Genomic DNA, 57671 nt, shown 5'->3' on the forward strand with positions numbered 1-57671 from the left:
GCCAGCGATGTGGCCACCAGTATCCCCGCGAAGACGCCTTCGGCTCTTCTCGCACGATCCACTTTCCAGAAGACAAGGACGATGACGGCGAAGCCTGCTGCCATGATCAGGAACATTCTGGCACTGATGGTCCACATCTCGGGCTTTCCGGTCCAGCCAAGGTAAACACTTGCCAGGAACAAGCCGCCGACTGCAAGCCAACGGGTGCGTGAGATAGCCTTCAAACGGGCAACGGAGAGCGCGACGCAGATCAGGACGATGACTGTCAGTGCGACGTAGGGCATCAACCTGACGGGCGTCCGGAGAGGTCCCATGTCGCTGGGGGCAAGTGTCAGCACCAAGGAGAAGACCAGGAAAACCGGCAGGCTTGCCATCGGCGGAGTGAGCCGACGTAGTTTGTGGAAATTTATGATGGCGAAGAGGGGCAGGAACCAGGCGATGTACGTTAGGGGAACCGGCGCAAACGGCCCCCACCACCATGAGGCGACCTGGGGCAGGTTGCTGGGGAGCGCTGATCCGGCCAGACCGGTGAGGTCTACTGTCAGGAAGTTCGTGTTGGAGATTCCGGTCTTTCGTGCCGTGCTGGCCAGGGTCAGGACTCCCGGCAGGTACACCGCCAGAGCGACGAGTCCCAGGACAACGCCGGAGGCAAGCGTCTGCCTCAAGGCCTTCCAATGCCGACGGATCAGGACTTCGGCGATGAAGGCGATAAAAACCAGGACCATCATGATGGTGCCGTGAACGTAGCCAACCGTCACGAGCAAATAGCCGGAAACGAGCACCGGCAGCGGTGACTTCCTGTCAAAAGCCATCCGCCGCAGACCCCACCAAACGAACGGCAGGAATGCCCATACCATAAGGCCCGTCACCCAGGACGGCGCATCCAGATAGACGGTGAAGCCTGCCAAAGTGGACGTTACCCCCGCGACAAAGGCCAGCGGTGGAACGGCCCTGAAGCTGCGGCTCAGGAGATAGACACCGATGCTGGCGAGAGCCAGGAAACCGATCTTCACGGCCGTGGAGAAAATGATCGCATTCCCTGCAAAGGATGCGGCAAGCCCGATCAGCAGCGTGACGGGGCTGAAGATGCCCCACTGTCCTTCGGCTGCGTAGTTCCCCGCCTGCCAGCCGGCAGCACTGAAGATGGGCCAGTCACCGGCCCGCAGCAGTTTGCCGATTTCCACCCAGATTGGATAGGCGCCAATCTGGGTATCGTCATAAAAGTAGAAGCGGTGGTTGAATATCACCGGGATCAGTGCCGCCACAATAGCAATGAGCGGTGTCGCACAGGCCCATTTCCAGGCCCTCTTGCGTTCCGGGACCTCAGCCGTTTGTTCTCGAATATTCAATTCTTTACGGTCTCTTCCTGTCGCCAACGCTCTATTAAGGGTACCGAATCCTGCCACTGACATGCGGATGCGATATCAATCACCGTTCCGAGGCTCAACTCTAGAGCTGCCCGAGTCCGTTCCTGAGGGTTTGCATATCCCTGACCGTCGCATCAATCCCGACGGCAAGGGGAGTGAAGGGCCGCCGGTCCAGTTCCGGCCAGACCACTGATTTGAATCGCAGATCGTGCGCCTGGGCTTTCGCAAACGGCGATGCCCCAAGGACTATTCGGGGCCGCCTCTTAAAGACTGTCTTGCAGGCCCCTATCACTGCACCGATAGTGTCAGCGCGCTGGGTGGCTATGATTTTCACAACAGTCTGCCCATCGTGAATGTCCTCGCCGGACAGCCGCTCAAGGCAGTCCGTAACCAGTTCGGCGGCATCTTCAATAAAAATGTAATCGCGTAGGGTATCGAGCGAAACGTACACCGAGACGGGCTGCCCGGTCAGGTGGGCCTTGGCAAAAACAGAGATCAGGCCCTGGGGCTTGGCCAGGTTTTGACCGGGCCCATACAGGTTCGCTGCGCGGCCGACCACGAGGCGGGTTCCCGTTTTGAGGGCGAAATCAGCGGCTGATTCTTCCGCTGCAAGCTTCGCAAACCCGTACGGGGCCAAAGGCTGCGTGGGGCTTTCCTCCGTGTAGGGCGGTGCGGAACTCCCTGCATAGACGCCACCGGCGGAAGAGGCAAGGAACATTCGGCCGGGGGCGGCATCCGGTCCGCACAGGACTTCCCCAAAGGAATCGAGCGCTGACTGGAATACTTCCAGTTCGGAGTCGAGTTCAGCTTGGGAAGTGCCGGTGACTCCGGCTCCGGCGCACCATGCAATCACCCAAGGTCGGCCGTCGGCGAGAGAGCGAAGAGCGACGGCGGATTCAGCGAGGGCATCTTTGGCAGCGGCGGGATCGTTCCAGGGAATTGACGAAGTCAGAACCTCATGCCCTCTGCTTTTCAATTCTGCCAAGACACCGCGGCCCAGGAGCCCGCCGGCCCCGATCACCCAAGTGGGATCAGGCATGAGGCGTAGTTCCTCCAGCGGCCTGCGTGGCATTGTGTCGTTGGGGGAGAGCTTCAGGCCTCCGGCCGAGGGGGCCGACTGCCGGATCGCTGACGATGAGGTAGGCAGGCTTGCCCATTGCCATATTGACGTTGACGCCCACGTATTCAGCAATGACGCCAAGGGAAAAGAGGATGGCACCCGTGCTGATAAGGATGACGATCATCGTGGACGTCCACCCCTGCTGACCGGCGCCGTGTCCTGTCAGGTACGCAATCAAAAGATAGATCGCCAGACAGATTCCCATCAGGGCAAAGAGCGCCCCGATAAGGCTGACCAGCCTCAGAGCCCTTGTGCCGCTGGAAATGACCATCCGCCAAAAATGCGACAGCAGGGACCTGAGCTTGTAGCCCGATTGTCTGTCGCCTTCTTCCCTCAGTGCAACGGGGCAGGTGGAAACGTTGGATGCTATCCAGCCCAGGGCAACATCCAGGTAGACGGCATTCCCCGCGTAGGCGGCGACCGAACGGGCCACTTCGCCCGTGAGCAGCCGGTAGCTCTGGTAGTTGGCGGCGTCGTTGCTGGACAACAGAGCCGAGACCATTTTCTTGGCACCGACTGAAGCTGCGTTCCTCAGGAAACCGTGAGGAGGTTTGTTGCTTGGATTTGCGTACACCAGGGTGGACTGGTTCTGCATAGCCGTATCGAGGAGGGCCGGTATGGCTGCGGGGTCGTGTTGCCCGTCTTCATCCATCGTGACGACCCAGTCGCCTCCGGCCGATGCCATTCCGGCCAATGTGGCGGGGTGCTGCCCGAAGTTGCGGCTTAGCCACACCCCACGGACGACGTCATATTTTTCGGCTAGATCACGGATGACGCCCGCTGACCCGTCCGGCCCATGGTCAAAAACAAGAAGGACCTCGCTGACCACGAACGGGTTTCCGTCAGGGGAGACGGACGGCTGAGTGTACTCCATCAGCTCCGCGACGACGGCGGGGAGGGTTTTCTCACCTTGGTAAACAGGAACCACAATTGAGATGCGGTGCGGGCTGGAGGGAGAAGCCGTCGTTTCGTACGTCATGTGCACAAAGTCTACCGTCACGCCGGGGCCGCAGCATGCCGGAGAATCAACTGTGGCTAAACTGCAGCTGTGGCTGGAGGCCTTAGAATCTTTCTAGTAATCGAGCGGCTTAAGAACGAGGTACCCGGCAGCAGGCCGGTCTGACTGAACTATCGGGGAAACCAACGTATATGACTTTGATGACTGCCAAAATGCCCACTGTACGGTTGAGGTCTCTTGTTTCCACCGGAGCCATTGCGTTTTCTTGCCTCATGTATTGGTTTTTCCAGGTTCGGCCTCTGACCCAAAGCCCCGGTTTTGCCTGGAACAACTTCCGCCAGTATTTTGCGTATGATCAGTATTCATATTTGGCGATTGCCGTCAACGTGCGCAACGGCAACCTTGCCGCCGTCGAGCCTTTCACGGAGACCGGCACCAATCACTATCCGCGGCTTTACTATGTCTTCCTTGGCCTTCTTGCACGGCTTTTCGACAAGGACATCATTCTGACCTGGCAGGTCACAGGCCTTGCATTCCAGTTGCTGATGGTCGTCGCCATCAGCTGGCTGCTGATCCGCCTGACCGGAGTTCCTGCCCTGGGAGCCCTCGGGTTCGTGCCCAGCATCATCGGCACCTTTGCCGTTCTTGCAACCGGGAACTGGCACCATACCTTGGACAACCATGCTGTGCTGTGGGGCGCTTTTGGCGTCCTCTTCACGCTCAATGGAGAGTCTGCGGCGTTGTCCCTTGCCGTCACGGCGGTTTGCCTGCTCATAGGCGCCACTTTCCCTGCAGGACATCGGCCCGAATCTGTTCTGCACCGGAGACGTACAGCGGCGATTATCGTTGCCGCAGGGGCCGTAGGCTTCCTCGCCAACGTCCAGACATATTCCTTCCTCACAACGGTCTATCTTCTGCTTTACGCAGCTGCCGCATATGGCCTGTTGACTTATGGAAGAAAAATCCATGTCATCGCAAGCCTCGGCATCCTGGCCGCTGTACTCTTCGGCGGACCCACCATAGCTTCTGTCGCAGGGCCGCTCGCGACGCTTATGGCAGGAGTCCTGGCCGCGGTGCCCGGGTTCCTGCTACTTCTGCTCCGCTACAAGACGCTGGTGATTTCGTCCTGCGCCGCATTGGCGCTTGCTGCCTCTCCGACCATTCTCGGGACCCTTCTGGGACTCGCAGCCAAGGACGACTTCCTCACCTACCGGGAGCTTTCGTCAAAGGCGCTTGGAGTTCCACTCGGAACAGGATTGTTGGCTGCACTCGTGCCGCTGTTGTTCCTGGCACTGATCTTCTGGGCCGGGATGAGGCAGCGGAACCGGGCGTGGCTCGCCTTTTCGATCGGGGCCGTGTTCGCTTGGCCAGTAGTTGCCAGCAACGATCTCTGGGGAGCGAACCAGGAACCCTACAGGTTTTGGATCGACAGTTTCACCATAGTTACGGCCGCTGCCGTTCCCGTCCTGCTTCAGGTTGCCGTGGAAAGCTGGCGTTTGTGGCGCAGTTCGGTTCAGACTAAGGCGATCGATACCTCGAGCATTGCTGAGGAAGCAGCCAGCGACGGCGGCGGGGTCAAGACTGCAACGTATACAGCCCAGACCACCAAGCTCCGCTTGACGGGAACGGTGGCGACGGCGACGATCGCAGCGGTGGTCACTGTGACAGCGGTTGCAGTCAGTTTCGGTGATTACCCGAAGTTCACGGAGTACGTCCAGTCCTACGGCACCGCCAACTTCTCGGATGAGCAGTCGGTTGCGATCAGGAACGCCTCGAAACCGCTGACGGACGATGATTCCGAACTGAAAATCCGCCGTGCAGAAGACGGGACGGCCTCAGAGCTGGTCATGTTTGATCCGTGTATCAGTCAGTTCCGCCTAAAGGCCGTCACCGGGTTGCCGACGGCTTTCTACAACCTTGGGCTTGCCTGGCCAAAGGAGGAAGCGAAGTTGCGGGAGGTCGTGGAACAACGAAAGCACTACGTCTTCGCACAATCCCTCGCAGCGTCAGCGGGTGTGAAGTACATCCTGACGGACAGCGGCTGCGAGCAGGGATGGCAGGACAAGGTCGACGGAACCAAAGTCTCCGAAAGCCGGTACAAAATAGGCGAAGAAACAGCCGTAATCACATTGTGGAAGATCAAATAGTGCCCAAGGTTCTCAAGGATGAAACGTCTGAATTCCCGTCGGATATTTCCTCGACGGGAGCGGCGCAGTCCAATGAGGCTGCGGCTCAGCCTGTTGTGACGGACTCCCAGCCTGCTGTGACGGAGCCGGGACAAGCAATCAAAATCTCCTCCCGGCTTTGGCTCGCCCTAACGGCAGCTACCGTCTTGCTGTTCAGCCTGATTCCCTTAGCCCGTTCCCCGCGTTTTTACTTCCAGGACGACACGGAAAACGGAGCTTATGGCGTCTGGTATCACCTGGGCGACAGCCTCCTGTCGGGCAAGGTGCCTATTCTCAACCCTGCCATCTGGTCCAGCGGAAACTACACCGCGGAGGGTCAATGGGGCACCTGGAATCCACTGATTATGGCCATTGGTGTCCTCGTGCATCTGGCTGGCAATGCGGTCCTGGTGACTACCATCATCAAGGTGGCGATTCTCGTCTGCGCCGGAGTGGGATGCTTCCTTCTCAGCCGTTCCTTCAACGTCCCGCCGCCGTTGGCGTTCGTTGCCGGAATGGCGGTCCCTTTGAACGGCTTCACCGTCTTCTTTGATGCCCCGTCCTGGGTGACCGGCGCGCTGGCCTGGGCCCTGGTTCCGTATTTTTGGTTGACTCTGAAATCCATGGCCTTCTCGGGCCGGAATCCGCTATGGCCATTCCTTATCGGATACCTGATCGTAACGATCGGCTATGTCGCCGGGACCGTCGCAGTCGGCTTCGTGCTGCTCGCCGTTGGAATAAATGCCTTGTGGCGCCGTCAATGGTCCAGTGCTGTCCGAACGGCAATGGTGGGACTTGCCGTCGTGCTGGTGGCGGTGGTGGTTTACCTGCCCGGTGTGCTGACCGCTTCCGTTACCACCCGCAGCACAACAGCAATCTTCAACGACAACTACATGGGCGTTAACCTCACCGGGTTGTTGGGATCAACCATCGCCACTGGACTGCCCATGATGCCCTCGTGGTGGTGGAATGGATTTACCGCACCGGCGCCTGCCCTGTACATTGCCTGGTTCCTGCCCCTGATCGCTTACCTGAGCTGGCGCCGAATACGCGCTTTCGCACCACAAATTAATGACATTTGGATCTTCGGGATGCTGTCGCTCGTCTTTGTGCTCCTGCCCACGACGATTGGGCCCCTGAGGTACCCGGCCCGGTTCATGCCGTATCTGGCGATGGTCTGCATCCTGCTGTGTGTTGTGCTGTTGTCCCATGCCTTGGCCAGTCACCCATCCAAACTTTCGTTGTTCGGTGCTGTCGGGGCGATTGCCTTCGGCATGTATGGCGCGTGGGCACAAAGTCCCCACCGGTACATAACCGTCTTCCTCACAGGTTGCCTTGCAGCGTCAGGTGTTGCAGTAATTTGGTGGGTCCTGCGGGGCAACAGATTCCGTTATTGGAAATGGTCGACGTCGGTACTTATCGCTGGCGTTATCGCCATCGGCTGCCTGGGAGCATCTGTCCTTCAGCACCGGACGACGGACGGCAGCCCCCTGTCCAGGGCCAATGTCCCAGCCGACGCCAACATTCCCAAGGGAGTCCTGGCCGGTGTCAAAGGCCAAGTCCTTGTAGTGGGCGACGCACTGGACTACCCGCAGGATGATTCCACGTGGTCGCGCACACTCATGGCAAATACGTGGTACCTCAGTGAAGCATCGGTGATTAACAGGTATCAGCTCGTTGGCTTCACTCAGTACAACCGGGCGCTCTGCGTCCGGTATCTGGGTGGCACATGCCCTGAGCTGCTGGACGACCTCTTCGAAAAGCGGCCAGGGACCGGACTGATGCTCGTCGATGAGCTCAGTGTTGACAACATTCAAATATTGAAGAAATCGTTTGAAGGCGACCAGCGTCCCAGTGCGGCGAACAACTATGTGGGACGATCGGGTTCCCTGGAGATCCCCGCACCCCCGGAGGGATGGAGCTTGGTCAGCGATGACGGCGAGATTGAGCTCTGGAGCCGTGACGTTCCCTTGGATTCGGCCGGCGGACTTGTCTGGACAAGCGGAAATACGAAACTCACGGAACTTTCGCGCACCGATACGGAAGTACGGCTTCGCGTAGACGAGGTTCCTCAGGAGGGCGGGAAGGCAGCCCTAAGCAGGTTGCCCTGGCCCGGCTACACGGTTCAGAACGGGACGATGGGGGAACCGATGGACGGATTCCTTCTCACCCTTGATATTCCGGCGGATTCGGTTGGCCGCACGGTTGCCGTGTCATTCACGCCGCCCGGATGGGCTGCAGGTGTATCAGCCTGGCTAATAGGGACCATGGGGATCCTGTTGTGGGCCGCTGTTGAAGGCACAAGGTTCTGGCGGCGGAGGCGTCAAAAGCCAGGAACCACGAACCCGGTGCGGGAAAGTCCTGCGTAGGCCCTTGAGGTTCACGAGCCCCCGACACAGTGAGTTTTGGGTTTAGGGGTCGGCGACGCGAGACCCGCCAACTCCTCGAAACGGCATAAGAGAGGCGACCGGGGTCAGCAGTTGATGCCTGACCCCCGGTCGCCGCTAAGATGCCGCCGTTTGTTCAGATCTTCAGGGTTGTTTCCGCAAGATAGCTCTCCAGAGCCTCACGTGCGCTCCTTGGCTGGAACCCTGTCGACTTCAACTTGTTCAGATCCAGAACGCTGTTCAGCGGCCGCGGAGCCGCAGCTTTGCCCTGGAAGTATTCTTCGGTACTGACACCGCTGACGTCGGAGCGGTCCGCTCCGGTGAGTTCAAAAACGTCAGCTGCGATTTGTGCCCACGACTGTGGCTCGCCATCGTTGGTCAGGTTGTACGTTCCATATTCTGATCCGGTTGTGAGCAGATGCAGAATCCCTGCGGCAATGTCGCTGGCAAAACTGAGCCTTCCCACTTGGTCGTCCACAACATTCGGCTGTATTCCGCGTCCGGCAAGCGACGCCATGGTGCGCACAAAGTTGTTGCCCTCTCCGATGACCCAACTGGTGCGCACGATGTAGTGCCGGGGCACTGTTGCAGTCGCTGCATCACCTGCAGCCTTGGTCTGGCCGTAAACCCCGAGAGGCGTAAATGGCTCGTCCTCGGTGTGGATGGGCTGGGTTCCGTCGAAGACATAATCGCTGGACACCTGAACGAGGGTGATGTTGTTCCGGGCGGCAACCGACGCCAGGCGGCTGACGGCGACGGCGTTGATCGCCCAGGCTGCACGCCGGCCCTCAGGCTCTTCCGCCGCGTCAACGGCGGTGTACGCCGCTGCATTGATGATCGTGCTGTAATTGTGCCAATGACGGCTTTCAAATGACGCCGGATCGAGAAGATCGAACTCATCCCGGCCGGCAAATTCGACGCTTGGGTCACCTTCAAGAGCCGATCGTAGCGCCGTCCCAAGCTGGCCGTCTGCGCCGAGAACCAAGGTTTTGCGCGGACCCATTGGCTTGACGGAGGCCAGCCGCGGATGCGCCTTGTCCTTGTCCGACAGTTCCGCCTCAGCAAGGGGGATTGGCCAGGGTATGGCTACCGTTTCATCCTCAAGATTCAGGAAGGTGTACTCGGCATCGGCAGACCAATGGTCGTTGACCAGATAAACGTAGGACGTGTTGTCCTCCAATGTCTGGTAGGAGTTGGCAACACCCCTGGGAATGAAGATGGCTTTGCTGGCATCGAGTTCCGCTGTGAATACGCTCCCGAAGCTTGGTCCTTCCCGGAGGTCGACCCAGGCTCCGAAGATCCTTCCCGTACTCACCGAGACGAACTTGTCCCACGGCTCCGCGTGGATTCCACGAGTCGTGCCCTTTTTGTCATTGAAGGAGATGTTGTTTTGTACGGGGCTGAAGTCCGGCAGGCCCAAGGCCACCATCTTCTCGCGCTGCCAGTTTTCCTTGAACCAGCCACGGTTGTCGCCATGCACGGGAAGATCGAAAAGAATCACGCCGGGAATGGGTGTTGCGGTGGCGCTGAGCCTCTTCTGGAACTCCATACCTACTGGCCCTGCTCCTTGTATTTCGCCTCGGTTGCCGACTTCTGCGGCCGCCACCAGGACTCGTTGTCGCGGTACCACTGGATGGTGTCCTCAATGCCGGCGTCGAAATCGGAGAACTGCGGTGTCCAGCCAAGTTCGTTGCGGAGCTTGCTGGAGTCGATGGCGTAGCGAAGATCATGGCCGGCGCGGTCCACAACATGGTCATAGGCTCCACTGTCCTGGCCCATGTGCCGGAGGATCAGTTCTACAACTTCTTTGTTGTTCTTTTCACCGTCAGCGCCGATGAGGTACGTTTCGCCGACGACACCCTTTTCGATGATGGTCAGAACGGCGGAGGAATGGTCGTCTGCGTGGATCCAGTCGCGGACGTTTTCGCCCTTGCCATAGAGCTTGGGTCGGATCCCGTCAATGGCGTTAGTGATCTGGCGAGGAATGAACTTCTCGACATGCTGGTACGGGCCGTAGTTGTTGGAGCAGTTGCTGATCGTCGCCTGAAGACCGAACGAACGCACCCACGCACGCACCAGGAGGTCTGACCCCGCCTTGGTGGAGGAATAGGGGCTGGACGGGTTGTACGGGGTTTCCTCAGTAAACCGTTCCGGATCGTCAAGCTCCAGGTCCCCGTAGACCTCGTCAGTTGAGATGTGGTGGAAGCGCTTGTTGTACTTCCGCGCGGCTTCAATGAGCGTGTAGGTTCCGATGATGTTTGTATCCAGGAACGGACGCGGATCGTGCAGTGAGTTGTCATTGTGCGATTCGGCAGCGTAGTGCACCACGACGTCGTGATCGGAAACAAGGCCGTCAACGAGTTCAGCGTCGCTGATGTCACCCTTAACAAAACGGAACCGGTCCTCCGGCAGCCCCTTGAGTGACTCAAGGTTCCCCGCATATGTGAGCTTATCCAGTACGGTTACATAGTTGTCCGTATTGGCCATTACATAGTGGACAAAGTTCGAGCCAATGAATCCGGCGCCGCCGGTTACGAGAAGTCGCTGCATAGTTTCATAGGTTACCGGATTTGGCCGGACTTCCCACCAGAGGGAAAGATAGGTTGCATGCGCGGAATTATCCTTGCCGGCGGTACCGGCTCCAGACTTCACCCCATTACCCTGGGGATCAGCAAGCAGCTGGTTCCCGTCTATGACAAGCCGATGATCTACTATCCGCTGTCCACACTGATTCTGGCCGGTATCCAGGACATTCTTGTCATCACCACTCCTCACGACGCCGATCAGTTCCAGCGTCTGCTGGGTGATGGCTCACAGTTCGGCGTTAACATCACCTATAAGGAGCAGCCCTCTCCGGACGGGCTGGCACAGGCGTTTGTGCTCGGAGCTGAGCACATCGGTGATGGTCCCGTTGCCCTGGTGCTGGGTGACAACATCTTTTATGGGCGGGGCATGGGCACGCAGTTGCGCCGCTTTGCCGACATCGACGGCGGTGCCGTCTTTGGCTACTGGGTGGCAGATCCCTCGGCATATGGAGTTGTGGAATTCGACGGAGACGGCAAGGCCATCTCTTTGGAGGAGAAGCCTGAGCGTCCACGCAGCCACTATGCGGTGCCAGGACTTTACTTTTACGACAACGACGTCGTGCAGATCGCCCGAGACCTGAAGCCCTCGCCGCGCGGTGAGCTTGAGATCACAGACGTAAACCGGGAGTACCTGAACCGCGGCAAGCTGCAGGTCGAGATACTCCCGCGTGGAACAGCTTGGCTGGATACCGGCACCTTCGATTCCTTGAACCAGGCCTCTGAGTTCATCCACACGGTCCAGAAGCGTCAAGGCCTCTCCATCGGCTGCCCCGAGGAGATCTCCTGGCGACTCGGATTCCTGGACGACGATGGACTCAGGAAGCGCGCGGAGCCGTTGGTCAAGAGCGGCTACGGAAAGTACCTGCTGGAACTGCTGGCGCAAGGTAAGTAAAGGCCTGTAGGCGCGGTTGGGCTTGTGCGTAGGTTCGAGCCACGACGAAGGAGGGCGGTACCGGAATCTTCCGGTACCGCCCTCCTTTTGTTGTGCCGCGAAAGCCCTGTTAGGCCGGATTGCCGGTGGGGATGGCAGCAAGGGCGCTGGGTGCGTAGTCCGCGATTACGGGAGAGCTGCTTCCCTGGTTCAGTTCCATGAGCCTTGACCAGGAAGACACCGGCTTCTTGACACCGTCCTGGAGCAGATAAACCACCGGGTTGTCGAGTGCCTTCACGAACACCGTGCTGTCGATATTCCCTCGAGGAGTGGGCAACGAACTGCAGGTTGACCCTTCAAGGACCCGTGCAGGCAGCTGGGCAGTTCCAGTGGTGGCAGGGAGCCGCCACAGACCGCCACGGTAGCCCAGGAACTTTGTGGATCCGCAGGTCACGGCCGGCAGGACAGTACCCGTGTTGGTGTAAAGCGACAGGACACTTTGCGGGACGCGGGTGTAACCGCCGATTCCCATGCTGTCAGTGATCCTGAAATCCTCGAGTTGAAGCGCCTTGTTGGCTCCATCAACGAGGTAGACGACAGGGCTGGCATCGCCGACATAGAGCTTGGCCGCCGGGAGCAGAGCAGGTCCCTTTGCCAGCGAGTTGACTGTATTCGGTGCCAACGAATAGATAGGCGGAATCCGCCCTTCACCGAATTGATAGAGAGTGGTCAGGTCGGGAACTTCCCGGGCTACTTGGTTTTCGTAGCGGTAAATTACGGGTGAATTGACTGATTTGATGAAGGCTGGGCTGCCAACCGAACTGCCTGAGCCAATGGCATTCAGGAGGGTGTCTGAAAATAGGACGGTTGTTGATGGCCATTGGCTTGCCGACGACATCAGATATTTATAGTTTGAGCCGATGACGAACTTGGCGGTTCCAGCCGTGTTTCCGGCGAATCCTATGAACGCCGGGCCTTTGGCCAGTTGGATAAGGGACTGGGGGTCGAGGGCAGCAGCGGTGATTCCTCTCGCCCAAACGTTGTCGGCATTGATGGAGGTCGGGACCGGCAGCAGTTTGTTGACGGTATAGAGGAACGGTTCGCGGGTGTTTCTGTTCACCACGATCACGTCTTGGCGGACAATGGGAGCCCCATAGGGCATCGAAGCGGTCAGGGCATCACTGGCAGGAATCACGGCTGCAGGCAAGCCGGCGCGGCTGAGGGACGGTGCATCGAAGAACTCGCGCTTCGTGCCGCCCGTGACATAAAAGAGCTTTCCGGTGGGCGAAGAGGTGGCGTTTGCCAGCATGCCGCCGTCGGTATACATTCCCAGCTGGGCGCCGGACAGGGGTATCCAGTTCGTGCAGTTGCCTCCGCCGAAATCGCTCATCATGCCGCAGCTGGGGACGTGGAATCTTCGTCCCGAATCGATCAGATAGATCGAACCGTCGGCGGACCTGGCGAACCGGCCCACCACTGGTCCCGTAGGCAACGCATCCAGGTATTGCTGGCTGACCTGGGTCAGTGAGTTGACGCGGGAGTAAAGCTGGTAGGTCTCCCAGTTGGGGATAGGGTATTTGGTCTTGTTTCCCACGACGTAGATGGTGCCGCCGTTGGGACCGATGGCGAAACGGGCACCGTAGCCGTCAGCGAAGCGTGCGAAATCCTGAAGGTTCTCGTAAGTCCCGTTCCAGACGTTCGAGTCACCGGCGAATGGCCCGGTACTGCTGTACTGCCAAATGCTGTAGGAGCTCCAGCTGGATGGAACAGCTCCGGCATTGTTGGTCGGAGAACTCGGGTAGGCCGCTATCCACAGGGGATAGCTACCGAAACCGGCAGCGTCAGCGGTGCACTGCTTCCACCAGGACGTGTTGGTGTAGATCACGGGCAGCCTGCCGGTCAGGGCAAGCATGGTGTTTCCGAAGTCACGTACCCACGAGGTCAGCTGGGCGGGGGACATGCCGTAGCAGGTGTCGCCGAAATAAAATCCGTCAATCGTTCGGCCGGCATAAGGGTTGAACTCGAAATCCAGCACCGGTGGAAGTGTGTAGCCATCAGCCGACCACCCTCCGCCGTTTTTCACGAAGTAGCGCGCCTGATCGGATCCCGATGACCAGTTGGGAATGGCGAAGTGGTAAGCCCCCCGAATCATGCCGACGTTGCGGGATCCCTGATACTGCGAACTGTAAAGCTCATTGGTGTAGTAGTTGCCCTCGCTTGCCTTGACGTAGGCGAACCTTGCTCCCATGTTCCATTGCTGCTGCCAGTTGACGCTGGTCTGGTGACCGCTGACATCCAGCCCTTGCACTCCGAAGGTGGGCATCCAGGTACCCTGAGTCTCCATGGATTGGGTGGTCATGGATTCCAAAGCAGGGGGCTGGTCCTCAGTAGGCCCATCCTCTTTGCTGCCAGCCACTCGCGCGGACCGCTGGCCCATTTCAGCCCCGCCCGGCCCTATCGCTTGAGCCATTGCGCTTGGGCTGGGACGTTTCGAGGGGTCTGACGGAGGAGCCGCCGGCGCGGAGGCTGGTGCTTCGGACACGGGGGAGGGAGCCGGGGAGGGGGCCGCCGGCTCCGGAGCAGGAGTAGCGGAGGCTGTGGGCGGAGCAGGAGGAGCGGAAGAGGGAGGTGGCGCAGGTTCAGTTCCCGTTGCACTTGCTGGCACCACGATCCATGGCCCTGCCAATAACGAGACAGTTAAAAGGACGGCTGGCACGAGGAATTTTTGCCGGGATTGAGACCGTACACGTGAGTGCATCATTTATAGCTCCGGGAACCATGCCAGGCTCCCCCGAGCCCGGCACTAAGTTGCGTGTCCAGTCGGACAACCAGAGGCCGCTGAACTTGAAAATATCTGGCGTAACGGGCTCACGATAACACCGCCGCGTCGCTGAAACCAGTGTTTCTGTTGTTACCGATGTGACGAAAGGCACTGAAGTTTTCCACAATCACCAGGTTTGACTTTGTCCTTGCGTGTACCCTGCTCTAGCTTTAAGCCAGTTGCACTGCCTCAGCCGGAGGTGGCAGACGTATTGGGGAACATATGGACGCGGTCCAGATCGTCGAGGATGAAGTACGGGAGCTTATCCGCCGAAGGGGACTGGATCCGCTGCGGCAGGCGGGCGAAGTCCGCAGGCTCGTAGAGGCGGCTGTCAGTGATTACGATGAGCGGGCGCTCATGGGCCCCCTGCCGCCCATCGGGTCTCTGGACACGGCCCGGCGCTTCGTTTTTGATGCAGTAGCCGGATTCGGAACCTTGCAGCCATTGCTGGACGATCCCACCATCGAGGAAATCTGGCTGAATGCCCCAAACGAGATTTTCGTGGCACGTAACGGTGAATCGGAGCTGACCTCGCTGAGCCTGACCGATCAGCAGGTCAGGGACCTTGTAGAGCGGATGTTGAAGAGTTCCGGCAGGCGGCTGGATATGTCGTCACCGTTTGTTGATGCCGCCCTTCCCGATGGATCCCGTCTGCACGTCGTCATTCCGGATGTGACCAGACGGCATTGGGCTGTCAATATCCGGAAGTTCATCGTCAAGGCAAGCAGACTGGAGCATTTGGTTGAGCTCGGCACCCTGACTCCTCAGTCAGCACGGTTTCTTGGCGCCGCAGTTTCGAGCGGGTTGAATATTCTCGTCTCGGGCGCGACACAGGCGGGCAAAACGACTATGCTCAACTGCCTCGCGGCAAGCATCGGGACACGCGAACGCGTGATCACAGTGGAAGAGATCTTCGAGCTGCAGTTCCCGCTCCGGGACGTAGTGGGACTGCAATGCCGTCAAGCCAACCTCGAAGGGGAGGGCGAAATCCCCCTCCGCCGCCTTGTAAAGGAAGCACTTCGCATGAGGCCGGACCGACTGGTCGTAGGCGAGGTCAGGGAGGCCGAAAGCCTGGACATGCTTATTGCACTGAATTCAGGCCTTCCCGGGATGTGCACAGTCCATGCCAACTCAGCCCACGATGCCGTGACCAAAATCTGCACGCTGCCGTTGTTGGCGGGCGAGAACATTTCCAGTGCGTTTGTTGTTCCCACCGTGGCTTCCTGTATCGACCTTGTGGTGCACTGCAGCCGTCAGGCGAATGGCAGGAGGCAGGTCACCGAGATATTGTCCTTGGGCCGCAGGGTGGAAAATGGAGTTATTGAGTCCTCCATGGTTTTCGCGTTGGTCGATGGCCAGCTTCAACCGCGGCCAAACTCCATACCGTCGTCGGAAAAGTTTGCCCGTGCCGGCTTCGATGTCTCAGCATTGCTCGAGGCGAGCTGATGGCGCCGCTTCTCGGTGTGCTGGCAGGTGCGGGCTTCTTCCTGATCTGGTGGTCCGCATGGGAAGAATCCGGAAAACGGCCGGGGCGTTCGCGCAGGACCAGCCGCGTGGAGGACCTGCTGAGAAATGCCGGGATTGAAAAGGTGTCAGGGCTTGGCCTGGTAGCGACGTGTCTGGGACTTGCGGTCTTCGTTGCCTTGGTGTTCTTCGTGGTGACCCGCTCACTGCCGATCTCGTGCTGCTTTGGCCTTTTCGGAGGATGGTTTCCAGTGGCTCTGGTCAGGTGGCGGGCGACAAAACGAACGGCTGTCCTGCGGCAGCTGTGGCCGGACGTCGTTGACCACTTACGCTCGGCTATTCGGGCAGGACTGTCCCTCCCTGAGGCCTTGATCCAGTTGGGCGACAAAGGACCCGAAGAGCTCCGCCATATTTTCCGGGACTTCGGAGCAGATTACCGTTCGGGCGGCCAGTTTGATCCTGCACTCAACAGGCTGAAAGAAAGGCTCGCTGACCCGGTTGCAGATCGAATAGTCGAGGCCCTAAGGCTTACACGCGACGTGGGAGGATCTGACCTCGGCCGGCTCCTGGGGACACTGTCCGAGTTCCTGCGCGAGAGCGCGCGAACGCGTAGCGAGCTTGAAGCCAGGCAGTCCTGGACCGTGAATGCGGCACGCCTGGCTGTTGCCGCTCCCTGGATTGTCATGGTGCTGTTGGCAAGCCGACCAGAGGCTGTCGCCGCCTATAACACCCCGCTCGGTGCTGCAGTCCTTTTGGGCGGCCTCGTTGTCTCTGTGGTGTGCTATTCGATCATGCTGCGGATCGGGGCCCTGCCTCAAGACGAGCGCGTTCTGAGATGACGGTGCTGTCAGCGAGTGCGCTGGTTTGCGGATCAGCGCTTGGAGCCGGGCTGTGGTTGCTCTTGGTCCGTCTTCCCTTCATGCGGCCACCGACGTTTCTCGAGCGCATTGAGCCGCAGTTGAGGTCCCAGAACGTCGAGTCCCGGCTTTTGTTGGAGGACAGCCAGCGCATCACTCCGTTCGCATTATTGGATCGCATATTCCGGCCGCTTGTTCAGGATGGTCTGGTTTCACTGAACAGGCTCAACATGGGTTCGTCTGTGTTGAGCCGTCGAATGGCACAGGCAGGTATCAATAAATCCACTGTCGACTTTCGGGCAGAGCAGCTGCTGTGGGCGATCGGCGGTTTCCTTACTGCGACGGGTGTTGTGGCCGCAGGTGCTGCGAGCGGGAGCTTTTCTCCTTTGCTTGCCGTTGTTGCTGTTCTTGGAAGCGCTGTTTGCGCCTTCCTGTTTCGGGACTATTGGCTCGGCGTCCAAATCAGAACCCGGGAGTCACGGATGATGGCCGAATTTCCCAGCCTCGCAGAGTTGATGGCGCTTGCAGTGAGCGCAGGGGAGAGCGCTTCGGGGGCGCTGGACAGGGTGTGCCGTAGCTCCAGCGGGGAACTGTCCAAGGAGTTCAGCCGGGTACTCGCCGAAACCAGGGCCGGCAAACCCTTGGTGGAAGCGCTGCAGGAGTTTTCGGCCCGAACGGATCTGGGACCTCTCGTGCGATTCGTGGACGGGATAGTGGTGGCTGTGGAGCGTGGAACGCCATTGGCGGACGTGCTGCGGGCCCAGGCCCAGGATGTACGCGACACCGCTAAGCGCGACCTGATGGAGGCGGCCGGCAAAAAGGAGATTGCCATGATGGTCCCTGTGGTGTTCGGCGTGCTTCCCCTGACAGTGGTTTTTGCAGTTTTCCCTGGCCTTGCAGCAATCAGTCTGGGCCTTTAGACATGTTTGGAAATACACCCGGATGCCCGGGTCAATCGGAGACAACACAGAATGGGAACCTCATGAGCCTTGAAAGAATGCGCCGGAATTTGCTGGTGGCAAGCTACCGATTCAGCAACCTGAAAATATCCCGACGACGTTGGTCGCTTCCCGCTGTGGACAACCCTGAACGTGGCGATGTCCCTGGATGGGTGATGATCACTCTCATGTCTGCTGTCTTGGTGGCCGCGCTTTTGGCGCTCGCCGGACCGGCGTTGGAAGGCCTCTTCAATCAGGCAATGGACACGGTCGCCAAGTAACAATGTCCGGTTTGAGGCTGCGGAGCCCCGAGCGGGTGGATGCCGCGCTTGGAGCCTCCAGAATCACAAACATTTCTTGGCGGGAACGGGGATCGGCTGTGATCGATTTCGTTCTGGTCGGTGGACTGCTGACGATGTTTTTCCTGGCCATTATTCAATTGGCACTGGTACTCCACGTCCGTAACACTCTCATCGATGCGGCGGCGTCGGGAGCAAGATACGGAACGCTCGCAGACAGAAACGCCGAAGATGCACGAGACCGGGCGGAGAGTCTCATCGAGGGCGCCTTGAACCAGGATTTCGCGCAGGACGTGACGACGGCGGAAGTCACCTTCCAGGGGCTGCGGACACTTGAAGTAACGATCAAGGCACCTCTTCCCGTGATCGGTCTCATCGGACCCCGGGAGGTACTGGAGGTGAAGGGGCATGCCGCTTTGCAGCCGTGAGACCCCCAACGGCATAGGGGAGTGCATTAGGCGGCGCGTTCGTGAAGCTTGGTGCACTGCAGTTGCTGCGCTCGACAGTAGAAAAGACGACGCCGAACGCGGGAGCGCCGTCGTGGAGTTCACGTTCCTCGCTGTGCTCCTGATGGTGCCGTTGGTGTACTTCATCATCACCGTCGGCCAAATCCAGGGCGGATCCTTCGCCGTAGTTGGCGCCGCCGATCAAGCGGCGAAGGTGTTCGTTGCGCAGGCTGATCCGGAAAGCGGGCGCATCGCCGCTGAGCAAGCGGTGATGTTGGCGCTCGCCGATCATGGACATCCTGCAGAAAACGCCCGGATGGAAACGGTGTGCAAACCCGCTGACTGTTCCTCCGCAGGATCTGCCGTTACAGTGACCGTCCATTTGAGCGTGCCATTGCCGTTCGTCCCGTTCAACGACTCGCTCGGGCTTACCTCCAGCGAGCTGAACGCCTCCGCTACGCAAATCGTCGGCAGGTTCAGATGAGCCAGCAGCGTCAGCAGAACCAGGACATTCACGTCAGCCAGGCGCATCCTGAAGCGGGTCAAATCACCGTTCTGATCATCGGCTACATTCTGCTTGCTCTTCTCCTGACGTCCGTTGTCGTGGCAGTGTCCACGGTTTACATCGAACACAAGAAACTACTGTCCATGGCTGACGGTGCATCAGTGGCGGCTGCAGACAGCTACACCCTCGGTCAGATGGAAACCAAGGCAGGAACGCCCTCAGCCGTGTTGAACGGCGGAAGGGTGCAGGCTGTCGTCATGGACTACCTGACCCAAAACGATGCCTTCATCCGGTTTGACGCTCTAGCCGTTGAGCCATCAACCGGAAGCAGAGAGGGATCCACTGCCGTCGTCGTGCTGAGTGCTGTCGTCCATCCGCCAATAGTCAACTTCCTCGTCCCTGATGGAATCGCAATCCAAGCCGAATCCACTGCCAGGGCAAGACTGAGCCGCTGAGCGGGGAGGCAACACAAACCGGTGGACGAGGCAGATAGCGTAGGCTGGAGGAACCATGGCTCAAATTGATTTTTCTGCAGAAATCCGCGCTCTTCGCGCCGTCTACATGTCCATTGAGAACGTCACGGACGTTGAAGCGCTCAAGGAAGAGATTGCTGAACTCAGTGAACGCGCAGGTGAGCCTGATCTGTGGGATGACCCGGCAGCAGCCCAAGTCATCACCTCTAAACTCTCCCACCGGCAGTCCGAGCTCGAACGGCTGAACTCGCTGGCCTCCAGAATCGACGACCTTGAAGTTCTGGTGGAGCTGGGACAGGACGAGGACGACGCCGACTCGATGGGTGAAGCTGCCGCCGAACTCGAATCCATCCGCAAAGCACTCAAAGAACTCGAAGTGGTGACCCTCCTCTCGGGTGAGTACGACGAACGTGAAGCTGTTGTCACCATCCGCTCGGGAGCCGGGGGAGTGGATGCAGCAGATTTCGCTGAAATGCTCCTTCGCATGTATCTTCGCTGGGCCGAGCGCCACGGATACCCCACCACTGTCATGGATACCTCCTATGCGGAGGAAGCAGGCCTTAAATCGGCCACCTTCGAAGTGAAGGCTCCGTATGCTTTTGGCACGCTGAGCGTAGAGGCCGGCACACACCGCCTGGTGCGTATCAGCCCGTTCGACAACCAGGGCCGCCGGCAGACTTCCTTTGCTGCCGTTGAAGTCATCCCGCTGATCGAGCAAACGGATTCGATCGAGATCCCGGACAACGAGATCCGCGTTGACGTCTTCCGGTCATCCGGTCCTGGTGGGCAGTCAGTTAATACGACAGACTCAGCCGTTCGACTCACACACATTCCGACCGGCACCGTGGTTTCCATGCAGAACGAAAAGTCACAGCTGCAGAACAGGGCAGCGGCTATGCGGGTTTTGCAGTCCCGGCTGCTCCTCTTGAAGAAAGTCCAGGAGGATGCGGAAAAGAAGGCCCTCGCCGGTGACGTCAAAGCTTCGTGGGGCGATCAGATGCGCTCTTACGTCCTGAACCCCTACCAGATGGTCAAAGACCTCCGCACCGAGCACGAAGTGGGGAACACCTCTGCAGTGTTCGACGGCGAGATCGACGATTTCATTGATGCCGGCATCCGTTGGCGTACTGACAACCGCAACGCCGAAAAGTAGTCAACCGGCCGTCGATACGGCCCCTCAGCTTGTCGGAATTGAGCGACACGCCCCGTTATTCCCGGGAATTCGCGAATATCCGTGCGTATAGTCGAGAAGCCGGAGCCCTACTTCCCCCAAACCGAAAGCCCGTGCACCGGCGGCAGAAGTGAGCCGTGTGCCCACGTGCTGCGGGGCAATTAGGGCCATGATCCGTTTCGAAAATGTCACTAAGGTGTACGACCGGAAGGCGCGACCCGCGCTGGATTCGATCACGCTCGAAATCGATCGCGGCGAATTTGCGTTCCTGGTCGGCGCCTCCGGCTCGGGGAAATCGACGTTCCTGCGTCTGGTCCTGAAAGAGGACAGAGCGACGTCGGGAGCTGTCTACGTAGCGGGCCAGAACGTAGCGAACATTTCCAGCTGGCGTGTTCCGCGGCTGCGCCGCGGTATTGGCGTCGTTTTCCAGGATTTTCGGCTGCTGCCCCAGAAAAATGTCTTTGCCAATGTAGCGTTCGCCATGCAGGTCATTGGCAAGAGCAGGAGTGTCATCAGGTCGACTGTTCCCGAAGTGCTTAAGACTGTCGGGCTGGAAGGCAAAGAGCACCGTATGCCCCACGAGCTCTCCGGTGGTGAGCAGCAGCGCGTGGCAATCGCCCGCGCCGTCGTCAATCGCCCCGGGATCCTGCTGGCGGATGAGCCCACCGGAAACCTGGACCCTACGACGTCAATGGGCATCATGGGCGTTCTGGACAAGATCAACCAGAACGGCACCACAGTAGTGATGGCCACTCACGACGACGACATCGTCAATGAAATGCGTAAGCGTGTGGTGGAGCTCCGGAATGGCGTGGTGATCCGTGATGAGGCCAAGGCACTGTACACGTCCATGATTCCGGTCGTTGGGCAATCGCGGCGACTCAAGGACGCCAGCGGCCTTGATGATCTGGTGGGACCAGAGCGTGTCAGCCAGGACGGTACATCGTCAGGGGAGGCGATGCAGTGAGGCTCGCATTCATCCTCAGTGAAATCGGCAGTGGTTTGCGCCGTAACCTCACGATGGTCATTTCTGTCATCCTGGTGACCTTCATATCGCTGACCTTTGTCGGCGCCGCAGGCATGCTGCAGCTGCAGATCAACCAGATGAAGGGCTACTGGTACGACAAGGTCCAGGTAGCGATCTTTCTCTGCAGCGAAGGTTCCGCGGCTGCGGGCTGTGCCTCCGGGCCCGTGACTGAGGAGCAACAGAAGAACCTGGAAGCATTGCTGCGGTCCCCAGCCGTCGCCCAGTACATTAACGAATTCCAGTTTGAATCAAAGGAAGACGCGTACGGGCATTTCAAAGAGCAGTTTTCCAACTCGCCCATCGTTGATTCAGTGGCTCCTGACCAGCTTCCTGCGTCATTTCGGATCAATATGAAGGATCCCGAAAAGTATCAAATTATCAGCGAGACATTTGCCTCCCAGCCGGGCGTGGAAAGCGTCATAGATCAGCGGAAGATCCTCGAGCAGCTTTTCTCGGTCATGAACGGAGCGTCCGTTGTCGCCGTGGTTATCGCGGCTGTCATGATCGTTTGTGCCATCCTGCTGATTGCCACCACCATCAGGTTGTCCGCCTTCAGCCGCCGGCGGGAAACGGGAATTATGCGGTTGGTGGGGGCGTCCAAGACAGTCATTCAACTTCCCTTCATTCTGGAGGGTGTCATCGCTGCCCTTATTGGCGCTGCCTTGGCTTCCGGAACACTTTGGGCAGTTTCGTATTTTTTCCTCGGCGATTTGTCAAAGCAATTTCAGGACACGCCATTCATTTCACCGAGTCAGACGCTGGTCTTGGTTCCTGCGCTTTTCGCGCTGGGTGTAATCTTGGCAGGAATTTCGTCTCTCTTGACCCTACGCAGATATTTGCGTGTTTAGGCTGTGCGTACCCTAAAGGAAAGCTCATGACGTCAATGAACAGAATCGCACCATCAGCCAGGGCCCGATACCGAGGTCGCGTGATCAGCGCGGCCTTGGCGTTGGTGCTGTGCTCGAGCCTCGCGACGTCTGCACCCGCTGCCTTGGCGGATGACCTTGAGGACCAGCAGGCCGCGTTGCAAGCTGAGGCCGCCCGCGTTCAACAGTCATTGGAGTTCGTCGACGCCCGTATAGCGCAGGCAGCCGGAGAGCTGGTCATTTATCAAGGTCAACTTCCTGGAGCTCAGCAGGCCCTGCTTGAAGCCCAGGGCAGGGTAGCAAGCGCGGTAAAAGAGGTTGAGGCACTTGCGGCCCGAGTGGATCTCGCCCAGCAAAACAAGGCCAAGATCACCGAGCAGCTGGAGAGCGACAAGAAAAAGATCGCTGACACGAAGAAGCTTATCGGGCAGATCGCAACGCAGGCTTATAAATCCGGCGGCGTGCCATCAAACCTCACCCTGCTGTTGGGCGCGAACAGCGGGACGAGCCTGACGGACACGATCGACCTTGCCGATCAGGCCATGCGGAGTCAAAACTCCGCCATGGACAAGCTCAGCCAGCAGAATGCCACCAACGTGAATTCTCAGGCGCGCCTACAGGCGGTCGAAGCCGAGATAAAGGATCTCAAAGCCAAGGCAGACGCAGCCTTGGAGCGTGAAAAAGCTGCCCGCGACGAGGCTGCCGCCAAGAAGGACCAGGTGGACAAGCTCATCGCCGACACCACACGGCTCAATGCAGAGCTGCAGGCGGCCAAGCCAGGTATCCAGTCGCAGTTGTCCAAGGTGCAGGCCCAACAAAACGCGGTAGCCAACGAAATCGCTGAGCGGGACCGCAAACTGCGCGAGCAATGGGAGGCTGAACAGCGGCGAATCGCAGAAGCAGCAGCAGCCGCTGCACGAGCCCAGGGCCAGGCTGTCCAGCCCTACGTCCCGGTCCAGGGATCGCCGTCAGCCTTTGGCCTCAGGTCGCCTTTCTCCGGCGGAGTACCCATTACCTCTGGATTCGGCTGGCGGGCCACACCGCCCGGTACCGTTGACTTCTACGGAACCGGCGGTTACATGCACACGGGAATCGACTTTGGGGCCGGGTGCGGCACCCCCGTGTACGCGGCGGCCGGCGGTACTGTCTTTGCAGCCGGTTGGGGGAATGACGGCGGCGGCAATCACGTCAAGATTTCGCATGGTGTGGTCCAGGGCAACTCGCTGACGACGATCTACTACCACAACAGCAGCGTGGTGGTGTCAGCAGGCCAGCAAGTCAGCCAAGGTCAGCTCATCGCCTACTCGGGTACCACGGGCAACTCAACCGGATGCCATTCGCACTTCGAGACGTGGTTGAACGGCTCAGCCGTGGACCCCATGAACCTGCTCTAGGCTCGATCCACGCTACCTGAAGAGCCCGGCTACTCTGCCGTACACTGGAAGGGCTTCACGCTTGGGTGTAGTACATCCGGTCCCTGGGCCGCAGTCCACCCCCATGAAGTTTGTCTAAACACTAGATCTGAGGAGTTCTACCGTGCCTAAAGAAAGTGGCCGCAAGATAGTGGCCACCAACCGTAAGGCCCGGCACGATTACCACGTCCTGGACACTTATGAGGCCGGGATCGCCCTGATGGGAACAGAGGTCAAGTCGTTGCGGGAGGGCCACGCCTCCATGGTGGACGGCTTCTGCACGTTTTATAACGACGAACTCTGGATGGAGGGCATCCACATCCCGGAGTACCACCAAGGCAGCTGGACGAACCATGCAGCGCGCAGGCGCCGTAAGCTCCTGCTGCACCGCGAGGAACTTGTGAAGATTTCCCACAAGATCCGCGAGTCCGGGTTCACCATTGTGCCGCTCCAGCTGTACTTTTTGGACGGGCGGGCCAAGGTGGAGATTGGCATTGCCAAGGGTAAGAAGGAATACGACAAGCGCCAGACCCTCCGTGAACAGCAGGACACACGTGAGGCGCTGCGGGAAATGCGCTCCAGGAACCGTCGCTAGTCTGGTCCTGTAGGTCGCGTTAGCGGCAGGGAGTGTTGCGCCGTCGTCGGGAATGATTTTGAGGGAACGTGCGTTATTATTGGTAGTCCGGGAAGGATCGGAGCGGATTCCGCGAAGAACCTGACCGGTTTGATAACAAAATATGGGGATGATCGGTTTCGACGATGTTAGTCGCGACAGGTGAAGCGGGCCGAGGATGCAGAATTATCTCGTAAACGCTGTCTGCAAACCAATAAGTGCCGAATCAAAACGCACTGACTTCGCTCTTGCTGCCTAAGCAGTAAGACAGTCCGTCAGCCCGAGGTTGCTATTGCCCCGGATGCTGGCGTCATTTAGATAGCCACTGCTGTTTGCCTCCGTCATCGGGGTAAACGGGACTCTTAGATGACTGGGCCCGGATCAGCTACTTGTTTGCAAGAGAGCTGGGGCCGAGAAAATCCGCCGCAAACTGCGCCCGGAGAAGCCCTGACAACACGACATCGGACGGGGGTTCAATTCCCCCCATCTCCACTGGAGTTCGCCCCTGGATCCTTGTGATCTAGGGGCTTTCTTTTGCCCGGAAATCGTTGCTGCGCGCTGTCGGCTAATCGACTGCTTCGGCTTCGCGATCCGGCAGTTTCACTTTGGGCGTAGCAATGGCTGGACTATGCACGCCCGGACCGTCGTTGAATTAGATAAGGCGAGTCTTAGGGAGGTGCGCTGTGGCATCGGTTATCCATCCAAATCCCGACATGGGCGAGGGGTCCGCGGACCCTCTTGATTCCTATTCCGCGACTGTGATCCGCGTGGCGGAGACGGTGACGCCCCACGTGGCTGCCATTGAAATGACAGGCAAGGGAAGGTCCGGAAGGTTCCGGGTCGGGGCCGGTTCTGCAGTTCTCTTCACCTCGGACGGGTATTTGCTGACCAACGCGCATGTGGTCAGCGGCACGCAGAGCGGCCATGCAGTCTTCACCGATGGCAGCAAAACGGAGATCGAAATAGTAGGTGCAGACCGCCTCTCGGACCTCGCCATTGTGAGGGGCAGGGCGCAGGCTGCCCCACCGGCGGACTTCGGGGACGCAGAAAACCTGAAGGTAGGACAGCTTGTAGTGGCCGTCGGAAACCCTTTGGGCTTGGCGGGGTCAGTCACCGCAGGAGTGGTGAGTGGACTGGGACGGTCGATACCCATCTGGGCGGGGCGCAACCGCCGTGTAATTGAAGATGTCATACAGACTGATGCCGCGCTCAACTCCGGAAGTTCGGGAGGAGCGCTGGCGGATGCCCATAGCAGGATTGTGGGCATCAATACAGCTGTTGCGGGAGCAGGCCTGGGACTGGCGATCCCGATCAATGCCACGTCCCGACGCATCATCTCGTCCCTGCTCACTGATGGCCGGGTCCGGCGCGCTTATCTGGGCCTTGTCAGCACTCCCGTGCAGCTTCCCGTCAGCGCCGTGATGAGGACCGGCAAACGGGAAGGCCTGCGAATCGTCGAGGTACTGCCGGACTCACCGGCTGAACGCGCCGGAGTGCAGCCCGCTGATGTACTGCTCAGTGTGGGCAAGAAGTCTGTGTCCAATGCTGAAAGCCTACAGAAGCTGATGTTTGCTGAAGCAATCGGGGCGCCGCTGGACCTGGTTGTCCTCCGGGATGGAAGGGAGCAGCATCTCGTTGCGGTGCCAGAGGAAATGACGGATGCCGGCTGATCCTGCCTCGCCCTATTGAGAGGGGTCCACGTCGGCAATCCCAACGAAGCGGGTTCCGATGCCGTCGAACTCGCTTCTGACGAAGCCGGCTGCGGGCGCGGGCACTTCGGCCGGACTGTGGTGGGCGCAGCTGACGTAGGTGAAGTCCGGCCACCATTTCTTGGGGCGTGCGGCCTCCGAATATCCGCAGACATCGCACTGCAGGTGAACCCACACAGGCCGCTTGCCTGTTCGATTGGCACGGGACTGCACCAGCCACGGCGGCGGGTTGTCGAGTATTTCACGCAACTCTGCCTCGGAAAGGCGGGAGGGAATGCCGTGGCGCTGGGCCATTTCAAGGGGAACGTCCAGGGCTATTGCGGCGTCACGTCTGCTCATCATCACAGTCAACGATACGTGAGTCTTGGCGCCGATGATTCCTCAACCGGCGAGGATGATCCCGACCCCGGCAGCAGCGAGACCTGCGAGCAGATTGGCGCTGATATTCAGGAAGGCCGCACCGAAGCGCTGTTCGCTCACCAACCGGACTGTCGCCGTCGTCCATGAACTGAAGGTGGTCAGGCCGCCTGCCAAACCTGTAGCAAGTCCCGTCTGCAGTTCCGGCCCCAGTCCCAGCCGGCCGCTGATCCCCATGGAGAGGCCGATGATGAGGGAGCCCGTTATGTTCACCAGGAATGTAGCCCACGGCCAATGCGAGCGGGAATCGGTGCGATGGACAAATAAAGTGTCAACAGCGAAGCGGAGCAAGGCGCCCGCTACTCCGAAGAGCCCAACGAGCAGCGCAGCGGTCATTGCGCCCCTCCTGTGATATCAGCGAGAGCCTTGCCGGCCTTCCAACCGGCCGCGGCGGCACCAAGCCCGAGGATGAGGGAAAGCCCGAGGTAGAGAATCCAGAGTGCAGGCTGCCCGTCACGGATCTGCCTGTCGAGGGCGAAGACAACTGCCGAGAACGTGGTAAAGGAACCCAAAACCCCCGGACCAATCCCTGCCCGGAGCCAGAAAGATGTTCGCGGCCGGGCTATCCACAATGTTGTCAGGAGCGCCAGCACAAAGCTGCCACTTACATTGGTCGCCAGGGTTGTCCACGGAATGGATCCCGGGTGCTCGGGGAAGAGGAGACCCAGCCCGTACCGGAGTTCACTTCCCGCCAGGCCACCAACAGCCACTGCGAGCCAGGCCCTCCATCCCGGAGCCTTCAGGGCGCTTGTCCAGTACGAGGGCATTTAGAGGACCGGAAGCCTGCAGCCCGCATGGCTGGTCTCACTGTAGACCCACAGGGCGGAGGTGATCTCATCGGCGAGGTCAAACTCACGACGCACCTCGCCGGAACCAATTCGTACGACGAGCGGCCCCCCGAACGGCTTCCGGCCGACTACCTCGACGTTGGCGTCAAGATCGATCTCTTCCGAGGAAAGATACCGCAGGAGTTCCGGGTTTTCATCGCTGATCCGGGTAATTCTGCCGGTGTGCCCCTCGTCCAGTTCACTCAGCCGGTGGGCTGGAGGCATTTTGACGGAACCGTCTGCAGAGGGAATGGGATCTCCGTGGGGGTCGCGGAGCGGGTTCCCCAACTTTGCCGCCATGCGCTCGATGAAGGTGTCCGACACCGCGTGTTCGAGGTGCTCTGCTTCATCATGGACTTCGTCCCAGCTGTAGCCCAGTTCCTGCACGAGGTAGGTTTCGATGAGCCGGTGCCGCCGGACCATGGAAAGAGCCAGACTGATCCCGTTCTCCGTCAGGGTAATGGCGCTGTAGGGCTTGTGGTCAACCAGCCCTTGTTCTTTGAGCTTCCGGACCATTTCTGAGACGGAGGAGTTGGCGACGCCCAGGCGCTGGGCCAGTTGCGACGAAGTGATGGGCTTGTCCTGCCACTCTGTGAAGGAGTAGATGACCTTGACGTAGTCCTCGATGGAGGAGGATGGCGCGCTGGTCTTCACGGAACCAAGCCTACCGCTATGTCCTGCAGCCTCACGCTTTATACGCCTTCCAGGACTGGGTCAGATAGGGAAGGCCGATGGCGGCGCCGGTGGCGTGACCCAGGTGCTCATGAAGATACCACTCAAGATTTGCCATGACTTTCGCCCGGACAGCTTCCGAGGCGCGGAGGTAATAGCTGCGGGACTTGGTGAGTGCAAGAATGTCGTCGGGCGTCAGCGGGTCTTCCCAGCGCGTCAGATGGCTTTCCAGGTCGACGAATTCGGGCCCCACAACCGGCCTGAAGTGCGGTTTGAGGACGTCGCCGGCATGCATGATCCGGGAAAGCCTGTGTACCCACGGTACGGAAGTGTCCAGCTGGTTCCAGATGAGCCCCAACACTCCTTCGGGACGGAGGATCCGGGCGGCCTCTGTGCTGGCCCGCAGGGGATCGCACCAGTGCCACGCCTGGGCGACAGTGACGACGTCGAACGCGGCATCCTCGAGTCCGGTGGACTCCGCTGTGCCCTCAAGCGCCGTTACGCCGGGCAGCGCCCTGCGCAGCTGGCCCAGCATGTCAGGGGAGGGGTCGACGGCGGTCACCCGCAGGCCGCGCTGGCTCAGCAGTTCGGTGTACTTACCGGTTCCGGCACCGACATCGGCAACGTCACGTGCCGCGGCCGGCACAAGCCAGTCTACGGAGTCGAGAGGATAACCCGGGCGGACCCGATCGTAGTGCTCGCCGCCGTCCTGGAAAGCCATGCCCAGTTCGCGGCGGCGCTGCTGATGAAGTTTGGGGCCTCCCCGCGCCACGCGTACTCTCCTCCGGCCGGCTGTTGGTTCCCCCTGAATTTACCTCCTCAGCGCGGGTCAGTCTTCAATGCAGGGCGCAGCTCCGGCGGTTCCCGGGGTGTTGGGTGCCCATTCGGGGTAGGTGCGGGTGTCATTTGCCGGCACCCAGCGTCCGGCATCGACTACGTAGTCCCAGCCAAGACCCGTACGGCGCAGCTCCTCGATGCCCGCAAGCAGCCGCTGGGCGTCCTCGAGGCGGGAGCCCAAGCCGAAGCTGGCCCGCAAGGATCCTGAGGGCAGCCCCAGCCGCTTCAGGAGCGGATGAGCGCAGAAACGGCCGTCGCGCAGCCCCACGCCGTGCTCCGCGGATAAGTATGCAGCCACCAGGCCCGCGTCGTAGCCCTCCACGGAGAAGTTCACTACCCCGATCGTGTCTGTGGCCGAACCGGTGTCACTGAAGATCTGGTGAACAGTGACGCCTTCGATCTTCTGCAGCCCTTCGACGAGGAAGGAACGGATGGCCGATTCGTGGGCGTGCCACAGGTCCTGGTCCAGGGCAGCAATGACCTCGGTGGCCCGGGCAAGGGTCGCAGCGCCCAGAACGTTGGGGGAACCGCCCTCATGGCGTGCCGGGCCAGTCGTCCAGCTGACGCTGTCCAGCCTGGCTTCGCGGACCGCGCCGCCGCCTGCGAGGTGGGGTGTGCCGGCGTCGAGCCAGTCAGGGCGGCCCACCAGGACGCCGGAACCAAACGGAGCGTAGAGTTTGTGACCCGAAAAGGCGAGATAATCGACGTCGTCCGCTGCTATGTTGATCCGGCGGTGCGGAGCAAGCTGGGCCGCATCAACGACGATCCGGGCGCCGAATTCGTGCGCCAGCGCGGCCAGTTCGCGGATGGGCAGGATTTCGCCGGTGACGTTTGAGGCTCCGGTGACCGCAAGCAGGCTGATGTCGCCCTGCTCCAGCTCTGCGCGGAGATTGGCGATGGTTCCGGCGAGGGTGTCCTCCGCCACGACGCTGCGGTGCGGGATTCCCTGCCACGGAAGCAGGTTGGCGTGATGTTCGATGTCCAGATACAGCACTTCACCAATGTGCCGGCCACCCGCAGCAGGAAGGCACCCGGCGAGGAGATTCAGGGAATCGGTGGTGTTGCGCGTGAAAATCACCGAATCATCGGAGCGGCCGCCTACGAAGTCGCGGACAATGGTGCGTGAGTTTTCATAAACGGAGGTGCTGATCTGTGAGGCGTAACCCGCGCCGCGGTGGACACTGGCGTAATAGGGCAGGATCTCGTTCAGGTAGGCCGAGACAACCGAGAGCGCGGGAGCGGACGCACCGTAGTCGAGGTTGGCGTAGCGGATGTGTCCGCCCTGGATGAGCGGCGCCTGGATCTCCGCCCCTGTGACAGCTGCAAGCGGGCGGCGGGACACGGAGAGGGCGGCGTGCTGTTCGCTGAAAGGAGCCTCAGCAGCGGCGTCGGGGGAGTAAATGGCAGTAGTCAATGGGACCTCACTCTGACAGGACCCCTCAGCCGGGATCCGCGCTTGCCGGGTCCGTTCCGGACCGGCCTGGTCGTCACCCGGGGCACCCCACCGCGAATGGAGGGTTGCCGGCCAGCAAACCGGGGTTTAGCGCTGGCACTCGTGACCTGTTATCGAGCTTAAGACATTCGGTCAGCCATGAAAAAGTTGATCCGATTGTTAAGCCGATTGTTACGGCAGGTAGACAAACAACCTTTTGACCGAACAAAACGACGGCGGAACCCCCTTAGCTGGATGTTCCGCCGTCGATAATTCTAGCCGGCAACCTATAAGAGGTCGTCGAGATCAGGGTTGAGCCGCTTGAGCACCTCTGAGTGGAGGATCGAGTTGGTGGCCAGAGCATTGCCGCCGAAGGGGCCGTCATCGCCCTCCAAGGAGGTGAACCGCCCGCCCGCTTCGGTCACGATGGGAACCAGCGCAGCCATGTCGTAAAGATTCAGTTCGGGTTCGCAGGCTATATCCACTGCACCCTCTGCAACCAGGCAATAGGACCAGAAATCCCCGTAAGCCCTTGTCCTCCAGACCTCCTCAGTCAATCCAAGAAACTCATCGAGATTCCCGCGTTCCTTCCAGCCACCCAGGCTGGAGTAGGACAACGAAGCGTCCGACAGTTCCGAGACGTTTGAGACCCGCAGCCTGGTGGCCGCAGCCAGGGATCGGCCCATGTATGCCCCCGCGCCTTTGGCTGCCCACCAGCGTTTGCCCAGGGCCGGTGCACTGACGAGGCCAACTACGGGTTCGCCTTCATCGACGAGCGCGATGAGGGTGGCCCAGACCGGCACACCCCGAACGAAGTTTTTGGTTCCGTCGATGGGGTCGATGATCCAGCGACGGGAACCGTGCCCTGAGCTTCCGAACTCCTCACCGAGGACAGCGTCACGGGGGCGCGAGCGCGACAGCTGCCCGCGGATGGATTCCTCGGCAGCCTTGTCAGCGTCTGTAACCGGTGTCAGATCGGGTTTCGTTTCGATCTGAAGGTCAAGCGCCTTGAAGCGGCTCATCGTCTGATCGTCCACGGAGTCAGCCAGGACGTGGGCGAGGCGCAGGTCATCGTTGTAGCTCGAAGCGGGTTGGGTCATGGTTCCAAACTACCGTCTCGGCGGCCTTCAGGCCCGGAAGCGCTGCAGCAACGCTGCCAATGTGACCGCAGCGTGCCTTTAGGAGACGCTGCCGAGTTCCTTTGTTTCCTGTGCTTCCATGCGCGGATCTGTGCCGAGGAGGCGGCGGAGCGAAGCGAGCCGTGCGGCACCGGAAGCTCCGGCATGGCCCTCGGCCACCCAGGCGTCCACTCCGCAGTTGACTGCTGTGGCGTCGTGCTTGCAGCCGCGTTCACAGGCCTCGGTCCCAGGCTCAAGGTCGGGGAAGGAGTGCAGGATCCTGTCCGGATCCACGTGGGCCAGTCCGAAGGAGCGGATTCCGGGTGTGTCGATGATCCAGCTTCCTGTGGGAGCGCCGGTGACTTTCAAGGCAAGGGCCGACGACGACGTGTGGCGGCCGCGACCCGTCACGGCATTGACCCCTCCAGTGGCCCGTTCAGCGCCTGTGAGGGCATTCACCATAGTGGACTTGCCAACGCCCGAGTGGCCGAGCATGACGGTGACCTTGCCGTCAAGGTGATGGCGGAGCTGCGCGACCGCTTCACGGTCCAGACGGGCAGACAGCCCGTCATCCGAGCGGGCATCGATTCCTGAAGCCGCTGAGTCAGCGGTGCGGCTGATAATTACCGGAAAATCCAGATGGCGGTAGTTGGCCAGCAGCTCTGCCGGGTCCTTGACGTCGGCTTTGGTGACCAGCAGCAAGGGGTCGATGCCGGCGTCGTATGCAGCCACCAGGGCCCGGTCTATGAAACCTGTCCGCGGCTCCGGGTTGGCCGCTGCAACCACGATGACAAGCTGATCGGCATTGGCCACCACGGCGCGCTCGATGGGGTCAGTATCGTCTGCGCTGCGGCGCAGGAGTGTTTTGCGGTCTTGAATCCTGACCAGTCGTGCCAGCGTGTCAGGCTCTCCTGAAACGTCTCCAACGAGGGAAACAAAGTCTCCAGCCACCACTGGGGAGCGGCGAAGCTCCCTGGCGCGGGCGGCCACCACCGTCCGTTCATTCCCTGAGTCTTCGCCCACGACCGCTGTGTACCTGCCCCGGTCTACCGTGATGATCCTGCCGGTGACGGCGTCGTCGTGGCTGGGACGGTCCTTGGTGCGGGGGCGGGAGCCCTTTTTGTTCGGACGGATCCGGACATCGGACTCGTCCCAGGACTCAGTGCTGCGTGCCACCGTTGGAAGCCTCTTCCCGGGCGTGCCGTGGTCCACGACGTGTGGCGGAGCCGGAGTCAGGTCCCTGTGCCAGCATGTCAGTCCACATCTGCGGAAACTCAGGCATGGTCTTCGCCGTCGTGGCGATATCTTCGACTTCCACGCCAGGGACGGCGAGACCCACAATGGCCCCGGCCGTCGCCATACGGTGGTCAGCGTAGCTGTGGAAAATGCCCGGATGGAGCGGAGTGGGCCGAATGAGCAGGCCGTCCGGTGTTTCCTCGACGTCTCCACCAAGCCCGTTGATCTCGCTGACCAAAGCAGCAAGGCGGTCCGTTTCATGGCCCCGCAGGTGCGCGATGCCGCTGAGCCTGGACGGACCCGTGGCAAGTGCACAGAGCGCGGCAACCGTTGGGGCAAGCTCGCTCGTGTCGCTGAATTCGACGCCCTTGATTTCGGTCCCACCGGTGACGGTCAAGGTACCGTCCTCCAGGCTGACGGTTGCGCCGAATGCCGGGAGGATGCTGCGCCACATATCGCCAACCTGCGTGGTGCCCTCGGGCCAGTTGGGAATCCGTACCGTTCCACCCGTGGCCACTGCAGCCGCGAGGAAAGGCCCGGCGTTGGACAGGTCCTGTTCGATCCTTTGGTCGAAGGCGCTGATGGGGCCGGGGGAGACGACCCAGTGATTTGGGCGGGAGTCGTCCACTGAGACGCCTACGCCGCGCAGTGCTGCCACCGTCATGTTGATGTGGTCAAGGCTGGGGACAGGCGCGCCAACGTGTTCCAGGTGGAGGCCTTCAGCGAACCGGGCTCCCACGAGCAGCAGCGCAGACACAAACTGTGAGGAGGCGCTGGCATCAACAACCAGGTGCCCGCCGCGAACCTGTCCCGTCCCTTCAACCTTGAACGGCAGGGACGACGGCGGCTCGTTTGTTTCGCCGCTGACTGTCACGCCCAGCGAGGTAAGAGCCGTGATGATGGTGCCCATGGGCCGCACGCGTGCATGCGGGTCCCCGTCGAAGAGGGTGCCGCCGTTGCGCAGCGCCGCGAGCGGGGGAACGAAACGCATCACTGTACCCGCGAGGCCGCAATCTATAGAAGCCTCCCCGGCGGCGTCGGATCCGGTGATGGGCGATACTTCAAGGTCGGGGCCGAATACGCTGTCTCCGGGAACCTCGGTGATAATGGCTCCCAGCTGGCGCAGGGCCTGGATCATCAATGCAGAATCGCGTGAGTGGAGCGGGGCACGCAGCCTTGAAGGACCATCAGCAAGTGCTGCCAGGACAAGGTACCTGTTGGTCAGGGACTTTGAGCCTGGTACTGCAACTGTGGCGTCAACCGGGCGGGCTGCGTAGGGCGCCGGCCAGTGGTGGCCGGGGTCAGCCGAGAGGGGGGCAGCGTGAGCGGCTGAGGTGATTCCGGTCATACTGCTTTATGCTCCCGCTGCATGGTCTACGGCCTTGCGAACTGCTTTGTCTGCACGCTTCAGCTGCTTACCTGTGGTTTTCCTGGCATCTGCGGCCAGATGCCCCGCGCCTTTCCGCGCGTCCGCGGCGAGGTGTTCGGCGCGCCACGCCAGGCTCGGCTTGCCTGCAGTATCCACTGACGCCAAGAGGACCCCTCCGGTCAGCGTCATGTTCTTCAGCAACTGATTACGACGGGACTGGCGGCCTTCCTTGGAACTGATGTCGGCGCTGCGCCATTCCACGAAGGCGTTCAAGGCTGAAATGACAGCAAGGACAGCAGCCGCCATCCGTGCGGACTTTCCGAGGGCGAAGCAGAGGCCCGCCCCTACCTGGGTACCGCCGATCAGCCGGGCCAGGAGTCTTTCATCTGCAGGGAACGGGAGGGATTCAGAAGCACGTCGAAGCAGGGGAGACAACTGTGCGGCAGTATCATCCGCATTCTTGAGCTTATCCACGCCAGCAAGGACAAAACTGGATGCCAGCATGGGCCGGGCGAGAAAACGGACAAAGGACATGAATTTCCTCCTGGATGGACGAGCCGCGCAATCTCCGCGGGGGAACCGGTTCTAGTCTTGCACTTTTGTGGAATATTTGCCTGCCACCCGTCGTTGTGAAATGCAGGCCTGTATCGCTCCGGTCAGGCACCGCGTAGTGGCTTGACCGGTCTGACCGGAAGCATGGACGTCCCCCGGATTCATTGACGTCCGGACACAGAGTGGAGAGCAAGTTTGAGTTTGGTAAAGGACGACATCAACCTGCTGAGTCCTGCACAGGAGTGGGAAGCAGGCGCTGCTGCATACCCGGGCAAGCGGAAGGTAACAGTAGACTTGACTGCAATGAGCACCCTGGATCCGGCCGTAGCGGCCATGTACGAGGCAGTCGGAAACGATGCCACACCCGCAGCCCTGGCCGCGGCAGGTGAAGAGGCCGGGCAGCCGGCCCCTGAACCGGAAGTGGATGTCGAATCCGAATCGGCTGAGGAGCGGCGGCTCCGTTTTGAGCGCGACGCCATGCAGTATGTCGATCAGCTTTACTCCGCTGCGATGCGGATGGCGCGGAACCCCGCCGATGCGGAGGACCTCGTCCAAGAGGCCTATACCAAGGCTTTTTCGGCGTTCCATCAGTACAAGCCGGGAACCAACCTGAAGGCCTGGCTGTACCGGATTCTGACGAATACCTACATCAACCTCTACCGCAAAAGGCAGCGCGAACCCCTGCAGTCCAACACGGACACTATCGAAGACTGGCAGTTGGCACGGGCTGGGTCCCACACCTCAACGGGTTTGCGCTCGGCCGAGGTTGAAGCGCTTGACCATCTTCCGGATTCGGACGTCAAGCGGGCGCTTCAGGCGATACCCGAGGAGTTCCGGTTGGCCGTTTATTTTGCGGACGTTGAAGGCTTCGCGTACAAGGAAATTTCAGACATCATGAACACCCCGATCGGGACGGTTATGTCCCGACTTCACCGTGGCCGGAAGATGCTGCGCGATATGCTCGCGGACTATGCCGCAGAGCGGGGTTTTAAAGCCGCGGGGGAATCCACCCCGGCGCCCGGAAGTGACACACAGGAGAACAGGATATGAGCGACTGCCAAGGATTGGGCGACTGTGATGACGCCCGGATGGAACGCATTTATGAGTACCTCGACGGTGCGCTGACGCGTGACGACGTTGCAGAGATCAAGAACCACTTGGACGACTGCTCAGAATGCCTTGAGCAGTACGACCTCGAGTGCGTTATCCGTAACATGGTGAAGCGTTCGTGTACTGAATCGGCTCCCGAGAACCTCAAGAATTCCATCCTGGACCGGATCCACGGGATTCGTCCGGTCGACGCCTAGCGGCCTCTCCAAAAACAGCAAAAGCTTCGGGCCCCGGAAACCATGTGGATTCCGGGGCCCGAAGCTTTAAGCTTTTGTTCCAAGCCGTGGCTTAGGTGTTGGGGCGCTTCCCGTGGTTAGCGCCGCCACGCTTACGGTCACGACGTTTACGTGCACGTTTGCTCATAGCTGGCCTCCTTACTATCGGTACTCAAAAGAGCTGCCCTCAAGTCTCCCATAAAGCGGGACTGGCCGCGAACCGGCGGACACTACTCCTGCAATGAATTCTTGATTGCGATCTCCGCCTGGTCCAGGACAGTCCTGACGGTTTCCAGGGTCACCGGAGTAATGGGGTTGGAGCTGGCATGAAGCCTGAGCTCCACCCGCAGCTCGTCCCTGAAGGATTGAAGCATCATCTCGGCTTCTTTGAGCAGGGGGTCATAGCCAGATGGCTTGCGTTCGGCACGGGCGAACAGATCACCGGACTGGGCGCTGGAACGGGCTGCCTCCGCAGTGGCCGCAAGGTCTGCCCGTAGCCCACGCATGTTATTGCGGATGTCCGTACGCAGGTTGTCTGCGAGACGCCGGACTGAGGCGGAAATGTCATTCTCCACATCAGCAAGCTTGTCCCGGCGTCCATTAAGCTCACCAAGCCCGGCCGTTGTGATGCTGTACTTGGTGCGCCGGCCCTGCGTCTCTGTTGCCACCAGGCCCTCTTCCTCAAGCTTGGCCAGCCGCGGATAGATGGTCCCGGCGCTGGGCGAATAGGTGCCGCCGAAACGGTCACTGAGCGCCTTGATGAGTTCATAGCCATGTTTGGGTCCGGACTCCAGCAGTGCCAGAAGATAGAGGCGTAAGGCGCCGTGGGCGAAGACCGGAGGCACTAGACCGCTGCTTCTGAACCTGCTGGCGACAGGCTGTGAAGAATGTGAACACTGCCTGATACCGAGTTCGTCCTGACGAGCATAAGCCGTGAATCGGGTCCCGCGATGGCCTCCACCTTACCGCCAGGCTGGGAGTACTGCCGGTCATCGATAGTCACGGCTCCGCTCGCGGACTTGGCGATGATATCCACGCCCACATCCTGGGGCAGCCGGACGGTCAGATCACCGGAGATGGAGTTCGCGCCGAAATCGCTGGTGAACCCGTTGAGGTCGAAGCTCATATCTCCGCTGACAGTGTTCGCACGAATGTGGCTGAAGTGCCCTGAGGCTGTCGCTTCCCCGGACACGCTCTTGGCAGTCAGGACGCCGGTGTGGTTCCGCGCTATCACCTCACCGCTGACAGTATTGATGTGCAGCTCGCCAGACGTCGCGTCGGCCATGACTGAGCCGCGCACAGTAGCGAGCCGGGTTTGCTTGCCTGTTCCTGACACCAGGCCGTCGCCGCTGACTGTCCCTGCTTCCACCTGAACGCCCTCCGGCAGGGCGATGCTGATAACCACTGAATTGCTGCTGTTGTGGTTGACTGCGCCCATCAGGTTCTTGAACCAGCCCTGAGGCCCGTGAAGTTGATGCCTGACTTCCAGCCTGCCATTCACGAGACTTACTGCGACAGGATCACCGTGAACCTCGGAAATCTCGATCCGGCTCACAGCTTCATCGTGGCAAACCACGTCGAAGCGACCGCCAACGATTCCCAGCTTAAGCGAGGTGACGCCGTCGACGTCGATGGTCTGAGGGCCGGTAACGGTCCAGCTGTTCTCTGTACTGCTGTTCTCTGTCATGACTCCTCCAACTCACGATATATCGTGTCGTTACGATATATCGCGATCCTTTGGAGTGCAACAGCCGACGGGCTGCTACTCCGGAGTGGCAAGACCCAGCCACTGGAACCACCCACGGTGCAGTACCAGCCAAGCCATCAATCCATAACCGGACTGGCCTGGAGTCCCGCCGTTGGCAGCAAGATCCTGACGCCACTGCTCGTGGTTCAGCAACGGCGAGAACGTATCCACATAGAGATGCTTGCGCCGGGTTGTTACATCGGCAAAGGCCGTATTGAGGTCACTCAGCCGCCTGTTTTGTCCGGGATCAAGCGAGGGCGGTGGTCCAACGACAAAGACTTCGATGTTGTTTTGAGTGGCGGCGTCCAGGATGTTCGCAAGATTGAGCCGGCTTCTGGCAGTGGAAAGACCGAACTCCACGTCCCTGCCGGATAAGCCGATCACGAGCCGGTTTTCATGGTGCTCGCTGAACCGGCGTGCCGCTTCCGCCAGCCACCGCGATGCCAACCCTTCAGTTCCTTCCTGAGGGCAGGGGAGGGAGTAGCATTCAACGGCCACGCCGTCCTGTGGAGTGCGGGCAAGAACGCGCCCCAGCCAGCCAAGAGCCCTCGGGTCACCAAGTCCGGCCAGCAACTCATCTCCAACAGCCGCTATGCGCAGCTTCCTGTCTTCCACTACTACCTCTTTACCTCGGCGATGACGTCAGGATTTGCCCTTGGTCCGACAGACAATTATCGGACAACTACCAGTGACTCACAGCCGCGGTGGGCGGCGTGTCCATTAAGCAGAACTGCCCGGCCGTGCGTCGGTTGTTTCGACGACCAGCCGGGCAGCAAGTGAACCTACTTGCGGGCGAAAGCCTGCTTGAGGAGCGTGTCCTGCTCCGCTGCATGGCGTTTCATGGAACCCGCTGCCGTGGAAGCGGACGCCGGGCGGGAGACCAGGCGCACCCTGCGGTCCAAAGCCTCAGGAAGGTTCAGTCCCATGAACGGCCAAGGACCCTGGTTGGCGGGCTCGTCCTGTGCCCACACCACTTCGGCGTTGGGGTACTTGGCGAGCTCGGCAGCGATCTCAGCATGAGGCAGCGGATACAGCTGCTCCACGCGGACGATCGCCGTCGTCGAATCTGCCGTCTTCTGCCTGGTGGCGAGGAGATCGTAGTACAGGCGACCCGAGACCAGCAGCACGCGCTCGACGGCGTCGCCCTGGAGATTTTCGTGGTCGCTGATAACAGGCCGGAAGGCTCCTGTGGTGAAGTCCTCCACAGCCGATGCCGCACCCTTCAAGCGAAGGAGCTGCTTGGGAGTGAAGATGATCAGCGGCTTGCGCGGCCTGCTGTAGGCCTGGCGGCGCAACAGGTGGAAATGGGACGCCGCCGTGGTGGGGTTTGCCACGATCATGTTCTCTTCGGCACACATCTGCAGGAAGCGCTCGATGCGGGCTGAGGAGTGGTCCGGGCCCTGACCTTCGTAGCCATGCGGCAGCATGAGGACGAGCGAAGAACGCTGGCCCCATTTCTGCTCGGCGGAGGAAATGAACTCGTCGATGATCGTCTGGGCGCCGTTGACGAAGTCTCCGAACTGAGCCTCCCACAACACCAGCGCATCCGGACGCTCAACCGAGTAGCCGTATTCGAAGCCCATTGCCGCGTATTCCGACAGCAGGGAGTCGTAGATCCACAACTTGGCCTGGCTGTCCGAGAGGTTGCCCAACGGCAGCCATTCGTTGCCGTTTGCCCTGTCGTGGAAGACTGCGTGACGCTGTACAAAAGTGCCACGACGGGAGTCCTGGCCGGCCAGGCGGACGGGCACACCCTCCATGATCAGCGAGCCGAAGGCCGCAATCTCGCCGAAGCCCCAGTCGATGCCACCTTCACGGGACATCTGCTCGCGCTTTTCAAGCAGCTGCTTGAGCTTTGCGTGGACAGTGAACCCATCGGGAATCTCCAGGTGGGCCTTGCCGATCCGTGCCAGCGTCTCCGGTGAAATCGCGGTCGATGCCGGGGCGTTGGTGCCGAAGTCGGCCTGCTGAGCCTGCGGCCGCTCGATATCGGACACTGCGGCAGAGTCGGCAGTGATGATCGGGATAGGGGATGTTTGCGCTGCATGGGTCTCAGCGAACACGCGCTCAAGGCGCTCCTGGTAGTCGCGGAGCAGCTGCTCGGCTTCTTCCTCAGTGATGTCCCCACGGCCGATGAGCGACTCCGTGTAAAGCTTGCGCACGGAACGCTTGGCTTCGATCAGGTTGTACATCAGGGGCTGGGTCATTGAGGGGTCGTCGCCCTCGTTGTGACCGCGGCGGCGGTAGCACACCATGTCGATGACGACATCCTTGTGGAACCGCTGGCGGAACTCGTACGCGAGCTGACCGATCCGGACCACGGCTTCGGGATCGTCACCATTTACGTGGAATACCGGAGCCTGGATCATCTTGGCTACGTCGGTGGAGTACGTGGAGGACCGCGAGGACGAGGGAGCCGTGGTAAAGCCAACCTGGTTGTTGACCACTACGTGGATGGTTCCACCGGTGCGGTACCCGCGGAGCTGGGACAGGTTGAGGGTTTCAGCCACAACGCCCTGGCCGGCGAAGGCAGCGTCGCCGTGAATCATGATGGGCAGCACGGGGAATGCCTCACCCTGGTCCAGGCGGTCCTGCTTGGCCCGGACGATGCCTTCCAACACCGGGTCAACAGCTTCGAGGTGGGACGGGTTGGCGGCGAGGTAGACCTTGGTCTCCTTGCCGTTGTCCGAGGTGAACGTACCCTCGGTACCCAAGTGGTACTTGACGTCGCCAGAGCCCTGTACGGACCGCGGGTCCTGGGTGCCTTCGAATTCGCGGAAGACCTGGGCGTAGGTCTTGCCTGCAATATTCGTCAGCACATTGAGACGGCCACGGTGGGCCATGCCAATTGCCACCTCGTCCAGCTCGTCGTCAGCGGCATCCGAGATGATGGCGTCCAGCAGCGGGATCAGCGATTCGCCGCCTTCCAGCGAGAAGCGCTTCTGGCCAACGAATTTGGTCTGCAGGAAGGTTTCGAAAGCCTCGGCTGCATTCAGCTTCGACACAATCCGGAGCTGCTCTTCGCGGCTGGGCTTGGAGTAGGGGTGCTCGAGCTGGTCCTGGAACCACTTGCGCTCGGCAGGCTCCTGGATGTGCATGTATTCGATGCCGGTGGTGCGGCAGTAGGCGTCCCGGAGCACACCAAGGATGTCGCGGAATTTCAGCTGCGGCTTGCCGCCGAAGCCGCCAGTGGGCCATTCCCGGTCCAGATCCCAAAGGGTCAGTCCATAGGTCAGGACATCGAGGTCAGGATGCTTGCGCTGCACGTATTCCAGCGGATCCGTGTCTGCCATCAGGTGGCCACGGACGCGGTAGGAGTGGATCAGCTGCTGAATCCTGGCGACCTTGTTGATCTGGTCGGCAGGGTCAATCTGCAGGTCCGGGCTCCAGCGTACGGGCTCGTAGGGGATGCGCAGGGCTTCGAAGATCTCGTCGTAGAAGTTCTGGGCGCCGAGCAGGAGTGAGTGGACCAGTTTGAGGAACTCGCCGCTGCCCGCACCCTGGATGACCCGGTGGTCATAGGTGGACGTCAGGGTGAGTACCTTGCTGATGGCGTTCTGGGCGATGATTTTCTCGCTCGCGCCCTGGAACTCGGCCGGGTAGTCGAGGGCGCCAACGCCAATGATGGCCGCCTGGCCCTTGGACAAACGCGGAACCGAGTGAACGGTTCCGATGCCACCGGGATTGGTCAGTGAAACCGTGGTCCCGGAGTGGTCGTCAGCCGTGAGCTTTCCGGCGCGGGCACGCTTGATGAGGTCTTCGTAGGTGTGCCAGAACTCCGAGAAGTTCAGGGTCTCAGCCTTCTTGATGTTCGGCACCATAAGAAGGCGGGTGCCGTCAGGCTTGGGCATGTCGATGGCGATGCCGAAGTTCACGTGCGCGGGCTGTACCGCTACGGGCTTGCCGTCCACCTCGTCGTAGTAGACGTTCATTGAGGGGAACTGGGACAGGGCGCGGATTACCGCGTACCCGATCAGGTGGGTGAAGGAGACCTTGCCGCCCCTGGCGCGGGCCAGGTTGGAGTTGATGACCACGCGGTTGTCGATCAGGAGCTTCGCGGGAATGGCGCGGACGCTGGTGGCCGTGGGGACCTCAAGGCTCGTGACCATGTTCGAGGCGATGGCCTTGGCGGGACCCCGAAGGACGGAGACGACATCTTCCTCTGGTGCTGTCGGAGCCTTGATGTTCTTGGGCAGCTGCGCCGGAATCGGGGCCGAGCCGCTCGTCGCCTCGGGCTTTTTGGAACCGTCGCGGGCAATCGTCGCGGGAGCCTTCTTCGCGGCAGGTGCCGCAGGAGGGGCGGTTTCCGCCTGCTGGGGAGCCTGCTGGGCGGGAGCGCCAGGAGCGGGTGCAGCCGGCGCCGGTGCCGCTGCAGGGGGCGCTACAACTGGAAGTTCACGGGTTTCGGGGTGGGCCGGAGCAGTCGCTCCGGAGGTCCCGTTGGTGGAAGAACCTTCACCGGCGTCAAAGGATTCAAACAGAGGCCACCACTTGGCGTCGACCGCGTTTTTGTCCTGTTGGTAACGCTCGTACAGTTCGTCCACGAGCCACTCGTTTCCGCCAAATTCCTCTGGTAGACGGTGGCTAGGCTGCTCTGGCACTTGAAATACGCCTCTTCCATGAGTTTGATTTCCTCTGGTTTGCGACATGCGGCAGCACAACACCACAGCACAACAATCGAACCAGTCTCTGCGTCCTATGAACCCAGACCTCTGCCAGTCTAGTGACGATCATTGGTTAACTGCCAATAAGGGTGATCCAAATCATGAAGTGACGGAATGATTGCTTCACATCCCCTCCAACAGGGCTGCCAATGCACTTCCCTCCTCGCCTAGACTCGCACCCGGGATCCCTTTCAGAAGGAGCAACAGTGCGTTTTCTCAATGAGCCCTCTACTGACCTCACCTACTCCGACGTCTTCCTGGTACCGGCGCGTTCAACGGTCACCTCCAGGCTCGATGTGGACCTTGCCGCCGATGACGGGACAGGATCCACCATTCCCCTGGTGGCTGCCAACATGACCGCCGTGACCGGGAAGCGCATGGCGGAAACGATGGCGAGGCGCGGGGGATTGGCTGTCCTGCCGCAGGATGTCCCCCTCAACGTCCTGCGTGAAGTCACCTCCTGGATCAAAACCCGCCACACGATCTTTGAAACTCCGGTGGTCCTTTCCCCGTCCGCGACTGTCATCGACGCGTTGCACCTGATGGGCAAGCGTCCTCATGGGGCAGTGGTGGTAGTCGACGACGACGGCGGTGTGACCCGAGTTGTCAGGGCAGCCGACTGCGAGGGGCAGGACCGCTTCGCGTCCCTGGCTTCGGTGGCGCGTGTCCAGCCGGTGGTGCTCGACGCAGGGCACTTCCGCGCGGACCGCCAGCATGCCCTGCGCAACGCCTTCGAGGCCATGGCGGCAGCAGGGACGGACTTCGCACCAGTCCACGACGGCGGTGTGCTGGCCGGCGCGCTGACACGCAAGGGTTCCCTGCGATCCACGCTTTACCGGCCCTCCCTGGACGGTAAGGGCAAGCTCAAGGTAGCTGCCGCCGTCGGAATTAACGGAGACGTGGCGGGCAGGGCTGCGGAACTGATTGATGCCGGCGTTGACGTGATTGTCATTGATACCGCGCATGGTCATCAGGAGAAAATGTTTGATGCCCTGGCTGCCGTCAGGAATGTGACGTCCGGCTTGCCATTGGTGGCAGGCAACGTGGTGACTGCTGAGGCCACCCGTGAGCTGCTAGGGGCAGGGGCGGACATTGTGAAGGTAGGGGTCGGACCGGGAGCGATGTGCACTACCCGGATGATGACTGCCGTCGGACGGCCCCAGTTCTCCACTGTCCTCGAATGTGCGGCAGCGGCGCGTGCCGCCGGCGGGCGTATTTGGGCCGACGGCGGTGTCCGGTACCCCCGCGATGTGGCACTGGCGCTCGCCGCGGGAGCCAGCCAGGTGATGATCGGCTCCTGGTTCGCGGGCACGCACGAGAGCCCCGGTGATCTTCAACCCGATGCGAGCGGCAGGCTCTATAAGGAGAGCTTCGGCATGGCGTCGGCAAGGGCTGTCCAGAACCGGAACCAGCGCGAAGGCGCCTTTGAGAAGGACCGCAAGGCGCTTTTCGAGGAAGGCATTTCGACTTCCCGAATGTACCTGGACCCGCTACGGCCTGGAGTTGAGGACCTGCTGGATCTCATCACGGCAGGCCTGAGGAGCTCGATGAGTTATGCCGGTGCAGCCGATCTCGAAGGTTTTAGGGAAAGGGCCGTCGCGGGTATCCAGTCCGCCGCCGGGTACGAGGAAGGACGGCCGGTATCCCAGAGCTGGTGACGGCTGGCGAGGCCGAGCCGGTGGCCGGGGCTCCTGTAGACTGGAATCCTTATGGACAGTAAATCTAGGTGCCGGCCTGGGGGCTGTCAGCGGAGCGCGAATCACAGTTCCGCCAAAGCCACCCGAAGAGCCGGCAAACCCCGTTCACGCGCCCATCGATCTCCGCTGACTGTGAGTCCTGGCGGAATGCAGGAAACAGGCTCGGCTTCTGCTGACCATCCTCCGCCGGGCAGATACTGCCAGTCCTGTGCGCGAGCACTTCCCCTGTTGAGGTCATCGTCAGTGTCAGTGCCTGAGATGCCCAAAAGCGTCCCGCTCCGTCATGAGGCTGATTGCTGAATGGAGTGGTTACTTCTTATTGCCGGCTTCCTCCTTATCCTGGGCACTGGTTTTTTTGTCGCCGTCGAATTTTCGCTGGTGGCCCTTGACCAGTCGACGGTCCAGCGGGCCGTGGACAGCGGCGACACCGGCGCTATACCGCTGCTGAAATGCCTCAAGTCCCTGTCCACTCAACTGTCCAGCTGTCAGCTGGGCATTACACTCACCACCCTTCTTACCGGCTACGTGATGGAACCCTCGGTGGGAACACTCCTTGAGGTTCCCCTCGCGGCGTTGGGGCTCGCCCCTGCCGCAGTGGCGTCATTGTCCCTGGTCCTGGCCATGGCATTTGCCACCCTGTTGTCGATGCTGATCGGCGAACTGGTCCCGAAGAACATGGCAATAGCCCTCTCTCTTCCGGTCGGCAAGGCGCTGGCCCGTCCCCAGCTGGTTTTCACGGCGATTTTCAAACCAGCCATTGTTGTGCTCAACGGGTTCTCCAACAGGGTTCTCAATATTTTCGGGCTGGAGGCGAAAGAAGAAATTTCCGGAGCACGAACCCCTGCCGAGCTGGCATCCCTCGTTCGCCGCTCGGCTGACATGGGAACGCTGGATGCGGGAACCGCCAACTTCGTGGCCCGGACGTTGAACTTCTCCGGACGATCCGCTGCCGACGTCATGACTCCCCGCATCCGTGTTGAAACGATTGCCGCCGATCAGCCGGTCACCGACATCCTGGAGGCGGCGCGCCGCACCGGGTACTCGCGTTTCCCCGTCATCGGAGATTCCCCGGACGATATCCGCGGCCTTGTCCACGTCAAGAAGGCCATCGCCGTTCCGTCCACCCGGCGCAAGAAGCTCGAGGCCGGCGCCATTATGACGGACGTTCTACGGGTACCGGAGACCATTCACCTGGATGCGCTGCTCGCTGAATTGCGGGAAGGGAACATGCAGCTCGCTGTGGTGCTGGATGAATATGGCGGAACCGCCGGTATTGCCACCCTTGAGGACCTGGTGGAAGAGATCGTGGGAGAAGTCTCTGACGAACACGACAAAGTCAGGCCCGGACTGCTTCAAAGTGCATCCGGTGACTGGTACTTCCCAGGACTTTTGCGCCCGGATGAGCTCTCCGAGCAGATCCCGGGGCTCTCTGTCCCGGATGAATCTGCCTACGAAACGGTGGCCGGCTACGTCATGAGCCAACTCGGGCGCATCGCCTCCGTCGGGGACACCGTTGACGTCGACGGCGGGACACTGACAGTGACGCGGATGGACGGCCGGCGGATCGACAGGATCTGTTTCAAACCGGGCCCCGTCCGGGATAAGGAACATGCCGCAGGGCAGGGGGGCAAGGCATGAGCGACTGGGCAGGAATTTTGTGGCTCGTTGTGCTGCTCATGGGCAACGCCTTCTTTGTTGCGGCCGAGTTCGCAGTCATGTCAGCCCGGCGCAGCCAGATAGAGCCGTTGGCTGAGCAGGGTTCCAGGCGTGCCCAGACAACACTGCGCGCGATGGAAAACGTCTCCCTGATGCTGGCTTGTGCCCAGCTGGGGATCACGGTGTGTTCGCTGCTGATTCTCCTGGTGGCAGAGCCCGCCATCCATCATCTGCTGGCCGAACCGCTGCACGCGCTGGGGGTTCCCGTTGAGGTCGCCGACGTTGGCGCCTTCACCATTGCGCTGCTGGCTGTAACGTTCCTCCACGTGACCTTCGGCGAGATGGTGCCGAAGAACATTTCCGTTTCGGTGGCTGACAAAGCTGCTCTGTTGCTGGCGCCGCCGCTGATGTTCATTGCGCGTTTGGTCGATCCGGTTATCCGGGTATTGAACTGGGCAGCAAACCACATTCTGAGACTGCTCCGGATTGAGCCTAAGGACGAAGTGACGTCCTCCTTTACCTTGGAGGAGGTCCAGTCGATTGTGCAGGAGTCCACCCGTCACGGTCTTGTGGACGACAATGCCGGCCTTATCACCGGAGCTTTGGAATTCTCTGAATACACTGCCGGCGACATCATGGTGCCCTTGGACAAGCTGGTAATGATGAAGCCCGGCGCCACACCGGTGGACTTCGAGAAGGCTGTCAGCCGGACGGGCTTCTCGCGCTTCCCGATGGTGGACGACGACGGCATGCTCTCGGGCTATCTCCACATCAAGGACGTTCTGTCGATTCCAGAGGCCGGCTACCGGTATCCGATAGCAGAAGGCCGCATCAGGTCTTTGGCAAATCTCTCTGCGGACGATGAGATCGAGAAGGCGATGTCAGTGATGCAGCGGACAGGCTCGCATCTGGCCCGTGTGATCGGACCTGACGCTCAGACCCAGGGGGTGCTGTTCCTCGAGGACGTGATCGAACAGCTTGTGGGCGAGATCCGCGACGCGACGCAGGCCACCGGGATACGCCGTCTGGGCCAGCAGGAGGGCGGGTAACTCCTTCCGGTCCGGCTTGCGGATGGACCCATAAGGGCCTAAATAGGAATCATTCCCATTTAGCGTTAGACTTTTCGGGTTGCTAATGCTCCTGATTCTCATCGACTAGATCCGAGGCCTACCTGTGCGTCATTTCGTCCTTCGTCCCTCCCTGGCAGCCGTTGCCGGACTTGGTCTCCTGCTGACCGGATGTGCCGGGGCGCCGTCGAGCGCTCCTTCCCAGTCCGCTGACGGGACCATCGAGGTCGTCGCTTCCACCAACGTATACGGCGATATCGTCAGCGACATCGGCGGCGACAAAGTCCACGTCACCTCGATCATTACGCGCACCAGCCAGGATCCCCACTCCTACGAGGCCACCACGCAGGACAAGCTGGTCATTTCGAAGGCGCAGGTGGTTGTCCAGAACGGCGGCGGCTACGACGATTTCATCCACAAGCTGGCCGACGACAGCAAGATCGCCGAGGACAACATCATCACCGCAGTCGATGTCTCCGGCCTGGCACCGGAGGAGGAGGAAGCGCATGCCTCCGAAAGCCCGACGGGAACAGCAACTGAGTCCGCTCATGAGCATGAACACGAGCACGGAGAGTTCAACGAGCACGTCTGGTACAGCTTTGACGCCATGTCCAAGCTGGCAGACGCCGTTGCCGCCAAACTCTCAACCATCGATTCCGCATCTGCAAGCACCTTCCAGGCCAACGCCGAGTCGTTCAAGAAGGAACTCTCCGGACTGCAGGACAAACTGGCGGCCGTAAAAGCCAGCGCAGACGGGGAGCCGGTAGCTATCACAGAGCCGGTTCCCGGCTACCTGCTGGAATCGGCTGGACTGGTGAACAAGACCCCGGAAGAGTACAGCGCTGCCATCGAGGAAGGTACTGACGTCCCCGCGTCGGTCCTCCAGGAAGCCACCGCACTGGTATCTTCCGGTGACGTCAAGCTCCTTGCGTACAACCTGCAGACTGAGGGGCCGCAGACCGAAGTGCTGAAGAAGGCTGCTGAAGGTGCCGGAGTACCTGTGGTTGATTTCAGTGAGACGCTGCCTGACGGCAAGTCGTACCTGCAGTGGATGTCGGATAACGTCGACAACGTTACTAAGGCCGTCAACAAGTAGATTCCGGTACGTCCGGCCCGCCTTCCGGCCATCACCATCGTCAATACGTCCTAAGATAATCAGGACAGAGTCACCGCGTGCAGCGCCCGTTGAGTGCCTATCTGGCCAGTTACAGGCTTTTATCCATAGCGGAACCAGACTCACCCTGAATTGAGGAACAGACACGTTGAAACCGGTAGTGAGTCTGCGCGGCGCCTCCCTTGCCTTTGGAAAAAGGACGCTGTGGGAGAACCTCGACCTCGATATCAAGCCCGGCGAGTTCTTTGCTGTCCTCGGTCCCAACGGGAGCGGAAAGACCAGCTTCCTCAAGGTGCTGCTCGGACTGCAGCAGCTTCACTCCGGAACTGCCACGCTGGGTGGCCATCCTGTGGAGCGCGGGAGCCGGATGATCGGGTACATCCCGCAACAGAAGTCCTTCGCACCGGACACGCCCCTTCGGGCACGGGACCTGGTGGGGCTCGGTGTGGATGGGGACCGGTGGGGAGTACGCCTCGGGGCAGCGAAGGTTAACCGCAGGATTGATCAGCTGCTGGCCCAGGTAGGGGCATCCGACTACGCCAATGTGCCCGTCGGGCAACTGTCAGGCGGGGAGCAACAGCGGCTGAGGGTGGCCCAGGCGCTCGCTACCGAGCCCAGAGTGCTGCTGTGCGACGAGCCGCTGCTTTCGCTGGACCTGCATCATCAGCAGGCGGTGAGCTCACTGATCAATGACCAGTGCCACGAGCAGGAGAGCGCCGTGGTGTTTGTCACGCATGAAATAAACCCCATTATCGATTACGTGGACCGGGTCCTCTACCTGGCTGGCGGACAGTTCAGGGTGGGTACTCCGCACGAAGTGATGACTACCGAAGTGCTTTCCGAGCTTTATGACAGCCACGTGGAAGTCATGCACCTGAATGGCAGGATCGTCGTCGTGGGGCTACCGGATGCCACTACCCACCACCACGACGAACATTCGCTGGCCGGAGAGGGGGTCTGAATGGACTTCCAGGAAATTCTGCGTTCGGTTTTCAACTTCGATAATTACGGCGAACTGCTCGCGCTGGTGCAGAACTCCATTTGGGCCGGTGCGGTCCTTGGACTCCTTGGCGGCCTGGTTGGAACCTTCGTGATGAAACGGGATCTGGCTTTCGCCGTTCACGGTATCTCCGAGTTGTCCTTCGCGGGTGCAGCGTTTGCACTGTTAATAGGGGCGGACATCGTTTTCGGATCCCTGATCGGGTCAGTAGCTGCCGCATTGCTGCTGGGACTGATGGGAGTCAGGGCACGGGACAAGAACTCCATTATTGGTGTCATCATGCCCTTCGGGCTTGGCCTGGGAATTCTTTTCCTGGCACTCTACGAGGGTAGGGCCGCCAATAAATTCGGTCTGCTGACGGGCCAGATTGTCTCTGTCGATACTGTTCAGCTGCAGGCCCTGGCAGGCACGGCCGCCGTCGTGATGGTGGCCCTGGTGCTGATCTGGCGGCCTCTGACCTTTGCCAGCGTGGATCCGGAACTTGCTGAAGCGCGTGGTGTTCCAGTGCGTGGACTCGCCATAGCCTTTATGGTCCTGCTGGGAATCAGTGTTGCCCTGTCCATCCAGGTAGTCGGAGCGCTGCTTGTACTGGCCCTCCTCATCACCCCTGCTGCCGCAGCCCTCCGCGTGACGTCGTCGCCGCGGATGGTCGTCATCCTCAGCGTGGCCTTCGCTGTCACTGCGACGGTCGGTGGCATCCTGCTGGCCCTGGGGGGAAGGATTCCCATCAGCCCCTACGTGACCACGTTGTCGTTCCTGATTTATGTGGCCTGCCGGATCATCGGAGGAGTGCGGGCCCGGCGTGGACTGGTTGGGCGCCGGGTGCAGTCAAGACCGGCACGTGCGGCTTCCCTGCAGGCCTAGTTAGCAGAGCCCGTCTGGGCTTTGCCCTTTGCCTTCGCGGCGGAGCAATCAGGGCACAGACCGTAGATTTCCAACGTGTGGGCCACTTCGGTGAACCCGTGCTCCTTGGCGGTCTGTGCCGCCCACGTCTCAACTGCCGGTGCCTCGATCTCAACAGCCTTGCCGCAGTTCCGGCAGAGCAGGTGATGGTGGTGTTCAGTGACAGCGCACCGCCGGTACACGGCTTCCCCATCACCGCTGCGCAGCACGTCCACCAGTCCCTCGTCCGCAAGCGATTGCAGAATGCGGTAGGCCGTGGCCAATGAAACCGAGGTTCCCTGGTTCTGCAGGATGCGGTAGAGCTCCTGCGTGCTGACGAAGTCGTTGAGCTGATCCAGAGCGGCGCTGACCGCGAGGCGCTGCTTCGTCACCCGCTGTTCTTTTCCAGCTGTGGCGCCCTGTGGCATGGGTTGAACTCGCTTCCCTCAAGGGATGGTGGCAAAGTTCAAGATTACCAGCCGCGGGTTCGTGGACAGGGCGATGCCAAATATCTAGGCTGACCGGATGAAGCTGACCAAATACTCCCACGCCTGTGTCCGCCTCGAAAAGGATGGCCTGGCCCTGGTTCTCGATCCCGGAACCTACTCTGAATCACAACAGGCTTTGGAGGGCGCTCATGCGGTGCTTATCACCCACGAGCACCCGGACCATGTAGACGTTCCGGTGGTGGCAGCTGCACTCAGCGAGAATCATTCACTCCAGCTGCACGCGCCTGCGGGTGTGGCGGCCCGGCTGCGTGAGGAGGCCCCGGCGGCGGGATCACGGATTCACACGGCCGAACCCGGCACCGATTTCCGTGCAGCAGGTTTTGATGTCAAAACGTTCGGCGGCCAGCATGCACTCATCCATCCGCAGATCCCCATCGTCGCAAACGTGGGTTACCTTATCGATTCCAACGTCTACCATCCCGGGGATTCGTTCATCATCCCGGATGGGGTGAGCGTCGGGACACTGCTGGTTCCGATTCACGCGCCGTGGAGCAAGATCGGCGAAGTGGTGGATTTTGTGGTTGGCGTTCGGGCTCCCAAAGCCTTTCCGATCCATGATGCCCTCCTGAACGAAACAGGCCTCGGACTGGTGGAGGGCCATGTGAAGCGTATTGGAGCCAAATACGGCACTGAATACGTTCACCTCTCCAGCGGGGAATCAGTAGAGGTGTAGCCCTCCCGTTTGTACAGCGCGGGCGTCAGTGGATCCCGCCAAGCGCTCCAGACACCGGAATCCCCGCTAAGCGCTCCAGACGCCGGAGTCGAAGAATCTCCGGAGAGTCGTCTCGTGCGGAACAGGGTCGAGCCCTTGCATAGCCAACCACTCCGGGTTGTAGTAGCTGCCCGCATAGCGGTCACCGCCGTCGCACATCAATGACACAACGCTGCCGGTGCGGCCTTCCTGGACCATGGCTGCGATGAGTTGCCATACACCCCAGAGGTTGGTCCCCGTGGAAGGGCCGGCGTGCAGCCCTGCGAGCCCGTGCAGGTGGCGCATGGCGGCGATGGAAGCGGCGTCCGGCACCTGGATCATGTGATCGATGACGCCGGGAACAAAGCTTGGTTCCATGCGCGGCCGCCCGATCCCTTCAATCCGGGAGGGGAGGCCCGTTGCCTTCTCGCCAGCGCTGTCGTGCCAGGCCGGGTAGAAGGCGGAATTCTCGGGATCCACCACGGCCAGGCGGGTCCCGTAACAGTGATAGCGGAGGTACCGGCCGATTGTGGCGCTGGTACCACCCGTTCCTGCTCCCACCACAATCCACGCGGGGATGGGATGCTCCTCGAGAGCCAGTTGCCCGAATATCGACTCGGCAATGTTGTTGTTGCCGCGCCAGTCCGTCGCACGTTCGGCATAGGTGAACTGATCCATGTAGTGGCCCTTGGCGGTGTGAGCCACCTCGGCGGCCGTTGCGTAGACTTCGGAGGCGTGGTCCACGAGGAGGCAGGACCCGCCAAACTGTTCGATGAGCGCTATCTTCTCGGGACTTGTGGTCCGGGCCATCACTGCGATGAAGGGAAGTCCCAGCAGTTGGGCGAAGTACGCCTCGGAGACCGCTGTGCTGCCGCTTGAAGCCTCGACGATGGTGGTGTCTTCCTTGATCCAGCCGTTGACCAGGCCGAACAGGAAAAGGGACCGTGCCAACCGGTGCTTGAGGCTACCGGACCTGTGAGTGGATTCATCCTTGAGGTATAACTGCACGCCCCAGTGCTCCGGCAGGGGCACAGAATAGAGGTGGGTGTCGGCAGACCGGTTGTTCTCGGCGTTGATCCGCCGGACGGCTTCATTTGCCCACGTTCGGTCCGGGCTGAGCGGTTGTTTCACTGCTCCAGCCTACCGGGACCGTGACGTGCCCCTGTGGTTAGAGTGGGGTGGCTGTTACGGGATTCTGAACGAAGGAGATTCGATGAAGACGCTGGTGGACGTGTCCTGGCTGAAGGAGCGGATGGCCGCCGGTGGCCCCGTTGTTCTGCTGGATGTGCGGTGGGCTCTGGGGGACCCGCACGGCCACGAACACTACCTCGAGGAACACATCCCCGGTGCGCTGTATGTGGACCTGCCCACCCAGCTGGCCGCCCCTGCTGATCCCCGGCGGGGACGCCACCCTTTACCGCCGTTGACCCGGTTCCAGGAGTCCGCCCGCAGTTGGGGAATCCGGAACAATGACGTTGTGGTTGCCTACGACGACAGCGGGAACATGGCCGCAGCGCGGCTCTGGTGGCTGCTCAGGTACGCCGGCTTCCCGAACGTCTTCCTGCTCGACGGCGGCCTGACGGCATGGAACGGTGCAGGATTCCCTGTCGAAGGGGGAGACAGGCAGGCCGCGCCCGGCGATGTCACTCTGGCAGAAGGGGCCATGCCGGTCATTGGCTCCGCTGAGGCTTCCCGCTGGCACCAGTCCGGGGTCCTGCTGGACGCCCGCGCGGGGGAGCGGTACCGGGGTGAGTTCGAACCCGTAGACCCACGGGCGGGCCACATCCCCGGTGCGGTAAGTGCACCGGCTACCGGGAATCTCGACGACGACGGGCGCTTCCTTCCCGCGGCGGAGCTCAAGGAGCGTTTTGCCGGCCTTGGCATCGCGCCTGAGGCATCTGTCGCAGTGTATTGCGGCTCAGGCGTTACAGCGGCCCACGAGGTAGCCGCCCTCGAGATTGCCGGGATCACCGCTGCGCTCTTTCCCGGCTCGTTTTCTGAATGGTCCGGCAATTCCGACAACGAAGTGGCAACCGGCCCTGAACCCGGCGGGACGGCCACTAGCCAGACTGTTTGATGACCCTGGTGTTGCCCGGTGATTGGAAATTCTGCCGCTGCCGGGAGTAGCGTCACACTATGACCCCAGGACGCCCCTCTCCGCCGCCCCTCGCCAAGCCGCTGCCACCTCTTGATCCTTCCGCTTCTTCGGCAGATGCCCGGTTGGCTTCCGGTTATGGTGCCCACTCCAGTGACGGAGGCCTCGTCCCGCTGACGGTCTCCCGGCGCCCACCCAAGGAAGATGATGTCGAAATTGCCATCGAATTCTGCGGGCTGTGCCATTCGGATGTGCATGCCACAAGGGGAGAGTGGAGTGCACCGAAGTATCCGCTGGTTCCAGGCCACGAGATTGTGGGACGTGTCAGCGGCGTGGGGTCCGCCGTCGACGACTTCTCCATCGGGGACCTCGTGGGCGTCGGCTGCATGGTGGATTCCTGCCGGGAGTGTGAGAGCTGCCTTGACGGGTTCGAGCAGTACTGCGAGAAGGGTCCGGTTGGCACCTACGGGGCCATCGATTCACGGAACCCTGGCACAATCACGCAAGGCGGTTACTCGTCCTCGGTGGTGGTAGACCGACGCTATGTGCTGAGGGTGCCGGAGAATCTTGACCCGGCAGCCGTCGCACCGCTCCTTTGCGCGGGAATCACTACGTACTCACCGCTGCGGCACTTCGATGTTGAAGAGGGCGACGTCGTGGGCGTCGTGGGCCTCGGCGGACTCGGGCACATGGCCGTCAAGCTCGCCAAGGCCATGGGAGCCCAAGTAAAGGTCTTCACCACTTCTGAAGCCAAGGTTGCGGCAGCCAAGGAGCTGGGGGCAGACGACGTCATTCTGTCCCGCGATGAAATCGCCATGAAAGCGGCCGCCGGAAGCATCGACGTCATCGTCGACACCGTCGCAGCTCCGCATGACCTCGGCCCGTATTTCCGGACCCTGCGTCTTGAAGGCGCGCTGTTCCAACTGGGTCTGCCCTCTGATCCCATGCCGCCGGTCAATCCCTGGCACCTGATCCGCCGCCGGATCGCCTACTCCGGTTCCTACATTGGTGGCATTGCCGAAACCCAGGAGATGCTGGACTTTTGTTCAGAGCACGGCGTTGTGTCCGACGTCGAAATCGTTTCAGCCGAACAACTCAACGACGCATATGACCGGATGGTGGCCGGCGACGTCAAGTACCGCTTCGTCCTGGACAACAAGACCCTCCCGGCTCCGGCAGCAAAGGCAGACGCATGAGCAGCATCTTCACCAAAATTATCAACGGCGAGATCCCCGGGCGGTTCGTCTGGCGTGACGAGGACGTGGTTGCCTTCCTGACCATGGGTCCGCTTGCCGACGGCCACACCCTGGTTGTCCCCGTTGAAGAGGTGGACCGCTGGACGGATGCCCGGCCGGAGGTTCTTTCCCGGACCATGGACGTCGCGCAGAAAATCGGTGCGGCCCAAGTGGACGTCTTCGGATCGGCCCGGGCGGGGCTACTGATCGCAGGCTACGAAGTTCACCACCTGCACGTGCACGTGTGGCCTTCGAATTCGATGGCGGACTACGATTTCGGGTCGGTGAACCAGAACCCGGATCCTGCCCAGCTGGACGCGAACGCGGAAAAACTCCGTGAGGGCTTGCGGGCAGCGGGCTACTCCAGGAATGTTCCCGAGTCCTAGGCCGGCGCCAACGCCTTGTTCAGCACGGCGCGGATCCTCTTCTCGGACACGGAATAGGCTGTGCCGAGTTCGACGGCGAAGAGGCTGACGCGCAACTCTTCGATCATCCAACGCACACGGGTGAGTTCCTCCCCGACGCGTCGTCCCGGCAGCAAAGCCGAGACGGTGTCGTCGTAGTCATCCTCCAGTCCCTGGATCACGCCCATATTCAATGCATCGCGCTGGACGTTCCCCGGCAGCTTCTCCAGGCGCTTCTCAATAGCGGCCAGGTAGCGCGGCAGCTGGCTGAGCTGGGCGTAACCCGTTTTAGCCACAAAACCCGGGTAGACCAGTTGCTCAAGCTGGCTCCTGATGTCGTTGAGCGAACTGATCAGTGCCAGGCTGGTGGTGCCCTTCAGCTGCTTCCTGATACGACCGGTACTGGACAGGATGCGCTCCACAATGGCGGTGACGGTGAAGACAGTGTCGATCAGATCGGCCCGCACTTGCTCATAGAGAGACCTGAAGGACGCCTCGTCCCAGGGCAACTCTGCCGGCGTCAGCTTGTCAATGGCAGCCAGCGCGCAGTCGGCGATCAGTGCTGATACCGAACCATGCGGATTCTGGCTGAACGTCAGTTTTTCCGTGTTACTCAAGTGCTCGAGGACGTAGCGGTCAGGGGAGGGAACTTTCAAGGCGAGGAGACGAATGACGCCGCCCCGCATGGCTTCCCGCTGCTCGGATTCAGTCTGGAACACCTTGAGCGCCGCCGACTGCCCCTCGTCCACCAACGCGGGATAGCCTGTGACGGTGTGACCGTTGACAGTGCCCTTAACTTCCTGCGGCAGAGTCCCAATGGTCCAGTCGGTGAGACCTGACTGCTCGGCTATGCCCTGGGTGCTTCCATCCTTGCCGGCCGCATCGTGGACCGGGACGTTCCGGCCGGAGATACCCTTGCCGGACCCGCCCTTGCCATTGGCGGACGCTCCGGTTTCTGCCCGCTTCGACGTCGCGTTGGCGGAGCGGGATGGGCTTGCGCCACTTCCAGGCGCCGTCGTGCGGGGCGTCGCCCCGAGGGATTCGGCAATGGCACGGCGCGTTGCCGGGGCGAGGCGCTCTTGCAGGACCTTGAGGTCCTTTCCTTCGTCGAGCACCTTGCCGTGCGAATCCACCACACGGAAGCTCACCCGAAGGTGTGATGGAACGGCGTCCCAGTTCCAGGATCCCGGCGGAATGGCTTGGCCCCGGATGCGTCGGAGAGCCAGCTCCAGCGAGGGCTCAAGCTCATCTGCAGCCGGATCGAAGTCGCGCTCCAATGCTGCGACAGCCTGCCGTGCGACGTCCGGTGCGGGAACAAAGTTTTTGCGGATGTTCTTTGGCAGCGACTTTATGAGCGCCGTCACGAGTTCAACACGCTGGCCAGGAATGAGCCAGCGGAAGGGCGCGTCATCGAGTTGGTTCAGGAAAAGGACAGGAACTTCGGCAGTAACGCCGTCTGACGGATTGGGAGGGGAACCCGGAGCGACCGGATGGAATTCGTAACTGAGCGGAAGCTCAAACCCCTTGTGCTGCAGAGTCTTCGGGTATGCGGATTCATCGAGGGCATCAGCGTCCTCGCTGATGAGCAGCGATTGGTCGAAGTCCAGCAGTTGGGGATCCTGCTGCCTGGCGTCCTTCCACCATTTATCGAAGTGGCGCTCGGACACCACCTCTTTGCCGATCCGGGCGTCATAGAACTCAAACAGTGTCTCGTCGTCGACCAGGATGTCCCGGCGACGCATCCGCGCCTCCAGCTCCTCGATTTCCTGGAGGAGTGCTCTGTTCCGGTGGAAGAACTTGTGATGGGTCTGCCAGTCACCCTCCACCAGGGCATGGCGGATAAACAGTTCGCGGGACAGCTCCGGATCCACCCTGCCGTAATTGATCCGCCGGCTGGGAATGATGGGAACGCCGTACAGGGTCACCTTTTCATGGGCCATCACGGCGCCCATCTTCTTGGACCAATGCGGCTCGCTGTAGCTTCGCTTTACCAGATCCGGCGCTACCTGCTCGGCCCAGAGCGGATCGAATTTGGCAGCCACCCTTGCCCAAAGGCGGCTTGTCTCAACCAGTTCGGCGGCCATTACGAACGTTGGCGACTTCTTGAACAGTGCTGATCCAGGGAAGATGGCGAAGCGGCTGCCGCGGGCACCGGCGTATTCGCGCTTGCGTTCGTCCAGGATGCCGATGTGGCTGAGCAGCCCGGACAGCAGGCTGATGTGGATGCCCTCATGGTTGCCGACGGGATCGGCCAGCCGTTTGTTGTCCAGGCTGATTCCCAAGGGCCTTGCGAGCTGGCGGAGTTGGGCGAACAGATCCTGCCATTCCCGAACGCGGAGATAGTTGATGAACTCGGTCCGGCACAGCCGGCGGAACTGGGTGGACGAAAGTTCCTGCTGCTTTTCCTGAAGGTAGTTCCACAAGTTCAGGAAGCCCGTGAAATCGGAGTTTTCGTCCCGGAAACGGGCATGCTTCTCAGCCGCCAGTTGCTGCTTGTCGGTAGGGCGCTCGCGGGGATCCTGGATGGTGAGGGCCGCAGCGAGGATCATCACCTCACGGACGCAACCCCGCTTGCCTGCCTCGACGATCATGCGCCCCAGCCTCGGATCCACCGGAAGTTGCGCCAGCTTCTGCCCGACGGCGGTCAGCCCGCCCCCAGTCTGACCACGGCCGCCGCGGCTGGCATCGCCGTCTCCACCGCGGCCAGATCCACTGTTAGCGGCAGGGCCTGTGGTGACGGCAGGGTTCAGGGCGCCGAGTTCGCGGAGGAGGGTGACGCCGTCGTTGATGGCGCGCGAGTCCGGCGGTTCCACGAACGGGAAGCTCTCAACATCCTTGGGCCCGCGGGCCACTCCCATAGCGGTCATCTGGAGGATGACCGCGGCGAGGTTGGTGCGCAGGATTTCGGGGTCGGTGAACAGTGGCCTGGAATCGAAGTCTTCCTCGGAATACAGCCGGATGGCGATGCCGTCGGAGACACGGCCACACCGGCCCGAGCGCTGGTTTGCGGATGCCTGCGAGACGCGCTCGATCGGAAGACGCTGGACTTTGGTCCGGTGTGAGTACCGGGA

General features: G+C 60.8%; 52 protein-coding genes, 1 other RNA gene and 1 riboswitch (1 of these 54 running past the window's edge). Of the genes, 29 read left to right on the forward strand and 24 right to left on the reverse strand.

Features of this window, described 5'->3' with window-relative positions:
- The 3 genes from RIN13_RS06205 to RIN13_RS06215 form a co-directional block, all read right to left on the reverse strand.
- Positions 1-1349: YfhO family protein (locus RIN13_RS06205; protein WP_309106468.1), on the reverse strand; the 1349-nt coding region annotated here is incomplete at its 3' end.
- Between the two features lie 100 nt (positions 1350-1449).
- Positions 1450-2406: an NAD-dependent epimerase/dehydratase family protein gene (locus RIN13_RS06210; protein WP_309106469.1), complete on the reverse strand. Its 957-nt coding sequence runs from the start codon at positions 2404-2406 to the stop codon at positions 1450-1452.
- The gene (locus RIN13_RS06215) at positions 2399-3466 is read right to left on the reverse strand and encodes a glycosyltransferase (RefSeq protein WP_309106470.1); all 1068 of its coding nucleotides are present in this window, start codon (positions 3464-3466) and stop codon (positions 2399-2401) included. Before RIN13_RS06215 ends, RIN13_RS06210 begins: the two co-directional genes overlap by 8 nt.
- 347 nt (positions 3467-3813) lie before the next feature.
- On the opposite strand from RIN13_RS06215, the gene RIN13_RS06220 reads away from it, so the two are divergent.
- Both RIN13_RS06220 and RIN13_RS06225 read left to right on the forward strand, forming a co-directional pair.
- Positions 3814-5592 (forward strand): hypothetical protein, encoded by a 1779-nt coding sequence (locus tag RIN13_RS06220; protein ID WP_309106471.1) that lies wholly within the window; start codon positions 3814-3816, stop codon positions 5590-5592.
- Positions 5592-7979, forward strand: coding sequence for a hypothetical protein (locus RIN13_RS06225; RefSeq protein WP_309106472.1), 2388 nt, complete (start codon positions 5592-5594; stop codon positions 7977-7979). The genes RIN13_RS06220 and RIN13_RS06225 overlap by 1 nt, the downstream gene beginning before the upstream one ends.
- 154 nt (positions 7980-8133) lie before the next feature.
- Here the strand turns inward: RIN13_RS06225 and RIN13_RS06230 are convergent, their stop codons facing one another.
- Together RIN13_RS06230 and rfbB are read right to left on the reverse strand one after the other, a co-directional pair.
- Complete coding sequence (locus RIN13_RS06230) at positions 8134-9546, reverse strand: bifunctional dTDP-4-dehydrorhamnose 3,5-epimerase family protein/NAD(P)-dependent oxidoreductase (protein ID WP_309106473.1); 1413 nt, start codon at positions 9544-9546, stop codon at positions 8134-8136.
- 2 nt (positions 9547-9548) lie between these two features.
- Positions 9549-10547, reverse strand: a complete 999-nt coding sequence (gene rfbB / locus RIN13_RS06235) for a dTDP-glucose 4,6-dehydratase (protein WP_309106474.1) — start codon at positions 10545-10547, stop codon at positions 9549-9551.
- A gap of 57 nt (positions 10548-10604) precedes the next feature.
- Between rfbB and rfbA the strand changes: the two genes are divergently transcribed.
- Complete coding sequence (gene rfbA, locus RIN13_RS06240; protein WP_309106475.1) at positions 10605-11474, forward strand: glucose-1-phosphate thymidylyltransferase RfbA; 870 nt, start codon at positions 10605-10607, stop codon at positions 11472-11474.
- 109 nt (positions 11475-11583) lie between these two features.
- Here rfbA and RIN13_RS06245 read toward each other — a convergent pair whose 3' ends face one another.
- Positions 11584-13812: a lysozyme gene (locus tag RIN13_RS06245; RefSeq protein ID WP_309106476.1), complete on the reverse strand. Its 2229-nt coding sequence runs from the start codon at positions 13810-13812 to the stop codon at positions 11584-11586.
- A 684-nt stretch (positions 13813-14496) separates the two neighbouring features.
- Between RIN13_RS06245 and RIN13_RS06250 the strand changes: the two genes are divergently transcribed.
- The 14 genes from RIN13_RS06250 to RIN13_RS06315 all read left to right on the forward strand — a co-directional run bounded on the left by RIN13_RS06250 (position 14497) and on the right by RIN13_RS06315 (position 26015).
- Positions 14497-15720: an ATPase, T2SS/T4P/T4SS family gene (locus RIN13_RS06250; RefSeq protein ID WP_309106477.1), complete on the forward strand. Its 1224-nt coding sequence runs from the start codon at positions 14497-14499 to the stop codon at positions 15718-15720.
- Complete coding sequence (locus RIN13_RS06255) at positions 15720-16577, forward strand: type II secretion system F family protein (RefSeq protein WP_309106478.1); 858 nt, start codon at positions 15720-15722, stop codon at positions 16575-16577. The genes RIN13_RS06250 and RIN13_RS06255 overlap by 1 nt, the downstream gene beginning before the upstream one ends.
- Complete coding sequence (locus RIN13_RS06260; protein ID WP_309106479.1) at positions 16574-17515, forward strand: type II secretion system F family protein; 942 nt, start codon at positions 16574-16576, stop codon at positions 17513-17515. The genes RIN13_RS06255 and RIN13_RS06260 overlap by 4 nt, the downstream gene beginning before the upstream one ends.
- A gap of 62 nt (positions 17516-17577) precedes the next feature.
- Entirely contained in the window at positions 17578-17814 is a 237-nt protein-coding gene (locus RIN13_RS06265) for a hypothetical protein (RefSeq protein ID WP_309106480.1), read from the forward strand.
- A gap of 101 nt (positions 17815-17915) precedes the next feature.
- Complete coding sequence (locus RIN13_RS06270; RefSeq protein ID WP_309106573.1) at positions 17916-18260, forward strand: pilus assembly protein; 345 nt, start codon at positions 17916-17918, stop codon at positions 18258-18260.
- Positions 18241-18762 (forward strand): hypothetical protein, encoded by a 522-nt coding sequence (locus RIN13_RS06275; protein WP_309106481.1) that lies wholly within the window; start codon positions 18241-18243, stop codon positions 18760-18762. Before RIN13_RS06270 ends, RIN13_RS06275 begins: the two co-directional genes overlap by 20 nt.
- Positions 18759-19238: a pilus assembly protein TadG-related protein gene (locus tag RIN13_RS06280; RefSeq protein ID WP_309106482.1), complete on the forward strand. Its 480-nt coding sequence runs from the start codon at positions 18759-18761 to the stop codon at positions 19236-19238. The genes RIN13_RS06275 and RIN13_RS06280 overlap by 4 nt, the downstream gene beginning before the upstream one ends.
- Positions 19239-19293: 55 nt before the next feature.
- Complete coding sequence (prfB, locus tag RIN13_RS06285; RefSeq protein WP_309106483.1) at positions 19294-20409, forward strand: peptide chain release factor 2; 1116 nt, start codon at positions 19294-19296, stop codon at positions 20407-20409.
- 187 nt (positions 20410-20596) lie between these two features.
- The gene (ftsE, locus tag RIN13_RS06290; protein WP_309106484.1) at positions 20597-21394 is read left to right on the forward strand and encodes a cell division ATP-binding protein FtsE; all 798 of its coding nucleotides are present in this window, start codon (positions 20597-20599) and stop codon (positions 21392-21394) included.
- Positions 21391-22302 (forward strand): permease-like cell division protein FtsX, encoded by a 912-nt coding sequence (gene ftsX / locus RIN13_RS06295; RefSeq protein WP_309106485.1) that lies wholly within the window; start codon positions 21391-21393, stop codon positions 22300-22302. The genes ftsE and ftsX overlap by 4 nt, the downstream gene beginning before the upstream one ends.
- A 26-nt stretch (positions 22303-22328) precedes the next feature.
- Positions 22329-23714, forward strand: coding sequence for a peptidoglycan DD-metalloendopeptidase family protein (locus RIN13_RS06300; RefSeq protein ID WP_309106486.1), 1386 nt, complete (start codon positions 22329-22331; stop codon positions 23712-23714).
- A 142-nt stretch (positions 23715-23856) separates the two neighbouring features.
- Complete coding sequence (gene smpB, locus RIN13_RS06305; protein ID WP_309106487.1) at positions 23857-24327, forward strand: SsrA-binding protein SmpB; 471 nt, start codon at positions 23857-23859, stop codon at positions 24325-24327.
- A gap of 144 nt (positions 24328-24471) precedes the next feature.
- Positions 24472-24840: a transfer-messenger RNA gene (gene ssrA, locus RIN13_RS06310) on the forward strand.
- Positions 24841-25058: 218 nt separating this feature from the next.
- Positions 25059-26015 carry a trypsin-like peptidase domain-containing protein gene (locus tag RIN13_RS06315; protein ID WP_309106574.1) on the forward strand — a complete coding sequence of 319 codons (957 nt, stop codon included), beginning with the start codon at positions 25059-25061 and terminating at the stop codon, positions 26013-26015.
- Positions 26016-26027: 12 nt separating this feature from the next.
- Here the strand turns inward: RIN13_RS06315 and RIN13_RS06320 are convergent, their stop codons facing one another.
- From RIN13_RS06320 to RIN13_RS06365, 10 genes are all read right to left on the reverse strand, one after another.
- Positions 26028-26396, reverse strand: coding sequence for a hypothetical protein (locus tag RIN13_RS06320; protein ID WP_309106488.1), 369 nt, complete (start codon positions 26394-26396; stop codon positions 26028-26030).
- 39 nt (positions 26397-26435) lie between these two features.
- Positions 26436-26807 carry a CrcB family protein gene (locus RIN13_RS06325; protein ID WP_309106489.1) on the reverse strand — a complete coding sequence of 124 codons (372 nt, stop codon included), beginning with the start codon at positions 26805-26807 and terminating at the stop codon, positions 26436-26438.
- Complete coding sequence (locus tag RIN13_RS06330; protein ID WP_309106490.1) at positions 26804-27238, reverse strand: CrcB family protein; 435 nt, start codon at positions 27236-27238, stop codon at positions 26804-26806. Before RIN13_RS06330 ends, RIN13_RS06325 begins: the two co-directional genes overlap by 4 nt.
- Positions 27239-27952, reverse strand: a complete 714-nt coding sequence (locus RIN13_RS06335) for a metal-dependent transcriptional regulator (RefSeq protein ID WP_309106491.1) — start codon at positions 27950-27952, stop codon at positions 27239-27241.
- A 31-nt stretch (positions 27953-27983) separates the two neighbouring features.
- Positions 27984-28742, reverse strand: a complete 759-nt coding sequence (locus RIN13_RS06340; RefSeq protein ID WP_309106492.1) for a class I SAM-dependent methyltransferase — start codon at positions 28740-28742, stop codon at positions 27984-27986.
- 57 nt (positions 28743-28799) lie between these two features.
- Positions 28800-30221, reverse strand: a complete 1422-nt coding sequence (locus RIN13_RS06345) for an aminotransferase class V-fold PLP-dependent enzyme (RefSeq protein WP_375164731.1) — start codon at positions 30219-30221, stop codon at positions 28800-28802.
- Between the two features lie 33 nt (positions 30222-30254).
- A riboswitch (SAM riboswitch) is annotated at positions 30255-30368 on the reverse strand.
- A 158-nt stretch (positions 30369-30526) separates the two neighbouring features.
- Positions 30527-31339 carry a histidinol-phosphatase gene (gene hisN, locus RIN13_RS06350; RefSeq protein WP_309106493.1) on the reverse strand — a complete coding sequence of 271 codons (813 nt, stop codon included), beginning with the start codon at positions 31337-31339 and terminating at the stop codon, positions 30527-30529.
- Between the two features lie 78 nt (positions 31340-31417).
- On the reverse strand, positions 31418-32533 hold the full coding sequence (locus RIN13_RS06355; protein WP_309106494.1) for a ribosome small subunit-dependent GTPase A: 1116 nt from the start codon (positions 32531-32533) through the stop codon (positions 31418-31420).
- Positions 32517-33941, reverse strand: a complete 1425-nt coding sequence (gene aroA / locus RIN13_RS06360; RefSeq protein ID WP_309106495.1) for a 3-phosphoshikimate 1-carboxyvinyltransferase — start codon at positions 33939-33941, stop codon at positions 32517-32519. The genes RIN13_RS06355 and aroA overlap by 17 nt, the downstream gene beginning before the upstream one ends.
- A 6-nt stretch (positions 33942-33947) precedes the next feature.
- Positions 33948-34496: a DoxX family protein gene (locus RIN13_RS06365; RefSeq protein ID WP_309106496.1), complete on the reverse strand. Its 549-nt coding sequence runs from the start codon at positions 34494-34496 to the stop codon at positions 33948-33950.
- 213 nt (positions 34497-34709) lie between these two features.
- Between RIN13_RS06365 and RIN13_RS06370 the strand changes: the two genes are divergently transcribed.
- Together RIN13_RS06370 and rsrA are read left to right on the forward strand one after the other, a co-directional pair.
- Positions 34710-35564, forward strand: a complete 855-nt coding sequence (locus RIN13_RS06370) for a sigma-70 family RNA polymerase sigma factor (RefSeq protein WP_375164732.1) — start codon at positions 34710-34712, stop codon at positions 35562-35564.
- Positions 35561-35821 (forward strand): mycothiol system anti-sigma-R factor, encoded by a 261-nt coding sequence (gene rsrA, locus RIN13_RS06375; RefSeq protein ID WP_309106497.1) that lies wholly within the window; start codon positions 35561-35563, stop codon positions 35819-35821. Before RIN13_RS06370 ends, rsrA begins: the two co-directional genes overlap by 4 nt.
- A gap of 91 nt (positions 35822-35912) precedes the next feature.
- Here rsrA and RIN13_RS20480 read toward each other — a convergent pair whose 3' ends face one another.
- The 5 genes from RIN13_RS20480 to RIN13_RS06395 all read right to left on the reverse strand — a co-directional run bounded on the left by RIN13_RS20480 (position 35913) and on the right by RIN13_RS06395 (position 42187).
- On the reverse strand, positions 35913-35987 hold the full coding sequence (locus RIN13_RS20480) for a 50S ribosomal protein bL37 (protein WP_369299106.1): 75 nt from the start codon (positions 35985-35987) through the stop codon (positions 35913-35915).
- Between the two features lie 82 nt (positions 35988-36069).
- Complete coding sequence (locus tag RIN13_RS06380) at positions 36070-36684, reverse strand: PadR family transcriptional regulator (protein WP_309106498.1); 615 nt, start codon at positions 36682-36684, stop codon at positions 36070-36072.
- Positions 36684-37526: a DUF4097 family beta strand repeat-containing protein gene (locus RIN13_RS06385; protein WP_309106499.1), complete on the reverse strand. Its 843-nt coding sequence runs from the start codon at positions 37524-37526 to the stop codon at positions 36684-36686. The genes RIN13_RS06380 and RIN13_RS06385 overlap by 1 nt, the downstream gene beginning before the upstream one ends.
- A gap of 75 nt (positions 37527-37601) precedes the next feature.
- The gene (locus tag RIN13_RS06390; protein WP_309106500.1) at positions 37602-38201 is read right to left on the reverse strand and encodes a GDSL-type esterase/lipase family protein; all 600 of its coding nucleotides are present in this window, start codon (positions 38199-38201) and stop codon (positions 37602-37604) included.
- A 167-nt stretch (positions 38202-38368) separates the two neighbouring features.
- On the reverse strand, positions 38369-42187 hold the full coding sequence (locus RIN13_RS06395) for a multifunctional oxoglutarate decarboxylase/oxoglutarate dehydrogenase thiamine pyrophosphate-binding subunit/dihydrolipoyllysine-residue succinyltransferase subunit (RefSeq protein ID WP_309106501.1): 3819 nt from the start codon (positions 42185-42187) through the stop codon (positions 38369-38371).
- A gap of 269 nt (positions 42188-42456) precedes the next feature.
- Between RIN13_RS06395 and RIN13_RS06400 the strand changes: the two genes are divergently transcribed.
- The 6 genes from RIN13_RS06400 to RIN13_RS06425 all read left to right on the forward strand — a co-directional run bounded on the left by RIN13_RS06400 (position 42457) and on the right by RIN13_RS06425 (position 49648).
- Complete coding sequence (locus RIN13_RS06400; protein WP_309106502.1) at positions 42457-43908, forward strand: GuaB1 family IMP dehydrogenase-related protein; 1452 nt, start codon at positions 42457-42459, stop codon at positions 43906-43908.
- Between the two features lie 339 nt (positions 43909-44247).
- Positions 44248-45585: a hemolysin family protein gene (locus RIN13_RS06405; RefSeq protein ID WP_309106503.1), complete on the forward strand. Its 1338-nt coding sequence runs from the start codon at positions 44248-44250 to the stop codon at positions 45583-45585.
- Positions 45582-46652: a hemolysin family protein gene (locus tag RIN13_RS06410; protein WP_309106504.1), complete on the forward strand. Its 1071-nt coding sequence runs from the start codon at positions 45582-45584 to the stop codon at positions 46650-46652. Before RIN13_RS06405 ends, RIN13_RS06410 begins: the two co-directional genes overlap by 4 nt.
- A 124-nt stretch (positions 46653-46776) precedes the next feature.
- Positions 46777-47766: a metal ABC transporter solute-binding protein, Zn/Mn family gene (locus RIN13_RS06415; RefSeq protein WP_309106505.1), complete on the forward strand. Its 990-nt coding sequence runs from the start codon at positions 46777-46779 to the stop codon at positions 47764-47766.
- Between the two features lie 166 nt (positions 47767-47932).
- A complete protein-coding gene (locus tag RIN13_RS06420) occupies positions 47933-48745 on the forward strand; it encodes a metal ABC transporter ATP-binding protein (protein WP_309106506.1) in 813 nt (270 codons plus the stop codon).
- Entirely contained in the window at positions 48746-49648 is a 903-nt protein-coding gene (locus RIN13_RS06425) for a metal ABC transporter permease (RefSeq protein WP_309106507.1), read from the forward strand.
- Here the strand turns inward: RIN13_RS06425 and RIN13_RS06430 are convergent.
- Positions 49645-50094, reverse strand: a complete 450-nt coding sequence (locus RIN13_RS06430; RefSeq protein ID WP_309106508.1) for a Fur family transcriptional regulator — start codon at positions 50092-50094, stop codon at positions 49645-49647. The two genes, RIN13_RS06425 and RIN13_RS06430, sit on opposite strands and share 4 nt — an antisense overlap.
- Positions 50095-50191: 97 nt before the next feature.
- Here RIN13_RS06430 and RIN13_RS06435 point away from each other — a divergent pair, with 97 nt between their 5' ends.
- A complete protein-coding gene (locus RIN13_RS06435) occupies positions 50192-50848 on the forward strand; it encodes an MBL fold metallo-hydrolase (protein WP_309106509.1) in 657 nt (218 codons plus the stop codon).
- A gap of 66 nt (positions 50849-50914) precedes the next feature.
- Here the strand turns inward: RIN13_RS06435 and RIN13_RS06440 are convergent, their stop codons facing one another.
- Positions 50915-51997: a PLP-dependent cysteine synthase family protein gene (locus tag RIN13_RS06440; RefSeq protein WP_309106510.1), complete on the reverse strand. Its 1083-nt coding sequence runs from the start codon at positions 51995-51997 to the stop codon at positions 50915-50917.
- An 82-nt stretch (positions 51998-52079) separates the two neighbouring features.
- Between RIN13_RS06440 and RIN13_RS06445 the strand changes: the two genes are divergently transcribed.
- From RIN13_RS06445 to RIN13_RS06455, 3 genes are read left to right on the forward strand one after another with little or no spacing between them, the layout of a single operon-like run.
- The gene (locus RIN13_RS06445; RefSeq protein WP_309106511.1) at positions 52080-52943 is read left to right on the forward strand and encodes a sulfurtransferase; all 864 of its coding nucleotides are present in this window, start codon (positions 52080-52082) and stop codon (positions 52941-52943) included.
- Between the two features lie 59 nt (positions 52944-53002).
- Complete coding sequence (locus tag RIN13_RS06450) at positions 53003-54157, forward strand: NAD(P)-dependent alcohol dehydrogenase (protein ID WP_309106512.1); 1155 nt, start codon at positions 53003-53005, stop codon at positions 54155-54157.
- The gene (locus tag RIN13_RS06455; RefSeq protein ID WP_309106513.1) at positions 54154-54582 is read left to right on the forward strand and encodes an HIT family protein; all 429 of its coding nucleotides are present in this window, start codon (positions 54154-54156) and stop codon (positions 54580-54582) included. Before RIN13_RS06450 ends, RIN13_RS06455 begins: the two co-directional genes overlap by 4 nt.
- Here the strand turns inward: RIN13_RS06455 and hrpA are convergent.
- A protein-coding gene (hrpA, locus tag RIN13_RS06460) for an ATP-dependent RNA helicase HrpA (RefSeq protein ID WP_309106514.1) crosses the window boundary here: on the reverse strand, positions 54579-57671 show its 3' portion. It continues 978 nt past the right edge of the window; the window shows 3093 of its 4071 coding nt (coding positions 979-4071); its start codon lies beyond the right edge, outside the window; the stop codon is at positions 54579-54581. The genes RIN13_RS06455 and hrpA overlap by 4 nt on opposite strands.

This window comes from Arthrobacter sp. (genome assembly GCF_031179985.1).
Classification (GTDB): domain Bacteria; phylum Actinomycetota; class Actinomycetes; order Actinomycetales; family Micrococcaceae; genus Arthrobacter.

Coding starts and splice junctions, on each gene's coding strand:
- RIN13_RS06210 (WP_309106469.1), bottom strand. CDS start 2,406: ATGCCTGATCCCACTTGGGTGATCGGGGCCGGCGGGCTCCTGGGCCGC.
- RIN13_RS06215 (WP_309106470.1), bottom strand. CDS start 3,466: ATGACGTACGAAACGACGGCTTCTCCCTCCAGCCCGCACCGCATCTCA.
- RIN13_RS06230 (WP_309106473.1), bottom strand. CDS start 9,546: ATGGAGTTCCAGAAGAGGCTCAGCGCCACCGCAACACCCATTCCCGGC.
- rfbB (WP_309106474.1), bottom strand. CDS start 10,547: ATGCAGCGACTTCTCGTAACCGGCGGCGCCGGATTCATTGGCTCGAAC.
- rfbA (WP_309106475.1), top strand. CDS start 10,605: ATGCGCGGAATTATCCTTGCCGGCGGTACCGGCTCCAGACTTCACCCC.
- RIN13_RS06245 (WP_309106476.1), bottom strand. CDS start 13,812: ATGACCACCCAATCCATGGAGACTCAGGGTACCTGGATGCCCACCTTC.
- RIN13_RS06250 (WP_309106477.1), top strand. CDS start 14,497: ATGGACGCGGTCCAGATCGTCGAGGATGAAGTACGGGAGCTTATCCGC.
- RIN13_RS06255 (WP_309106478.1), top strand. CDS start 15,720: ATGGCGCCGCTTCTCGGTGTGCTGGCAGGTGCGGGCTTCTTCCTGATC.
- RIN13_RS06260 (WP_309106479.1), top strand. CDS start 16,574: ATGACGGTGCTGTCAGCGAGTGCGCTGGTTTGCGGATCAGCGCTTGGA.
- RIN13_RS06265 (WP_309106480.1), top strand. CDS start 17,578: ATGAGCCTTGAAAGAATGCGCCGGAATTTGCTGGTGGCAAGCTACCGA.
- RIN13_RS06275 (WP_309106481.1), top strand. CDS start 18,241: ATGCCGCTTTGCAGCCGTGAGACCCCCAACGGCATAGGGGAGTGCATT.
- RIN13_RS06280 (WP_309106482.1), top strand. CDS start 18,759: ATGAGCCAGCAGCGTCAGCAGAACCAGGACATTCACGTCAGCCAGGCG.
- prfB (WP_309106483.1), top strand. CDS start 19,294: ATGGCTCAAATTGATTTTTCTGCAGAAATCCGCGCTCTTCGCGCCGTC.
- ftsE (WP_309106484.1), top strand. CDS start 20,597: ATGATCCGTTTCGAAAATGTCACTAAGGTGTACGACCGGAAGGCGCGA.
- RIN13_RS06300 (WP_309106486.1), top strand. CDS start 22,329: ATGACGTCAATGAACAGAATCGCACCATCAGCCAGGGCCCGATACCGA.
- RIN13_RS06315 (WP_309106574.1), top strand. CDS start 25,059: ATGGGCGAGGGGTCCGCGGACCCTCTTGATTCCTATTCCGCGACTGTG.
- RIN13_RS06320 (WP_309106488.1), bottom strand. CDS start 26,396: ATGATGAGCAGACGTGACGCCGCAATAGCCCTGGACGTTCCCCTTGAA.
- RIN13_RS06325 (WP_309106489.1), bottom strand. CDS start 26,807: ATGACCGCTGCGCTGCTCGTTGGGCTCTTCGGAGTAGCGGGCGCCTTG.
- RIN13_RS06330 (WP_309106490.1), bottom strand. CDS start 27,238: ATGCCCTCGTACTGGACAAGCGCCCTGAAGGCTCCGGGATGGAGGGCC.
- hisN (WP_309106493.1), bottom strand. CDS start 31,339: ATGACCCAACCCGCTTCGAGCTACAACGATGACCTGCGCCTCGCCCAC.
- aroA (WP_309106495.1), bottom strand. CDS start 33,941: ATGACCGGAATCACCTCAGCCGCTCACGCTGCCCCCCTCTCGGCTGAC.
- RIN13_RS06365 (WP_309106496.1), bottom strand. CDS start 34,496: ATGTCCTTTGTCCGTTTTCTCGCCCGGCCCATGCTGGCATCCAGTTTT.
- rsrA (WP_309106497.1), top strand. CDS start 35,561: ATGAGCGACTGCCAAGGATTGGGCGACTGTGATGACGCCCGGATGGAA.
- RIN13_RS06385 (WP_309106499.1), bottom strand. CDS start 37,526: ATGACAGAGAACAGCAGTACAGAGAACAGCTGGACCGTTACCGGCCCT.
- RIN13_RS06405 (WP_309106503.1), top strand. CDS start 44,248: ATGGAGTGGTTACTTCTTATTGCCGGCTTCCTCCTTATCCTGGGCACT.
- RIN13_RS06410 (WP_309106504.1), top strand. CDS start 45,582: ATGAGCGACTGGGCAGGAATTTTGTGGCTCGTTGTGCTGCTCATGGGC.
- RIN13_RS06425 (WP_309106507.1), top strand. CDS start 48,746: ATGGACTTCCAGGAAATTCTGCGTTCGGTTTTCAACTTCGATAATTAC.
- RIN13_RS06430 (WP_309106508.1), bottom strand. CDS start 50,094: ATGCCACAGGGCGCCACAGCTGGAAAAGAACAGCGGGTGACGAAGCAG.
- RIN13_RS06435 (WP_309106509.1), top strand. CDS start 50,192: ATGAAGCTGACCAAATACTCCCACGCCTGTGTCCGCCTCGAAAAGGAT.
- RIN13_RS06445 (WP_309106511.1), top strand. CDS start 52,080: ATGAAGACGCTGGTGGACGTGTCCTGGCTGAAGGAGCGGATGGCCGCC.
- RIN13_RS06450 (WP_309106512.1), top strand. CDS start 53,003: ATGACCCCAGGACGCCCCTCTCCGCCGCCCCTCGCCAAGCCGCTGCCA.
- RIN13_RS06455 (WP_309106513.1), top strand. CDS start 54,154: ATGAGCAGCATCTTCACCAAAATTATCAACGGCGAGATCCCCGGGCGG.